Source organism: Oscillibacter sp., from assembly GCF_028693505.1.
Taxonomy (GTDB): domain Bacteria; phylum Bacillota; class Clostridia; order Oscillospirales; family Oscillospiraceae; genus Oscillibacter.
The window spans coordinates 1-56,871 of the sequence record NZ_JAQUVF010000013.1; the positions used below are offsets into that span (position 1 = coordinate 1).

Below are 56,871 nucleotides of genomic sequence, written 5' to 3' on the forward strand. Positions count from 1 at the left end.
CGCCCAGGGCTGTCGGCGTCGGATTTTGGTTGCACAAAGGTCGACCCTTGTGGTATAATATAAAACTGTATGAGTATGTGATTGGTAGGTGATTCCATGCGTATCGACGTGCTTGGCGTCGGTTTTGACAACGTGACTATGGAAGAAGCCGTCGCCCGGGGCGTGGAATTGCTCCACAGCGATGGCGCGCATTACGTGGTGACGCCCAACCCGGAAATTGTGGAGGTCTGCCGGGAGGACCCGGCCGCCGCGGAGGCGGTCAACGGCGCGGATCTGGTGCTGCCGGACGGCGTCGGCGTGGTCAAAGGCGCCCGGATGCTGGGGACCCCTCTGAAAGAAAAAGTGCCGGGCATTGAATTTGCCGCCCATTTCATGGAAAGAATGGCAGAGGAAGGAAAGTCCCTCTACCTGCTGGGGGCAAAACCGGATGTTGCGGCGCAGGCGGCGGAGAATTTGCGTCGGCAGTATGCCGGACTGCGGATCGCCGGCGTCCACGACGGGTATTTTCACGAGGATGCTCCCGTTGTGGAGGAGATTGCGCAAAGCGGCGCGGATGTGGTGTTTGTGTGTTTGGGCGCGCCCAAACAGGAAAAATGGATGCGAAAAAACGGCGCGGCCACCGGCGCCCGTGTGCTGTGCGGACTGGGCGGAAGTCTGGACGTGTTTGCCGGCGTTGTGGAGCGGGCGCCTAAATTTTGGTCCGACCACGGACTTGAATGGTTTTACCGACTGTGCAAGGAACCGCGGCGCATCGGCCGCATGATGAAGCTGCCGCTGTTTTTGGTGCATGTAAAACAGGAGAGACGTAAAAAATGAGGGGAAAGCTGATCGTATTCGAGGGGACCGACGGATCGGGAAAGGCCACGCAGGCCAATCTGCTGTGCCGTCATTTGCAGGCGGAGGGCATCCCGTATCAGGAGATCGACTTTCCGCGGTATGGGAACCCCTTCGCTGAGCCTGCAAAGCTGTATCTGGAGGGCGTTTTGGGCAAGAAACCGGGAGACGTCAACGCCTATGCGGCGTCCATGCTGTTTGCCGTGGACCGCTTTACTTCCTTCAAGCAGGATTGGGGAGCGTTTTACGAGGCGGGCGGACTGATCGTCGCCAACCGGTATACCACCTCCAATGCCGTGCATCAGGCGTCCAAGCTGCCCGAGAAGGAGCGGCAGGCGTATCTTGCGTGGCTTTTTGATTTGGAGTATAACCGCCTGGACCTGCCGCAGCCGGATTTGGTGATCTATCTGGACATGCCCACGGAAATCACAGAGCGGATGATGCGCACACGGGAGAAGGAAACCGGCACCCACGCCGATATTCACGAGCAGGACGAGACCTATTTGAAGCAGTGCCGGGCCAACGCGGCGGAGATCGTCCGCCAGTGCGGCTGGACTGTGATTGATTGCGCGGCGGACGGGCAGCCCCGCACACCGGAGGAAATCCACCGGCAGGTGTACGAAATCGCAGGGAAGGTGCTGTAAGCGCAAAGCAAAGGACGGGACGCTTCGCGTCCCGCCCCGTGCCTGCAATTAGCAGCAGGTGCCGCAGTTGTCGTTGCAGCCGCAGCTGTTTCCGCAACCGCAGTTGTTTCCGCAGCTGTTGCCGAAACCGCCCCAGGAACCACCGCAGCAGCAGCAAATCAGGATGACGATGATGATGAGCCACAGGCAGGAACCTTCGTTGTTTCCGTTGTTAAAGCACATGATTGTCACCTCACTTTGAGACATTCTATGCGTCAGGAAGCGGGAAGCGGGCCTGACCATCGAAAAAAAACAGTTGGACAAGGAAAAAAGATAATTGGGCCCGCTTCGTGCAGATGATCGAGGCGGAGAACAGGGAGGTTTCAATGGCTGATTTTAAAAAAGGGGATACCGCCAATTGGAATGCCGGAGAGGTGCGCCGCGCCCATGCGGAGCAACAGCGTCCCCGGCAGACGACCCGGCGGAAGCGGAAGCGCCGGGTGAATCCGGTGGCCTATATCCTGTTTGTGGTCATTGCTTCGGCGATTTTGGCCGGGGTTGGCTGGCTTTTGCTTTCGGATCTTTGCGCGTTTAACCGGGCCTCATCCGCCACGGCCACCGTGGAAGTGACGGCGGAGGATACCGTGAGCACCATTGCCGATAAGCTGCAGGATGCGGGCCTCATCAAGTACAAGTGGTTTTTCCGTCTGTTTGCGGGCGTGGCGGACGCCAAGGAGAAGATCGGCATCGGTACCTATGAGCTGAATGCCGATATGGACTATCGCGCGCTGATCACCGGCATGCGCAACGCCTCCGGCAACATGAATGCCGCCACGGTCCGCGTGACGATTCCGGAGGGCTACACCGTGGCCCAGACCATTGCGCTGCTGGCGAAAAACGGCGTCAACACAGAGGATGCTTTGCTGGAAGCCGCCAAGACCGGGACGTTTGACTATCCGTATATCGACAACGATTCCGAGGACCTCAGCCGCCTGGAGGGCTTTTTGTTCCCGGATACCTACGAGTTCTATAAAAATGAGAAGCCTGTCAGCGCACTGGAGCGGCTTATCAGCAACTTCGACCGGAAGATGGATGAGGACCGGCTGGCGCTGGTGGAAAGCTCTGGCTACAACATCAAGGAGATTCTCACCATCGCCTCCCTGATCGAAAAGGAGACTGACGGCACGGACCAGCGGCAGATCGCTTCGGTGATCTATAACCGTCTGAGCGACAACGGCAGCCACGGCACGTACAAGATGCTCAATATTGATGCGTCCTTGCTCTACGCGCTGCCTGACCACCAAGGAGCCCTCACCAACGAGGATAAGAAGGTGGACTCCCGGTATAACCTCTATAAATATGCGGGTCTGCCGCCCACGCCCATTGCAAACCCCGGCCTTGCCTCCATTGAGGCAGCGCTGGAGCCGGATACCACAGACTACTACTATTATGCGCTGGGCAAGGATGGGAAGCACCGCTTCTCCAAGACGCTGCAAGAGCATAACGCCTTTTTGAAGAGTGCGGACTATGCCGGATAAGAGGAAACCCATTCCGGAGCTTTTGGCGCCCGCCGGGGATATGGAGCGGCTGCGCATGGCGGTTTTATACGGGGCAGACGCGGTGTATCTTGCCGGCACTGCCTTTGGAATGCGAGCATTTGCCGGGAATTTTGCGCCGGAAGAGCTGCGCGAGGCGGTGTCGTTTGCCCACAGCCACGGCGCTCACGTCCACTGCACCATCAACACCATGCCCCGCAACGATGAGATATCTGGCCTTCCGGCGTATCTGGAGCTGCTGGAGGGCGCAGGCGTGGACGCGCTGATCGTGGCGGATCTGGGAGCCTTTACCCTGGCCGGGAAGTATGCCCCCCGCTGTCGGCGGCATATCTCCACCCAAGCCAGCATTTCCAACTATGAGACCGCCCGGGCGTGGTACGATCTGGGCGCTTCCCGGGTGATTTTGGCCCGGGAGGTGGGGTTGGAGGAAATTCGGACCATTCGGGAAAAGACGCCGTCAGAGCTGGAGATCGAGGCGTTTGTGCACGGGTCCATGTGCGTCAGCTACTCCGGGCGTTGCCTTTTGAGCAACTATATGACGGGCAGAGACGCCAACCGGGGCGCCTGCGCCCAGCCCTGCCGCTATCACTACGCGCTGATGGAGGAAAAACGCCCCGGGGAGTATTTTCCCATAGAGGAGGATGCCGGGGGCGCCTACATCCTCAATTCCCGGGATATGTGCATGATCGACCATCTGGACGATCTGGTGGATGTGGGGCTCTCCAGCCTGAAGATCGAGGGGCGGGCCAAGTCCGCCTACTATGCCGCTGTGGTCACCGGCGCCTACCGCCACGGGCTGGACGCGGTGGCCTCCGGCGAGGAGCTGGAAGTGCTGTGGCGGGACGAGGTGGAGCACGTGAGCCACCGTCCCTATTCCACCGGGTTCTATTACGGCGCGCCGGGGCAGTATTATGACAACTCCCGGTACATTCGAGAGTGGCAAGTGGTTGCACTTGTCAAAGACTGCGATGAAAAGGGAAATGCCACGCTGTCCTTGCGCAATAAGTTCCGCACCGGCGACACCGTGGAGCTGGTTGGACCAAACCTGAAGCCCTTTGCCATGCAGGTTCCCACCATGACGGACGATGCGGGGGACGTGGTGGAGGAGCCCCGGAACCCCCAGATGATGTTTCACATGAAGCTGCCGCAGGCCGTACCGGCGGATACGCTGGTGCGCCGCGCGGTGGAATTATCAGCGAAGTAAGGAGAAAAAAGATGAACGCGGACGTTGTTATTGTCGGCGCCGGCCCCGCCGGTATTTTCACCGCTCTGGAGATGATTCGCAAGGGCAGCGGTCAGAAGATCGTGATGGTGGAGAAGGGTCAGTCGGTGGAAAACCGCCACTGCCCCAAGGATAAGACCCACAAGTGTGTCAACTGCAAGCCCTACTGCCATATCACCACCGGGTTTTCCGGCGCGGGCGCCTTCTCGGACGGGAAGCTGTCCCTCAGCTACGAGGTGGGCGGCGACCTGCCCACGCTGATCGGAGAGGAACTGGCGCAGGAGACCATCCATTACGCCGATCAGATCTATCTGGAGTTTGGCGCGGACGAGCATATCGAGGGCCTTGGCCATGAGGAGGAGCGGAAGGAAATCCGCCGCCGGTCCATTCAGGCGGGGCTGAAGCTGGTGGATTGTCCCATCCGCCACATGGGCACCGAACGGGCGCAGGACATTTATCTTGCCATTGAGCGGTACTTACAAGAGCATGGCGTGGAGATGTATTTTGGCTACGAGTGTAGCAATTTGATCTTGGAAAATGACATCTGTAAAGGTGTTTCCATTTCCAACGGAAAGGTCGATTTGGAGATTGAGGCAAGCCATGTGGTGGTGGCCACCGGCCGCCGCGGCGCGGATTGGCTGGAGAAGCTGTGCGCTGAGCACAGCATTGCCCACGCACCGGGTACCGTGGACATCGGCGTCCGGGTGGAGGTGCGCAACGAGGTGATGGAGACCGTCAATCGGGTGCTGTATGAATCCAAGCTGGTGGGCTATCCCCGGCCCTTTAAGAATAAGGTCCGCACCTTCTGCCAGAACCCCGGCGGCTTTGTCTCCCAGGAGAACTACGACAACAATCTGGCGGTGGTGAACGGGCATTCCTACAAGGAGATGAAGAGCGACAATACGAACCTCTCCATTCTCTGCTCCCATAATTTCAGCGTTCCCTTCAACCAGCCCATCGCCTACGCCCAGAAGGTGGGCGAGCTGACCAATATGCTGGCAAACGGCCAGATTCTGGTCCAGCGCTTTGGCGACATTCTGGACGGCAAGCGCACCTGGCAAAAGGAGCTGGCCCAGTCCAACATCCGGCCCACCCTGCCGGATGCCGTGGCGGGAGACATCACCGCCGCCATGCCCTATCGGGCCATGATGAACATTATTAACTTCATTCAGGCCATGGACTATGTGGTGCCGGGCTTCGCCTCCTACGAGACGCTGCTCTATTCTCCCGAGCTGAAGTTTTACTCCAACCGGGTGAAGATGGACACAAGTTTCAACACCAGCCTGCGGGGGCTTCACTGCCTGGGGGACAGCTCCGGCTGGACCCGCGGACTGATGATGGCCTCCGTGATGGGTGTCCTCATGGGCCGCAAGATCGCCGAGGAAGGCTAATCAACAAAAAGCGGACTGCCGGAACCCCGGCAGTCCGCCTTATTTCAGTGGGGCAACCAGAGGTTGACAAACTTCCATCCGCTGCGTTCTTGCCATTTGGCGGGGAGCGGCGTAGGATGATGCCATCTTAAAAGGAAGCGAGCGCAGATATGGAGTTTTCAGAGAAGCTGATGGATTTGAGGCGGCGGGCGGGCCTGTCGCAGGAGCAACTGGCACAGCGGCTGGGCGTTACCCGGCAGTCTGTCAGCAAGTGGGAGAGCGGCTGCGCAATGCCGGAGCTTGTGAAGCTGATTGCCTTGTCAGATATGTTTAGCGTAAGCCTTGACGATCTGGTGAGAGGGCAGTCGCCGGAGAAGCAGGAGAGCGTGGACACCACTCGGCTGGAGGAGAAGATCGACACGCTGGCCCGGGAATGTCGGGGCAGCTATTTCCGTTATACCAGCCCCGTTCGGCTGTTGGGCCTTCCATTGCTGGACATCCGCTTTGGGAGAGACCGCAGTCCCACCCGCTATAATACCGCAGTGGGGATCGTTGCCGTGGGAAATTTCTCTGTGGGCGTTGTCAGCGTGGGACTGATTTCCGCAGGCGGCATTTCCCTGGGAATGTTGGCATTCGGCGGCGTCGCGCTGGGGATGGTGGCAGTGGGATATCTGGCGCTGGGCATGACCGCCGTCGGCGTCTACGCGGCGGGGGCGGCGGCATTAGGGGCAAAGGTGGCGGTGGGGACGGCGGCCAGCGGCGCTGTCGCCATCGGGCGGGACGCACAGGGCGCCGACACCCTGGCGCTTACCCGTGGGCTGACCGCCGCCAAGGCAGAATCATTTCTCCTGACCCACCAAAGCGGTCTTTGGCGGCCCATGGCTCGGCTTTTTGCCGCGCTTGCCGCTTGGATTGCGTAAAAGCGGGCATAAAAGGACCGTGGCGCAAATTGTGCCACGGTCCTTTTTGATGCCATTATTTTTTGTGCAGGACCTCGTGCCGGATATAGGAGAACGCCGCGTCCTCGCCCTCGTCCTTCAGCTTGCGCAGCATGGCTTCCAGCAGGTCTGCGGTGGCGGGGTGGAGCAGCAGCCGCTTTTGCTTGCCCCGCTGAAAGAAGAGGTAGGGGTCGGCGGGATCAAACGCTTCGCCGCGATAGACCTTGCTGGCGGCCAGACGGTCGCAGAACATCTCCGCCACATATTTTTTCGGCATTTCCACGCCCACGATGCCCTCTCCGGTGAGGCTGTAATCGGTCCAAAATTCAAAATGGTGGCGGTTGCGGCCCTTGTGATGCATCCAGGAGGCACTGTATCCCTGCTGACGGCGCTGGGCGTCGTTGGGGCTGTGATCTCCCTGAAAGTATTTGACGCCCGCCCAAAACTCCACAGGCGCGTATTTCGAGAGATCGTGCAGCAAGCCCTGCCGGTACAATCCCAGACGGAAGCAGTACCTGCGAACCAGCGCCCGGTGATGGTTGATGGTTTTTAAATGATCCCAAAAGTGCAAGCGTGTCACCTCGTCCTCAAACTCCGGTTCTCGGTATCGCATCGTTGATCGCGTAGATACTCATTATAGCATGGCACGGCGAAAAAAACGAGAAAAATTTGCATGGAATTTCTCAGCGGAGAGAGACTAGGCGGGAGGTGTTGGGATGGAGAATGCACTGTTTGCCTGCCCGGCTTGCTGGGAAGCCCTGCTGCCCGCAGGCGTTGTGCCGCTCCGGTTTGCATCGGAGATGGCAAAAAAACCGTGGGAGCTGCTGGCGCTGACGCCGGAGGGCTGCCGCCGTCTGGGAAATGGGACGATCCGCTGCCGGGCGCTGCTGGTGCCGGGGGAGTGCCGGGGGGAGCTTTTGGAGCATGTAGAGGCCCAGAGCGTGGTGACCTACGGACTGTCGCCCCGGGACAGTCTCACGTTTTCCAGTTTGACCGAGCCGGTGCTGTGCGTGCAGCGGGCGCTGCCCCGGCCGGACGGCGGCGTGGTGGAGCCGCAGGAATATCCGCTGCCGCCCCTTTTAAAGCCTGCGGAGCTTCTGCCGCTGCTGGGCCTTTGGCTGTTGCAGATGCCACTGACGGAGCATCCCTTTCCGTGGTAGCCTTTTCCAAAAGGGGGGTGGCGCGGAAATGTGGTACGGATGGCTGGCGCTGGCACTGGTTATCGGCGCGACGGCGTGGCTGTGCAGGGTCCTTTATGGCGACAGGGGCGGCGGAATGCACTGCATTGGCTGCGGTGCGTGCGCGGCGACGGGCGCTTGCGTCTTAAAACGACAACCCTACAAGAAAGCGGACAAAAAAAGCGCGGCGTCCCTTGACAAAACATATGAAAAGGATATAATAAATCCGTTCAAACAGCAAAATGCTGGGAAAAAGTCAGCTTTGCAAAGCGGGTCTAAGCGAGAGGGGAGACGGTGAAAGCCCCTTGTCCACGCCGCAAAGCAGCCGCTTTGGAGCAGTCCGCGAGGAGCGGAACGATTCATCTTCGTTACCGGATGGCTAAGACGTCCCTGCAAAGGGAATAATTAGGGTGGTACCGTGAAGCAAGTCTTCGCCCCTATCGCAAGGGGCGGAGACTTTTTTAATTTTCCAATTCAAAAAATGGACAATACAGGAGGAAGAACAATTATGGCGCATCCCAATTACGGGCTGAACGAGCTGCGGGAGATGTTTCTCAGCTACTTTGAGAGCAAGGGTCACCTGCGGCTGCCCAGCTTTTCTCTGATCCCCCACAACGATGCGAGCCTCTTACTCATCAACAGCGGCATGGCCCCCATGAAAACCTGGTTCACCCGGGAGGAGGAGCCGCCCCGCAACCGTGTCACCACCTGCCAGAAGTGCATCCGCACCGGCGACATTGAAAACATCGGCAAAACCGACCGCCATGGCACCTATTTTGAAATGCTGGGCAACTTTTCCTTCGGTGACTACTTCAAAAACGAGGCCATTCCCTTTTGCTGGGAGTTTTTGACGAAGGTGGTGGGCCTTGAGGCCGACCGGCTGTACCCCTCCATCTATCTGGATGACGACGAGGCCTTTGAGATCTGGAACAAGACCATCGGCATCCCCGCAGAAAACATCTTCCGCTTTGGCAAGGAGGATAACTTCTGGGAGCATGGCGCGGGCCCCTGCGGTCCCTGCTCCGAGGTGTATTACGACCGTGGAATCGAGCACGGCTGCGGCAAGCCGGGCTGCACCGTGGGCTGCGAGTGCGACCGCTACATCGAGGTTTGGAACAACGTGTTCTCCCAGTTTGTGAACGACGGCGAGGGCCACTACTCCGAGATGAAGAACAAGAATATCGATACCGGCATGGGCCTGGAACGACTGGCCTGCGTGTGCCAGAATGTGAACTCCCTGTTCGACGTGGACACCGTCATGAACATCACCAACAAGGTCAGCGAGATCACCGCCGCCCACTATGGCGAAAGCCACAAGACCGACGTTTCTCTCCGCGTCATCACGGACCATATCCGCTCCGGCGTCATGATGATCTGCGACGGCGTGCTGCCCTCCAACGAGGGCCGGGGCTACGTGCTGCGCCGTCTGCTGCGCCGCGCCGCCCGCCACGGAAAGCTCCTTGGCGTGGAGCGCCCCTTCCTCTACGAGGTGGTGGAGACCGTGGTGCGGGAGAACGAGAGCGCCTATCCCGATCTGCGGGAGAAGCAGGCCTATATCACCAAGGTCGTCCGCACGGAGGAGGAGAACTTCGCCAAGACCATCGACGGCGGCATGAAGATTTACAGCGATCTGCTGGCGGCCCACAAGGCAAAGGGCGAGCAGGTGTTCTCCGGGGCTGACGCCTTCAAGCTGTACGATACCTACGGCTTCCCCATCGACCTCACGGCAGAGATGGTGGAAGAAGAGGGCATGAGCGTGGACCGCGCCGGCTTTGACGAGATGATGGAAGCGCAGCGCGTCCGCGCCCGCAAGGCACGGGAGGCGCTGGGCGATCTGGGCTGGGCCGGGATTGAGTTTGGCAGCGAGATGCCCGCCACGGAGTTTGTGGGCTACGAGTGCATGGAAGCTGACGGCAAGGTGCTGGCCATCGTGGCCGACGAAGAGCTGCGGGAGGAAGTGGCCGCCGGGGCCGAGGCCATCTTGGTGCTGGACCGGACGCCGTTTTACGCCGAGATGGGCGGTCAGGTGGCCGACCACGGCGTGATCACCGCCGGGGATGCCCGGTTTGAGGTGACCAACGTCCAAAAGAACAAGGGCGGCAAGTTCATGCACTCCGGCAAGGTCCTCTCCGGAGAATTTCAGGTGGGGGCGGAGGTCCGCGCCGCCATCGATCTGGAGCGCCGCAAGGCCATTATGCGCGCCCACAGCGCCACCCATCTGCTGGACGCCGCGCTGAAAAAGGTGCTGGGCGACCACGTGCATCAGGCCGGTTCTCTGGTGGAGCCGGACCGCCTGCGCTTCGACTTCACCCATTTTGAGGCCATCACGCCGGAGCAGATGGGGGAGATCGACCGCATCGTCAACGACGCCGTGCTGGAGGATTACCCGGTGGTGACCGAGGTGCTGCCCATCGAGAAAGCCAGAGAGAAGGGCGCTGTGGCCATGTTCGGCGAGAAGTACGGCGACATTGTCCGCGTGGTGGAAATGGGCGACTTCTCCATGGAATTCTGCGGCGGCACCCATCTGCAAAATACCGCCAAGGTCGGCCCCTTCCGCATCCGGTCCGAGGCGTCCGTCGCTTCCGGCGTCCGCCGGATCGAAGCCACCGTGGGCAAGCTCTCGCTGGAGATCGTGAATCGGAATCAGGCGCTGTTGTTCCAAGTGGCCCAGACGCTGCGGACCAATCCCAGCGAGCTGGCCGCCAAGGTGGAGCAGCAGGTGTTGGAGCTGCGGGATATGCGCCACGCTGTGGAGAAATTCCAGAGCGAGGCGTCCCTGGGCGAGGCGCGTCAGTTCCTGATGTCCGCCAAGAACGTGGGCGGGTTGAAGGTCCTCACTGCCGTCCGCAATGGGATGGACGCCAATGCCCTGCGCCAGATGGGCGACTTCCTGCGGGATAAGGAGTCCAATGTGGTGGGCGTTCTGGCCTCCGTCAGCGGAGAGAAGATCACCTTCCTCACCGTGTGCGGCAAGGACGCCGTGGCCAAGGGCGTCAAGGCAGGCGATCTGGTGAAGAACGTCTGCGCCATCTGCGGCGGTAAGGGCGGCGGTAAGCCGGACAGCGCCATGGGCGGCGGCAGCGACCTTTTGAAGCTGGACGACGCGCTGGCCTCCGTGGACGATTTTGTGGCGTCCAAGCTGGGCTGATAAAAAGCCATTATTTTGAAAAAGGGAGGGCTTTCCGTGTCTGATTGTCTGTTTTGCAAAATTGCCGCAGGGGAGATCCCCAGCAACAAGGTCTATGAGGACGCACTCTGTTACGCCTTTTACGACATTGCCCCGCAGGCTCCCACGCATTTTCTGGTGATCCCCAAGGTGCATATCGGCTCCGTGTCCGAGATCGACGGGACCAACAGCGGCGTGGTGGCCCACATCTTTGAGGTGATTGCAAAGCTCGCCGGGGACTTGGGCCTTACGAGCTACCGCGTGGTGTCCAACATCGGGGAGCAGGCGGGACAAAGCGTCCTCCACCTGCACTTCCACGTCCTGTCCGGACGGGACATGACTTGGCCGCCGGGCTGATAGAAAACGCTCCCGTATGCAAGCGGGAGAAAACGGCGCGGTCCCGCCCCACAGGGGTTTTTCCCCCGCGGGGCGGGACCGCTTTACCAATCAATGAACCGTTTGGTTCGTTTTCTGCACAAAGAAGCAATCAAATGATAATCTCTATATGAGGTGACTTGATTGTATTTTCGCAAAATTTATGACTTGCGGAAGGACCGCAATAAAACCCAGCAGGACGTTGCCACTTTTTTAAATATGCACCGTGGTGTCTATTGCCGCTATGAGAGCGGGGAACGGGAAATGCCGGTATGGGTGGTGAATCAGCTGGCGGACTATTACCATGTCAGCACCGATTACCTGCTGGGCCGCACGGACGATCCCACGCCGCCCAAGAGATAACCCCTTAGGCAGTTTTTCGGGTGGCTTCGCGTAAGCCACCACTTTATCTTTCTATAAATTGGCCCCAAATGGGCACAATATCATCCAAAGAATGTCTCCGTTTGGTAACATTTTTTGGGGTGATATGAATGGAAATCAAACGCGTGAGAGATTTGCGGGAGGACCGGGATAAAACACAGCAGGCGGTTGCCGCATTTTTGAACATGCACCGCAGTGTCTATCGCCGCTACGAGAGCGGGGAACGGGAAACACCGGCATGGGTCGTTAATAAGCTGGCGGACTATTACCATGTCAGCACCGATTATCTACTGGGCCGCACGGACGATCCCACGCCGCCCAAGGGCAGATGAGGGTTCTGGCGGTTTTCTGCGGCGCGTTCGCGCTGGGGATTTTCCTCTCCCAATATCTGCTTTCCGGGGCGTGGTTGCTGCCCTGCGCCTTCGCGTGCTTGGCGCTTGCCGCACTGGCGCTGGCCCTGCCGCCGTGGTGGCGGCGCAGATGCGTGCTCATCGGCGCGGCGCTGGCTTTGGCGCTGGGATACGACTGGCTGTACCTGCGAACTGCTTGGCGGCCCATGGAGGCGCTCTCGGAGAGCGAAGCGGTGGTCTCCATGACGCTCCTCGACTATCCGCTCCCCACCGGCTATGGAGCGAAAGCAACTGTAAAGCTGGATGACTTGCCGGGGAAAGCGGTTTATTACGGCGATGAAACGCTGCTTTCCTGCGTGCCGGGACAGCGGCTTATCGGCCCCGTCCGCTTTCAAAGCGCGGGCCGCATCCGGGACGACGACGTCACCGCGTTTACCTCCAAGGGCGTTTTCCTGCTGGCCTACCAGCGAGGAGAACTCACCGTGGGACAGGGGGATGCGGGAGGGCTTCGATGGTGGCCCGCCCGGGTGGGCCATGCCATGAAGGCGGAGATTGCCGCGCTTTTTGAGGGCGACACCGCCGGATTTCTCACCGCCATTTTGACGGGGGACAAGTCGGGCCTTTCTGAGTCCGCCGCGGCGGACCTCTCCGAGGCGGGACTTTACCACATTCTGGCGGTATCGGGAATGCACTGCGGCTTTTTGCTGACTATGGTGTACCTGCTGACTGGAAAACAGCGCCGCCGTCTTACGGCCCTTTGCGTCATTCCGCTGCTCTGCTTTTATGCGCTGCTCACCGGCGGCGCTCCGTCGGTTTTGCGCTCGTGCGTCATGCTGTCGCTGCTGGTGGCGGCGCCCCTGTTCCGCCGGGACAGCGACGGCCCAACGGCGCTTTGCCTTGCGCTCTTTCTCATCCTGCTGGCGAATCCCTTCGCCGCCGCGTCCATCAGCTTGCAGCTGTCCTTTGCCGCCATGTCCGGCATCCTGTTTCTGACGCCGCGGCTGTACAAGCTGCTGAGGGGCACAAAAAAGCATGGCAAGGTATTCACCTTTATAGCGACTGGATTTTCAGCAACCATGGGCGCTCTGGTGTTCACGGTTCCTCTTTCCGCCCTGTATTTCGGAACGCTGGTGCTGATCTCGCCTTTGAGAAACCTCCTTTGCCTCTGGGCCGCCGGGATCGTGTTTCTTGGCGGATTGGCGGCGGTGGTTCTGGGCTTTTGCGCTCCGCCGCTGGGCGCGGCTGTGGGCGTGGTGCCGGGGCTTCTGGCCCGGTATATTTTGCTGGCTGCCCATGGGTTGGCCCGCGTCCCGTACCACGCGGTCTATTTGAAAAATTCGTATCTTGTCTACTGGCTGGTATTTGCCTACGCGCTGTTTGCGGCGGTGTACCTGCTGCGCGCCGGGGGACGGCGCTCTTACGCGCTGGCGGCGGTGCTGGCGTCGGCCACGCTGGCGCTGACCGTTTTTCTGGGCGCTGCCCGATATGGGAGCGCTCTGGACGCGGTGGTGCTGGACGTGGGGCAGGGGGAGAGCGTGGTTCTTGCGTCCCACGGCGCCTATGCGCTGGTGGACTGCGGCAGCGCCAACGGCTGGTATGCTCCGGGGGAGGACGCCGCCCATCAGCTGCGCACCATGGGGTGCGGCCGTCTGGACTATTTGATCCTCACCCATTACGATTTCGACCATATCTCCGGCGTCACCGCGCTGCTGGCACGGCTGGAGGTGGCGAAGCTGCTGGTACCAAGGGATGGGGAGAACGAGGCGCTTTGCGCCGCCGCCCGCGATTGCGGCGTGGAGGTGGCGTACATCACGGAGAAAGCGACCCTCCCGCTGGGGGACGCCCACTTGACGGTTTATCCGCCCCTTGGAAAGCGGGATGACAACGAGCGGGGCCTTTCCGTGCTGGCCTCCGCCGGGGAGCGGGACGTGCTCATCACCGGCGATATGGACGCCGCCACGGAGCAAGCGCTGCTTTCCACATACTCCCTGGCGGACATCGAGGCGCTGGTGGCGGGGCATCACGGCTCGAAAAATTCCACTTCTGCGGCGCTTCTGGACGCCCTGACGCCGGAGACGGTGGCAATCAGCGTAGGCGCTGCCAACCGCTACGGACATCCCGCGCAGGAGACACTGCGCCGGCTGGCGGAGCAAGGCTGCGCCGTCTATCGCACAGACCTGCAGGGTGACATCCATTTATCAATGAATTGAGGAGACGACCATGGCATACGCAAAGAAAGCGCCCAAGAGCAACGAGGCATTTCAAAAGCTGAAGGCGGACCTCTCCGCCGGGACGCCGGGATGCGCCTACCTTTTTTACGGAGAGGAGAGCTATCTGCGGGAATATTATCTGGGGGAGCTGCGCAAAGGACTGGTGCCCGCCGGATTTGAAGAGTTCAACTACCACCATATGGAGGGGAAGGACCTGACGGTCCAGAGCCTTTCCGAGATGGCGGAGGCGATGCCCATGATGGCGGAGCGGACGCTGATTGTGGTGACGGACTTTGACCTTTTCAAGCTGGGGGAGGAGCAGCGGGAAAAGCTGATTGCCCTACTGGACGATATTCCGCCCTACTGCTGTCTGGTATTCGTGTATGATACCGTGGAGTATAAGCCCAACAAGACCATGAAGCGGCTTTGGAAGGCGCTTTCCGACCATGTGGAGGCAGTGGAGTTCCGGGCGGCGGAGAGCAGCGACCTCGTCGCGTGGATTACCCGGCGGTTCCGGGCGCTGGACAAGGAGATCGACCGCCAGACGGCGGAGTATCTGATTTTCACCTGCGGCGGTCTGATGACGGGGCTGGTGCCGGAAATTTCCAAAATTGCCGCCTTTGCCAAGGGAAAGACCGTCACGCAAAAGGAGATCGACGCCGTGGCGGACCCGGTGCTTTCGGCAGAGGTGTTCAAGCTCTCCGACGCGGTGGCGCAGGGCAGCTACGATCTCGCCGCGTCCATTCTGGGAGACCTTTTGAAAATGCAGACGGAGCCGATCATGATTCTGGCCGCGCTGGGCAGTCAGCTCCGCCGCATTTACACCGCCCGCCTGGCCATCGACAGCGGACGGGATAAATACTGGCTGATGGAGCTGTGGGACATGAAGTCCGACTATCCGGCAAAGCTGCTGCTCACAGCGGCCAAGCGCACCACCGTGGGCTGGTGCGCGGACGCGGTGGTGATGTGTCAGGTGCTGGACCGCAGAATGAAGAGCGAAAAGGGCATCGACGCGGTGGGCGAGCTGAAGCTGCTTTTGGTGCGTCTGGGAGCGCGGAGAAAATGAGGAAGATCAAGGAAGTCATTGTGGTGGAAGGCCGCTACGATAAAAATACCATTGCCCAGGCGGTGGAGGCCTCTGTTGTGACGCTGGGTGGCTTTTCCGTATTCAATGACAGGGAAAAACTGGCCTTTCTCCGCCGTCTTGCGCAAAAGCAGGGCCTCATCGTCCTGACGGACAGCGACGGCGCCGGCTTTGTCATCCGCAATTACCTCAAGGGCGCACTGCCCAAGGAGTGCGTGAAGCAGGCCTATATCCCCGATATTTTCGGCAAGGAGCGCCGAAAGCGCGCCCCCGGCAAGGAAGGCAAGCTGGGCGTGGAGGGGATGCGTCCGGAGGTGCTGGTGGAGGCGCTGCGCCGCGCGGGCGCTACGTTTTTGGACGAGAGCGGGGAAGTGGCTGCCGAAAAAGAGCCCATTACGAAGGCGGATCTTTTCGAGCTGGGCCTCACCGGCAGGCCGGACAGCGCCGGGCGGCGGCAGGCACTGCTGGAGCATCTGGAGCTGCCCCGGCATTTGACAACCAACGGCCTTTTGGAGGCGCTGAACCTGCTGTATGGGCGGGCGGATTTTCTGAATTTTGCGGGAAATTGGTCGAATTTGTAGAAATAAATAAATATTTCAGGAAATAAAAAAATTATTTATGGAAAATTGCGCAAATTCGACAGGATTCGACAAATTATTTTTGTGTCCGGTGCTATTCTGCAATGGAAAGATGTTTGCAGTTGGGAGGCGGACACTCTGGAAAAACGGTTATTTTGTACCGCGGAGTGCGAAGGGTTGTCGATTCAGTATTACCTTTTGGTGCAGGAGTCTACCGGGGGAATGGAGACTTATGGCGTATCAGTGGAGTGTGGGGAGGAGCAGGATCTGCTTCCGGATCTCACAATCTCCAAGTGGCGTGTGAGCGCGCTTCTGGAGATGCTTGCCCGTGGAAGCGTGACACCGGTGACACTCCGGGACATCGTGGAGGACTGGCTTCTCGCATGAAGCGTAAAAGCCGGGAAAGCCGTGATTTTCCTTGCAATTTCCACTGGGATTCGGTATAATACAATCCTATGTTGAAAAACTTGCACAGGAAGGATTGACGGCTATGGCTGACGAAATCAAGATCACGCAGGAGGAGACCTCCGAGAGCCGGAATTTTATTCACTCCTTTATTGAAGAGGATATTGGCCCCGGCGGGCAGTACGAGGGAAAGCGCGTGCATACTCGTTTTCCTCCCGAACCCAACGGCTATCTGCACATCGGCCATTGCAAGGCGCTGACCATTGATTTTGGCACCGCCGAGAAATACGGCGGCGTCTGCAACCTGCGGATGGACGATACCAACCCCGCCAAAGAGGACGAGGAATTCGTAGAGGCCATCAAGGAGGACATCCACTGGCTGGGTTTTGACTGGGGCGACCGCTTTTTCTATGGGTCCGACTATTTTGAGGAGGACTACCGTCAGGCGGTGGGCCTGATCCAAAAGGGCCTTGCCTATGTGTGTGAGCTGAGTCCGGAGGAGTTCCGTTCCCACCGGGGTGAGATTGGCGTGCCCGCCACCTCGCCCTATCGGGACCGGCCTGTGGAGGAGAGCCTGGACCTCTTTGCCCGGATGCGGGCGGGGGAGTTCCCCAACGGCGCTATGACGCTGCGGGCCAAGATTGATCTTAGCAGCGGCAACTTCAATATGCGGGACCCGGTGATTTACCGCATCAATCATATGCACCACCACCGTCAGGGGGACAAGTGGTGCATCTATCCCATGTACGACTTTGCCCATCCCATTCAGGACGCGCTGGAGGGCATTACCCACAGCCTTTGCTCGCTGGAATTTGAGGCGCACCGCCCGCTGTACAACTGGGTGGTAGAGCATTGCGAATTGCCCGCCAAGCCCCGCCAGATCGAGTTTGCCCGCCTTGGCATCGACCACACGGTCATGAGCAAGCGCAAGCTCCGCGCGCTGGTGGAGGGCGGAAAGGTTTCCGGCTGGGATGATCCCCGGATGCCCACCCTCTGCGGTCTGCGCCGCCGGGGCTACACGCCGCGGTCCATCCGCAATTTCTGCGACCGCATCGGCGTTGCCAAGTCCGCCAACGTGGTGGAGTATGGCTTTTTGGAGCATTGCCTGCGGGAGGACCTGAATGAGACCGCGCCCCGGGTGATGGCCGTTCTGCGGCCCATCAAGCTCACCATTACCAACTATCCTCTGGAGAAGCACGAGACGGTCACGGTGGAAAATAATCCGCTGGACGACGCCTCCGGCACCCGGGAGGTGGCCTTTTCCAGAAGCCTCTATATCGAGGCTGATGATTTTCTGGAAACCCCCGTGCCCAAGTATAAGCGGCTGTTCCCCGGTGGCCCCGAGTGCCGCCTCAAGGGCGCGTATCTCATCACCTGCACCGGCTGCGTGAAGGATGCCGAGGGCAACGTCACCGAGGTGCTGGCGGAGTACGATCCGGATAGCCGCGGCGGCGAGAGCGCCGACGGGCGGAAGGTGAAGGGCGCAACCATCCACTGGGTGGACGCCGAGGCTGCCGTGGACGCTGAGGTGCGCCTGTACGACAATCTCTTTACCGACGCTGACCCCGACGGGGCGGACAAGGATTTTATGGACTGCCTGAATCCCGACTCGCTGGAGATCCTCAATGGCTGCAAGGTGGAAGCGAGCTTGCAGACCGCCGCCGTACCCGCCGGCTTCCAGTTTATGCGCCTTGGCTATTTCTGCCTGGACAGCAAGGATTCCGCGCCGGGCCATTTGGTGTTTAACCGCAGCGTCAGCTTGAAGGACAGCTTTAAAAAGTAAAGGAAAAGGGCGCTCCTGTGCGGAGCGTCCTTTTTTTGCCATGCGCCGCAGGGCGCTGAGAAAACCGACGGTTGACCTGCGGCGGATTTTAGCCTAAAATAGATGTCGAGATTATAGAAAACTGGTGAACATATGACCGATTTTGAAGCACGTTACATTGCCGCCCGCAAGGCGGTCATCGCCGGGGACCTCCGGCGGCTGAACCCCATGCAGCGCGAAGCCGCCATGGCGACGGAGGGACCGCTGCTGCTGCTGGCCGGAGCGGGCAGTGGCAAGACCACCGTCCTCATCCAGCGGGTGTATAACCTGTTGACCTACGGTCGCGGCAGCGACTCGGATGAGGTGCCCGAGGGCGCGACGGAGGAGGATTTGCAGTTTCTGGAGCGCTTTGTGGAACGGAACGCGCCGGAGGAGGTTGCCCGCGCCCGGCGTCTTTGCGCCGTGGACGTCCCCCGGCCGTGGGAGATCATCGCCATCACCTTTACCAACAAGGCGGCGGGGGAGCTGAAGGACCGTCTGGCGGCGCGGCTTGGCCCCATGGCCAACGACATCTGGGCCTCCACCTTCCACTCCGCCTGCGTGCGCATCCTGCGCCGGGACATCGACCGCATCGGCCTTGAAAAGGACTTTACCATTTACGATACCGACGACGCCAAGCGGGTCATCAAGGATCTGGTGAAGGAACTGAATCTGGATGAAAAGGCCTTCCAGCCCCGGATGGTCCTCTCCGTCATTTCCAGCGCCAAGGATAAGTACGAAGGACCCGAGGCGTTCGCCAAGAAGCACGATAGCGAAAACGACTGGAAGATGAGCCGCATCGCCAAAATCTACGCCCGGTATACCCAAAAGCTGCGCGCGGCCAACGCTCTGGATTTCGACGACATCATCTACCATACGGTCACGCTGCTGCAAAAGGAGCCGGAGGTTTTGCAGTACTATCAAAATAAATTCCGCTACGTGCTGGTGGACGAGTATCAGGACACGAACCACCTCCAGTACCTGCTGACCTCGCTGCTCTCCGGCGGGCGGAAGAACCTCTGCGTGGTGGGCGACGACGACCAGTCCATTTACCGCTTCCGGGGCGCCAACATTGAAAATATCCTGAACTTTGAAAAGCAGTACCCGGCGGCGCGTACCATCCGGCTGGAGCAGAACTACCGCTCCACCCAGAACATTCTGGACGCCGCCAACGCCGTCATCAAAAACAATACCGGCCGGAAGGGCAAGACCCTCTGGACGGACAACGGCGGCGGCGAGCTTTTGACGGTGAAAACCACCTTCAACGAAAGTGACGAGGCCAACTACGTGGTGGGGGACATTCTGATGGGCGTGAACCGGGGCAGAAACTTCCGGGACACCGCCGTGCTCTACCGCATGAACGCCCAGTCCAACGCGCTGGAATACGCCATGAAACGCAACGCCATTCCCTACAAGGTCGTGGGCGGCATGAAGTTCTTCGACCGGGCGGAGGTGAAGGACATGCTGGCTTACCTCTGCGTTTTGAATAACCCCATGGACGATTTGCGGCTGCGCCGCATCGTCAACAACCCGCCCCGGGGCATCGGCGCCACCACGCTGGACAAAGTCTCCGCGCTGGCGGAGGGGCAGGGTGCGTCCCTCTACGAGGTGCTGCGCAACGCGGATTTGTTTCCGGAGCTGAAGGCGGCCTCCGCCAAGCTTTTGAAATTTGCGGACCTGATCGATACGCTCCGCCGCGCCGGGGCGGAGCTGGCGCTGCCGGAGTTTTATGACGCAGTGTGCGAGCAAAGCGGCTATGTGAAGGCGCTGGAGGAAAAAAACGACATCGAAAGCCGGGGACGCGTGGAAAACGTGCAGGAGCTCAAATCCAACATTCTTGGCTTTTTGGAGCAGAATCCGGAGGACGCGACGCTCTCGGGCTTCCTCAATGAGATTGCCCTCTATACGGATTTGGACAGTGTGGAAGCGGACGACAACTGCGTCACCATGATGACCGTCCACTCCGCCAAGGGTCTGGAATTCCCCACGGTTTACGTGGTGGGCATGGAGGAGGGGATTTTCCCCGGCACCTCCGCCCAGTACGACATGGACGAGCTGGAGGAGGAGCGGCGGCTTTGCTATGTGGCCATGACCCGGGCCAAGGAAAAGCTGACCATGACCAACGCCCGCCAGCGAATGCTTTACGGCCGCACCTCGGCCAACCGGCCCTCCCGCTTTCTGGAGGAGGTGCCGGAGGAGAACATGCGCTGGGAGAGCAGACCCGACCGGGCATTTGCCAATCTGGAGCGGGAGGACGCCCCGGGCGGCGAGCGCAGCTTTGGCGGCGGGAGCTACGGCGATTTCGGCGGGGGCGTCGCCCCACGTACGGCCCGCCCTGTTACCGGCAGCTATACCAGCGGGGGACCCAGAGAAAACAGCAGCGTGCGCGCCTATCAGGCGGCGGTGCAGCCCCCGCGGCGGCCCATGGCCGCGCAAAACGCCCCGGCGGCTTCCGCCGCATCGCTCTTGCAGCTTCAACAGGGCGACATGGTGGAGCATACCGCCTTCGGAAAGGGCATGGTGCTCTCCGTGCGGGCCATGGGCGGCGACTGCCTGGCGGAGGTGGCGTTCGACAAGGTGGGCGCCAAGAAGCTGATGCTCAAGTCTGCGGGCAGCCATATGAAAAAGCTTTGAGTCAGCTGGCTTTCCATAAAAAAACGCGACGCCGGAGAATTTCTCCGGCGTCGCGATGCTTTTTGAAAGAGCTTACAGCTTTTCGTGAATGTCCTTCACCAGCTTCTGATAGCCCTGCAGGACCATCAGGATGTCCAGACCCACGGTGATGGAGTCGAAGCCCAGCGCCGCCATCCGGGCGGCGTCCTCCGCGCCGTTGGCGTAGACCAGAGCCAGCTTGCCGTTTTTGCGGCAGGCGTCCAGCACCCGCTTCTTGGCGGCGGTCACCTCTGCGCACTCCATTTCCATGGGGCGGCCCAGCGCGATGGAAAGGTCCATGGGGCCGACGAAAATACCGTCCACGCCGTCCATGGCCATGATCTCCTCGATGTGCTCCAGACAGCCCCGGGTCTCGCACTGGGGCATCAGCAGCGTCTCGCGGTTGCAGTTTTCCATATAGGCGGTCCCGCCCTGCATGGAAATCTCGTCGGTGCCCCATTTCCCGTCCCGGGTGGGGGCGAAGCCGCGGTTGCCCAGCGGGGCAAATTTGGCGTATTGAATCAGGGTGCGGACCTCGTCCACAGTCTCCACGGCGGGGACGATCAGCCCCTTAGCGCCTGCGTCCAGCGGATGCAGCACGGCACGGCGGGAGATTTCGTTGATGCGGACCAAGGGCGTAATCCCGGCGGCGTCCGCTGCGGTGATTGCGGAACTGATGAACTCCGTGCCCATGGAGCTGTGCTCGGAGTCGATCAGGATGTAGTCCAAACCGGAACGGGCCATGCTCTCCACGGCGACAGTGGTTTTCAGCTGTGTAAAGCTGCCGATGGATACTTCGTTGCGCTTTTTCTTTTCCAAGAGAATGTTCATACGTTGCTCACTCCTTATTTTTTCCGAGCTTTCTGCTCGGGTAACCACAATAACTCTTCAAAGCTGCGGATATAAACGTCGCAAAAGCCGCGCATTTCCCGCTCATCCCCGGCAAAAAAGCTGTCGTACACGCCCACCACCCGCATTTTTGCACTCCGGGCACCCTGACAGGCGGAGAGACTGTCGTCAAACACGGTGCACCGCTCCGGTGAAACGCCGTTTTCCTTTGCCGCTGCCAGCCACACGTCCGCCCGCTTTTTTTCCAGCCCCAGCTGGTGGGCAAAGGTAATATGGTCGAAGTATTTTTCAAGGTCCAGCGTTTTGAGCGCGGTGTGGCAATGCTCCGGTACGCAGCTGGTCACCACCGCCATCCGCCGACCCTCCGCGCGGCACTGCTTCAGGTAAGCCCGGACGCCGTTTTTGACGCCGACGTGGGCGTAGGCGTCCTTGGCAAGGTCCATCCATTCGGCGATAATTTCCTCACAGCTCTCGTCCAAATGGCAAAATTCCCTGGTAAACGCAGCGGCAAGGGGCAAGATCGTGTGGGCCACGCCCTCGTAATAGGCGTGGGTGTACGGCAGGCCCCGACGGGATAAAAACGTCCGGTCCACTTCCTTCCAAACGCCGTTGGAATCGATCAGCGTGCCGTCCAGATCAAAGAAAAACATCGTGCTGCGATCACTCCTTTACCAGTTGAAAGCGCCATGGAAAGTCCTTGGCCTCCTCGGCGTAGTCCACACCGATCCGAGGACCCGCGCAGATGCGCTCCGCCGCCGGAGGGGGGCAGGGAAGGCCGATGTCGGCAAGGGATTCGCAAACGAACAGCTCTTCTCCCGTGAGGTCCAGCCCATTGTCCGCCGTGGTGAGGGCAAAGCCCTTGCAGACTTTGCCGGGGCCGTTGAGGAAATTTTTCTCGCGGTACGGCGTCATGGGCTTTTCCCCAAACCGCAGGCGGCGGATGGTCTCCTCGCCCGCCGCGCTCTCCACCGCGCGAATCAGCACCGCCGCCGGTTCGCCCTCCGGCTCCGTCACGAAGTTCAGGCAGTGGTACATCCCGTAAATCAGGTAGAGGTAGGCGTGGCCGGGGGCCATGAACAAGGTGGAGGTGCGGGCCGTTTTGCGGTAGCCGTAGGCGTGGCAGGCCTTGTCGCACCGGCCGATATAGGCCTCCGTCTCCGTGATGCGGCCCACCAGAAATTCGCCGTTTAGCCGCCGCACCAAATACGTGCCCAAAAGCTTTTGGGCCACGGTTAGCGTGTCGCGCGCATAGAATTCCCGGGAAAGCCTTGCCATTTTCCCACCTCAATGTTAAAATATCACTCAATTCTGCTTTTTTCTCAAGTACGCGTCGATTAGTATACCATGAAATGAATACTGGAGCAAGTAAAATGAAAACAAATCGCATTCGTCAAAATGTATTTCCGATGCTGGCGGCCCTGATCTGGGGCACGGCGTTTGTGGCGCAGAGCGTGGGGGCCAATTATGTGGAGCCCTTCACGTTTAACGCCGCCCGGTCGGGGATTGCCTTCTTATTTTTACTGGCGCTGTGCGCCGTGTTCCGCTTTTTGCGCAAGCGGGACTTTTACGGCGAGGCTGAGGTCCGCCCCGCTTCCCGGCGGGATCTGGCGATCGGCGGCATCTGCTGCGGCGTGGCGCTGACCGTTGCAACCAATTTGCAGCAAAAAGGACTGGAGACCACCACCTCCGGCAAGGCGGGCTTCATCACCGCCCTCTACATTGTCATTGTGCCCGTTGCGGACCTCTTTTTTCACAAAAAAGCGCCCCGGATCATCTGGGTCAGCGTGGCGCTGGCGGTGGCGGGCCTTTACTGCCTGTGCATCACGGAAAATTTCTCTGTGACCGGCGGCGACCTTTACATTTTGGCGTGCGCGTTCTGCTTTTCCGCCCACATTCTCCTCATCGACCACTTTACGCAAAAGGTGGATGGGGTGGCGCTTTCCTGCGTGCAGTTTTTGGTGGTGACGGTGCTCTCCGGCGTGGGAATGCTCGCCACGGAGTCGCCGTCGCTTTCGGCAATCCGTCAGTGCATCGGGCCAATTTTGTATGTGGGCATCTTGTCCAGCGGCGTGGCGTATACGCTGCAAATCCTTGCCCAGAAGGACTCCAACCCCACGGTGGTGTCCCTGCTTTTGAGCTTGGAATCCGTGTTCGCCACGCTGGCGGGCGCCGTGGTGCTCCACGACCGGATGAATGGGCGGGAGTATTTCGGCTGCCTTTTGATGCTGGCCGCGGTGGTGCTGGCGCAGCTGCCACAGCGAAAGCGCTCCGCCGGGAAAGTCCAAGAGACGCTGTGATAAAAAAACTCCCCGGTCCCTTGTGGAACGGGGAGTTTTTTGTTATAATAATACATTAGGTTATTATAATATCTGCGAAAAATTGCGCTGCGGCTGATTCATGGGGAAGCGCAGACGAAATGGAACTTAACAAAAAGACTTGAGGAGAAAAGCGCCATGCAGGAAAACGAACAGAAAAACGAACGGGAGCAGGGCGGCCGGGACCTGTACGAATGGGTGCAGGCGCTGGTTTGCTCCGTGCTGGCGGTGGTGGTGGTGTTTACCTTCGCCATCCGGCTGATCGGAGTGGACGGACACTCCATGGTGCCCACGCTGCAGGATGGGGACCGGCTGCTGGTGCTCAACTCTCTTCTGTACGGCGATTATCGCTATGGCGACATCGTGGTTTTGCGCAAAGAGGCCTTTTTAGAGGAGCCGATCGTAAAGCGGGTCATCGCCACGGCGGGCCAGACGGTGGATATCGACTTTACCACCGGCGGCGTCTACGTGGACGGCGCGCTGCTCAAGGAGAACTATATCAACGAGCTGACCTTTGTGGAGGAGGGAACGGAGTTTCCGCTGACGGTGCCGGAGGGCTCCATTTTCGTCATGGGCGATAACCGCAACCACTCCAGCGACAGCCGGGACTCCCGGCTTGGCACCGTGGACGCTCGCTACGTCATCGGAAAGGCCGTCTTTTTGGCCTTCCCGGGCAAGGACGAGGACACCGAAAAGCGCAGCTTTGGCCGTATTGGGGTGATTGCGTGAATATACAATGGTATCCGGGTCATATGACCAAGACCCGGCGGATGATCGTCGAACAGATCAAAAATGTAGACGCCGTGTGTGAGATTCTGGACGCCAGAATCCCCATTTCCAGCCGGAATCCGGATGTGGACGAGCTGACGGCGGGAAAACCCCGGCTGGTGGTTTTGAATCGGGTGGATCAGGCCGACCGGGCCGCCACGGAGCAGTGGAGCGCGTGGTTTCGCGCCCAGGGCTATGCCGTGCTGGAGTCCGACGCCAAAAGCGGCAGCGGGACCAAACGGTTTGCCGGCGCCGTCCGGGAGCTGCTGGCGGATAAGATCCGCGCCTACGCGGAAAAGGGACAAAACCGGGTGCTGCGGGTGATGATCCTCGGCATCCCGAACGTGGGGAAATCCACCTTCATCAATCAGGTGGCGGGCCGCAAGACCGCAAGAACGGAGGACCGCCCCGGCGTCACCCGGTCCAAGCAGTGGGTGCCCATCGACAAGGGGCTGGAGCTTTTGGACACCCCGGGCATCCTGTGGCCGAAGTTTGAGGACCAGAGCGTGGGACTGAACCTTGCCTTTACCGGCGCGGTGAAGGACGACATTCTGGATGTGGAGACGCTGGGCTGCCACCTGATGGCATATCTCGCCACCCACTATCCCCAGGCGCTGATGAGCGCCTATAAGCTGACAGCTTTGCCGGAGGCGGAGGAAAATGAGATCGCCTGGGGGTTTCGACTGCTGGAAGCAGCGGGAAAAAAGCGGGGCTTTTTGGTTTCCGGCGGCGGTGTGGACACGGAGCGGATGGCAAAAATTCTGCTGGATGAGTTTCGCGGTGGAAAGCTTGGAAACTTTACACTGGAACTGCCGGAATGAGGTGGGACGAAATGGACCTTTGGATTTATGAACGGGCGCAGTGGGAGCGGGGCGTTTCCACCCTCTGCGGCGTGGACGAGGCGGGCGCGGGGCCGTTGGCGGGTCCGGTGTATGCCGCTGCCGTCATTTTGCCTCGGGAGGCGGACATCCCCGGTCTCAACGACTCCAAAAAGCTGACGGAGAAGAAGCGGGAAGCGCTGTTCGACATCATTTGCCGGGAAGCGTCGGCGTGGAGCGTTGCCCGGGTGGAGGCGGCGGAGATCGACGAGATGGACATTCTCAATGCCCGGATGCTGGCAATGCAGCGGGCCATCGACGGCCTTTCCATCCCTCCGGACCTCTGCCTCATCGACGGAAACCGGGACCACGGCAGCCGGTATGAAATTTCCGCGCCCCACGAGACCATCGTGGGCGGAGACGGGAAAAGCGCATCCATCGCGGCGGCGTCCATTCTCGCCAAGGTCAGCCGGGACCGCTACGCGGCGGGAGAGCTGGACGCGCAGTATCCCCAGTATCAGTTCGCAAAGCACAAGGGCTACGGGACCAAGCTGCACTATGCACTGCTGGACCAGTACGGCCCCTGCCCGGCGCACCGCGTGACCTTCCTGAAAAAATGGGAGGCAAGGCGACCGTGAGCACCACAAAAGCCGCCGGGGACCGGGGCGAGGCGGAGACGGCCCGGTATCTGCGCGCAAGGGGGTACACGCTGCTGGCAAGCCAGTGGCGCTGTCGGTTCGGAGAGCTGGATCTGGTGGCCAGAAGCCGCCGGGGAACGATCTGCTTTGTGGAGGTCAAGCTCCGCAGCGCCGGCACCATCGCGCTGCCCCGGGAATTCGTGGATGCGCGCAAGCAATCCCGTCTGCGATCGGCGGCATCGGCCTATCTCGCCGCCCATGAGCTGGATGCGCCCGCCCGTTTCGACGTGGCGGAGGTCTACGAGGAAAAGGACGGCAGTCTCCGGGTGAACTATCTGGAAAACGCCTTTGAATAGAGAATGACCACTGGAAAGTGAGGAAAAGAAGATGAAATATTACAGCACACGGGACAAGTCCCTGCGCATCAGCGCGGCGGAGGCCATTCAAATGGGGCTTTCCCGGGACGGCGGGCTGCTGACGCCCGAGACCATCCCGCAGATCGACGCGCCGTTTCTGAGCCGTTTGGTAAGCGTCTCCTATCAGGAGCGGGCGGCTGCGGTGATGTCTCTGTATCTCACGGACTATACGACTGAGGAGCTGCGCACCTTCGCGGAGAATGCCTACGGCCCCGAAAAATTCGATACCCCCGCCGTGGCGCCGCTGCGGAGGGTGGATGAGACGACCCAGTGTCTGGAGCTGTGGCACGGGCCTACCTCCGCATTCAAGGACATGGCCCTCCAAATGCTGCCCCAGCTGCTCTCCGCCGCATTGCGCAAGACCGGGGAGAAAAAGACGGCCTGCATTCTGGTGGCCACCTCCGGCGATACCGGCAAGGCCGCTATGGAGGGCTTTGCCGACGTGCCCCAGACCAAGATCATGGTGTTCTATCCCAAAAACGGCGTCTCCGCCGTGCAGGAGGCCCAGATGGTGACGCAGGAGGGCGGCAACGTCGGCGTATGCGCCGTGGTTGGCAATTTCGACGATGCCCAGTCCGGCGTGAAGCGGATCTTTTCCGATGAGACCCTGCGGCAAACCCTGGCGGAGCGGGGCTATTTCCTCTCCTCCGCCAACTCCATTAACTGGGGCCGCATTCTGCCCCAGGTGGTGTATTACATCTCCGCGTACTGCGATTTGCTGCGGGGCGGGGAGATCGCCATGGGCGACAAGGTGAATTTCTGCGTCCCCACCGGCAACTTCGGCGACATTCTGGCGGCGTACTACGCAAAGCGCATGGGGCTGCCTGTGGGCAGGCTGATCTGCGCCTCCAACCGCAACGACGTGCTGACGGATTTCCTGCGCACCGGCGTGTACGACCGGAACCGGACCTTCCACACCACCATGAGTCCCTCTATGGATATCCTCGTTTCCTCCAATCTGGAGCGGCTGCTCTTCGACCTTTCCGGGGAGAATGACGAAGAGGTCCGGGGCTATATGGCGGCGCTGGCGAAGGACGGACGGTACGAGGTGAGCGGGAAAATCAAGGCGGCGCTGGATGCGCAGTACTGGGGCGGCTTCTGCGACGAGGCCCAAACTGCCCAAACCATTGCGGCGTATGACAAAAAATACGGCTACCTTATCGATACCCACACCGCCGTGGCCGCCAACGTGCTGGAGCAGTACCGCGCCGCCACGGGGGATGAGACGATCACCGTCTTTGCCTCCACCGCCTCGCCCTACAAGTTCTGCAACCACGTGCTCAAGGCCCTTGGAAAGACGCCCGATGCCGACGGCGTGGCGCTTTTGGACGCGTTGCACGAGGTTTCCGGCGTGGCGGTGCCCCGGCGTCTGGCGGCGCTGCGGGGCAAGGAGCGCCGCTTCGATCTCACGGCGGAAAAGCAGGAGATGGACCGCGTGGTGCTGGACTTTCTGTCCTGACGCGGAGACTGGAACGCCCCTTTTGGGGAAACACGAAAATAAACAGGAGAAGGAGGGGTCCCATGGCCCTGTACGCAATCGGGGATCTGCACCTCTCCCTGACAGCCGATAAGTCGATGGAGGTGTTCGGCCCTGCGTGGGAAAACTACGTCGCACGCATCGAGGAGGGGCTGAGCATCCTGCGCCCGGAGGACACGCTGGTGCTGGCGGGAGATACGTCCTGGGGCATCGACCTTGCGGAGGCGGAGGCGGATTTCCGCTTTTTGGACCGGTTTCCCGGGCGGAAGCTGCTCATTAAGGGCAACCACGATTACTGGTGGACCACGGCGGCCAAGCTCCATCGTTTTTTTGACGAGAAGGGGATTCACTCGCTGGACATCCTCCACAATACCTGCGCCTTCTATGAGGAGTTTGCCATCTGCGGGACCCGGGGCTGGTTTTTGGAGGAGGACGCCCACAACGTCAAGGTGCTGAGCCGGGAAGTGGGGCGGCTGGAGACCTCGCTGCAGGCGGCGGGGGAGCATCCGATCCTGTGCTTTCTCCACTATCCGCCTATCTATCAGGGGTATCAGTGCCCGGAAATTCTGGAGATGCTGGAAAAATACGAGGTGCGCAATTGCTGTTATGGGCATCTCCACGGACCCACCATCAAGCGGAGAATGGAGGGGCAGCGGGGGAAAACCGCGTTTTCCCTCATCTCGGCGGACTATTTGGGCTTTCTTCCAAAAAAAATTTGCGATTAAGTGAAAAAAAGCTAGCTTTTTCTAGATTTTTCTGTTAAAATATCAATTCGCATGGGCGTTTAGCCAGCGATGAACGGAGGAGTTAACATAATGAGTGTGAAGAACTGCGAAAAGCTTGAAAAGAGTCAGGTCGCGCTGACGATTGAGATCGGTGCGGCTGAGTTTGAGGCGGCAATCGAAAAGGCATATCAGAAGATGCGCAAGAAGGTCAATGTGCCGGGCTTCCGCCCTGGCAAGGCCCCCCGCAAGGTGATTGAGGGGATGTACGGCGCAGAGGTGTTTTTCGAGGAGGCCATTAATGTTGCGTTCCCCGATGCCTATGAGGCTGCTGTGAAGGAACAGGATCTCCAGGTCGTGGGGTATCCCTCCGTGGAGCTGGTGGGCGAGTGCACGAAGGACGGATTCACCTTCAAGGCCACCGCACCCGTGTATCCCGAGGTGACTTTGGGCGAGTATAAGGGCCTTTCCGCCCCCAAGGACGAGGTGAAGGTTTCCGCCGCCGATGTGGACGAGCGTCTCAAGCAGCTGACGGACCGCAATACCCGTCTTGTGAGCGTGGAGCGCGAGGCCAAGGAAGGCGACACTGCGGTGATCGACTTTGAAGGGTTCCTGGGCGGCAAGCCCTTTGATGGCGGCAAGGGTGAAAACCACAGCCTGGAGCTGGGTTCCAACAGCTTTGTTCCCGGCTTTGAGGAGCAGATCGTCGGCATGAAGGCCGGCGAGGAGAAGGAAATTGACATCACCTTCCCGGAGGACTATCACGCGGACCTGGCCGGCAAGGCCGTGGTGTTCAAGGTGAAGGTCCACGAGGTGAAGGAGAAGGAAGTTCCCGAGCTGGACGACGAGTTTGCCAAGGACGTCAGCGAGTTTGATACGCTCAAGGACCTGAAGGCAGACCTGAAGAAGAAGATCGCCGAAGAGCGCCAGAAGGCCGCTGACCGCGCCTTCGAGGACGCTTTGATGGAGCAGGTCGCCGCCGGACTCACCGCCGAGGTGCCCGACGCCATGGTGGAGGCCCAGTGCCATCAGTTCCTTGACAACTTCAAAATGCAGATCTCCCAGCAGGGCATCCCCTACGAGCAGTACCTCCAGATGACCGGCATGGACGAAGCCAAGCTGATCGAGGACGCCAAGGAGCCTGCCGCCCGTCAGGTGCGGACGGATCTGGCCGTCGCCGCCATCATCAAGGCGGAGAACCTCGAGGCCACCGACGAGGAAGTGGAGGCCGAATTCCAGAAGATGGCCGAGCAGTACGGCATGGAGATTGAGACGGTGAAGAAGTATCTGCAAATCCCGCAGGTGAAGGACCAGCTGGTAAGCCGGAAGGCCGTGGAGACGGTGGTGAACAGCGCGGTTGCCGTGAAGGCCGAGAAGAAGGCTGCCGCCAAGAAGTCTTCTAAGAAGGACGACGAGGCGGGGGAAACCGAAGGCGTGAAAAAGACGGCGAAGAAGCCTGCCAAGAAGGCGGAGAAGGAAGCCGAATAACCCACCAATCTTTTCCCACGGCACATTTTACAGATTCGACACATTCTCTCATGGTGCCTGTGGTATCATGAGAGAATGGTTTATTGGGCGGTCCTGTCCTTTTGCGGGGCGGGAGCACAAATGATTGGAGGTTTTTAAAGTGAGCTTAGTCCCTTATGTTGTGGAGCAGACCAATCGCGGAGAACGTTCTTACGATATTTTTTCCCGTCTGCTGAACGACCGCATCATTTTCCTTGGTGAAGAGGTCAATGCGACCACCGCCAGTCTGGTTGTGGCGCAGCTTTTGTATCTGGAGGCGCAGGACCCGGATAAGGATATTCAATTGTATATCAACAGCCCCGGCGGTTCTGTCACCGACGGCATGGCGATTTACGACACCATGCAGTACGTCAAGTGCGACGTCTCCACCATCTGCGTGGGCATGGCTGCCAGCATGGGCGCGTTTTTGCTCTCTGCCGGCGCCAAGGGAAAGCGCATTGCGCTGCCCAACGCGGAGATCATGATTCACCAGCCCTCCGCCGGGGCCCAGGGCCAGATCACGGATATGGCCATTCACCTCAAGCGGTTGGAAATTATCAAAAAACGTATGAACCGGATTCTCTCGGAAAATACCGGCAAGTCCTTGGAAGAGGTCACTGCCGCCTGCGAGCGGGACAACTTCATGAGTGCCGAGGAAGCGCAGGAATTCGGACTGATCGATAAGATCATCACCGGAAAAAAATAAGGAATTTATCTGGAAATTCCCGGAAACAGAGGTATAAGCATGAGTGACGACGGCAAAAAGACACTGCGGTGTTCCTTCTGCGGAAAACATGAAAATCAGGTTCACCGCATGATCCAAGGGCCCGGTGTGCGCATCTGCGACGAGTGTGTCCGGCTGTGCATGAGCATTTTGAGCGACGGCTTCGATGAGGAGGATACGCTTGCACTGGAGGACGCGCCGGATCAATTGCCGACCCCGCGGGAAATGAAGTCGGTGCTGGACCAGTATGTGATTGGGCAGGATGAGGCCAAGGTGGCGTTGTCCGTGGCCGTTTACAATCATTACAAGCGTATTTTCTTCGGCGGCGGCGAGGATGTGGAGCTGCAAAAGAGCAACATTCTGATGCTGGGCCCCACCGGCTCCGGCAAGACGCTGTTCGCCCAGACGCTGGCCCGCATTTTGAAGGTGCCGTTTGCCATTGCCGATGCAACAACCCTGACAGAGGCGGGATATGTGGGCGACGATGTGGAAAATATTCTGCTGCGTCTGCTGCAAGCCGCCGACTTTGACGTGGAGCGGGCGGAGCACGGCATCATCTATGTGGATGAGGTCGATAAGATTGCCCGGAAAAGCGAGAATACCTCCATCACCCGCGACGTCTCCGGCGAAGGCGTGCAGCAGGCCCTTTTGAAAATTGTGGAGGGTACGGTTGCCAACGTGCCGCCCCAGGGCGGCCGCAAGCACCCTCATCAGGAGTTCATTCAGCTGAACACGAAAAATATCCTCTTCATCTGCGGCGGCGCCTTCGAGGGTCTGGACAAGATCATCGAGCATCGTCTCGATCAAAAGAGCATCGGCTTCGGCGCGGATGTGCAGGGAAAGAAGGATAAGGACCTTTCCAAGATTTTGCGGGAGGTCCAGCCCCATGACATTTTGAAGTTCGGCATCATTCCCGAGCTGGTTGGGCGTCTGCCGGTGATTGCGCCGCTGGACGCGCTGCGCCGGGAGGATTTGGTGCGGATTTTGCAGGAACCCAAGAACGCATTGGTGCGCCAGTATAAAAAACTGCTGGAATACGACGATGTGGAACTGGAGTTTGAGCCGGAAGCGCTGGAGGCGATTGCCGATAAGGCCATTGCCCGCAACATCGGCGCCCGGGGCCTGCGGGCCGTCATGGAAGGTCTCCTGACGGAGATCATGTATGAGATTCCGTCCGATCCCACCGTGACCAAGGTGACGATCAGCCGGGATTGCGTGGACGGAAAAGAAAAGCCCGTTGTGAAACGGGACCCCGAGAAGATTAACTATTCTGTGAAATTGAACACCGGTAAGGGAGAAAAGCAGGATAACGGCGATTCCACTCCCAAGTCGGCGTCTTAAGATCAGAGGAAGGGACGCCGACGGCGCCCCTTCCTCTGATCTTACACCCAAGAAAGGAACAAATTTCCATGGAGCCGATTACTTTGAATATTCCCGTTTTGGCCCTGCGCGGCCTGACGGTTTTTCCCCATATGAATCTGACCTTCGACGTGGAGCGCGCCATTTCCATCACGGCTCTGGAGCGCGCCATGGAGGCCGATCAGCAGATTTTTCTCGTGACCCAGCGGGAGATCGGCGTGAACGAGCCGGAGGAAAAAGACCTGTACCAAATCGGTACGGTATCACATATCAGTCAGGTGCTGCGCCTTTCCAAGACCTCCGTCCGCGTGATGGTGGAGGGGCGTCAGCGCGCCCGTATGCGCCGCCTTTGGCAGACGGCGCCGTTTTTGCAGGCCAATGTGGAGCTGCTGGAGGAGGAGACCCCTTCCGAGGCGTTTCGTGCCAGCCCGCGGACAGAGGCACTGCTCCGCCAGACGTGGAATCTCTTTGGCGACTATGCCGAGCTTGCCACCGGAGTTGCGGAGGAAGTTGTCTCCACAGTGATGGACTGCCGCGACGTGGGGTATCTGGCGGATTTTATCACCCAGAATATTGCCCTGCGGCACACGGATAAACAGGAGATTTTGGAGGAAATGGCGCCGTTTCTCCGACTGCGCAAGCTCAACGGCTTCCTTGCCCGGGAATCGAATGTGCTGGGCTTTGAGCACGAACTGGAAGGGAAGGTCCGCGATCAGCTGGCCAGAACCCAGCGGGATCAGATTTTAAGAACGCAGATCCGCGTCCTTCAAAATGAGCTGGGCGAGGGCGAGGATGTCGATGACGAAATTGACGATTACCGCCAGAAGATCGCGGCGCTGGGGCTGGATGAGGAGACGGAAAAGCATCTTCTCAAGGAGGTCAACAAGCTGACCAAGCAGCCCTTCGGCAGCGCCGAGGGCGCCGTGATCCGCAATTATCTGGATGTTTGTCTGGAAATGCCGTGGAACACCGCCACGAAGGAGCGGGTCAGCGTGGAAGTGGCCCGCAAGGTGCTTGAGCGCGACCATTTCGGCTTGGAAAAGGTCAAGGAGCGCATTTTGGAGACCATTGCCGTCCGGCAGATGAACCCGGAGGGACGGGGGCAGATTCTTTGTCTGGTTGGCCCTCCCGGCGTGGGCAAGACCTCCATCGCCATCTCCGTGGCCAAGGCGCTGAACCGGAAGATTGCCCGCCTTTCGCTGGGCGGCGTCCGGGACGAGGCGGATATTCGCGGACATCGCAAGACCTACATAGGCGCGATGCCCGGGCGCATTATTGAGGCGATCAGCCACAGCGGTTCCATGAACCCGCTTCTGCTGCTGGACGAGATCGATAAGCTGGGCAGCGACTATCGGGGCGATCCGGCCTCCGCCTTGCTGGAGGTGCTGGACGGCGAGCAGAACAACAGCTTCCGAGACCATTTTTTGGAAATTCCCGTGGACCTGTCCAAAATTATGTTCATCACCACCGCCAATACGACGGACACCATTCCACGGCCCCTGCTAGACCGGATGGAGGTGCTTCAGCTTTCCAGCTACACCGATGAGGAAAAACTCCAGATCGCCCGGCAGCATTTGCTGGGAAAGCAGATGACCGAGCACGGGCTCAAGCGGGGCGCGCTGCGCATGGGAGATGATGTGCTCCGCGCCATCATCCGGGACTACACCCGGGAATCCGGCGTCCGCCAGCTGGAACGCCGGCTGGGAGCCGTCTGCCGCAAGACTGATATGCGCCTTTTGAAAGGCGATGTAAAGAGGATTACCATTACAGAAGCGGATCTCCCTAAGCTGCTGGATTGCCAGCCGTTTCCCCCTGCCCTCCATACGGAGAAGGAGGAGATCGGCGTGGTGAACGGTCTTGCGTGGACCGAGGCCGGCGGTGAAATCCTTGAGGTGGAAGTCAATGTGATGGAAGGCTCCGGGAAGCTGGAGCTCACCGGTAATCTGGGAGACGTGATGAAGGAATCCGCCCAGGCGGCGCTTTCCTGCCTGCGGAGCCGGGCAGCGGTGCTGGGTATCGAGGCGGACTTCTACAAGACGAAGGACATCCACGTCCACTTCCCGGAGGGGGCCGTGCCCAAGGACGGTCCGTCCGCCGGGATTGCCATGGCCACCGCGATGCTGTCCGCCTTGACAGAACGAAAAATCAAGGCTGGATACGCCATGACAGGTGAAATTACTTTACGGGGCAGAGTGCTGCCCATCGGCGGTCTGAAGGAAAAAACCATGGCGGCAAAGCGGAACGGCCTCCACTCCGTGCTGATTCCGAAGGACAACGTGCGGGATCTGGAGGAGATCGACCAGACCGTTCGGGCCGCGCTGCGGTTTGTTCCGGTAGAGACGGTGGACGAAGTGTTTGCCGAGATGTTTGCACCCGCAGCGCCGGTAGCCCGGGAGGAACTTCCCACCGTGGCCGCGTTTGCGCCGGTGGTGCGGGAGACAATGGGCGACGCCGCATTGCGGCAGTGAGGAGAGAGAATGAATTTAGATTTCGGTAAGGCGGAGTTTATCCGCTCAGCCGCCGCCCCCGAGCAGTTTCTGCGGGACGGTTTTCCGCAGTTTGCGTTTGCGGGCCGTTCCAACGTTGGAAAATCCTCTGTGATTAACCGTCTGCTGGGGCGGAAGAATATGGCCTATGTGGGTGCGGCACCGGGGAAAACCACCCAGATCAATTACTTTCTGGTCTCCCGCAAGGCTTATCTGGTGGACCTGCCCGGTTACGGCTACGCCAAGGTCAGCCGCACGGAGAAGGAGCGGTGGGGTCAGCTGATGGAAAGCTATTTCCAGGAGGAGAGAAATCTCATCACCGTGGGCGTTTTGATCGTGGATATCCGCCATAAGCCCACGGCGGACGACGTCATCATGCACAATTGGTTCCGGGAGACCGGCTGCCCGGAGATCGTGGTAGCCAACAAGCTGGATAAGCTGAAAAAGAGCGAGGTGGAACCGGCGCTGTCGCTGATTCGGCAGACGCTGGAGCTGGATACGGAGGAGACGCTGCTGCCTTTTTCCGCGGAAAAGGGCGTTGGCCGAGAGGAACTGATCCGGCTGCTGGACGAAGCGTGCGCAAGGTAAGGGAAAGCACCGTGAACCATAAGCGGAAAATCTTTTTTGAGGACGCCTTTACAATCAGAACAAAAAAAGTCGGTCTGCGCCATATCGCGCAGACCGACTTTTTTTAATAGGCTGAAAAGGGCAGGGGGCTGTTGATCGGGCCTTTGAGAATGGGAAACGATCAGACCAAACCCTGTGCCATCATGGCTTCGACGACCTTCTTGAAGCCGGCGATGTTGGCGCCCACCACCAGATCTCCGGTGACGCCGCACTCCACAGAGGCATTGTAGATATTGTGGAAGATGTTCACCATGATCTGCTGCAGCTTGGCGTCCACTTCCTGGAACGTCCAGCCGTAGCGCATGCTGTTCTGGCTCATCTCCAGAGCGCTGGTGGCCACACCGCCGGCGTTGGCAGCCTTTGCAGGCGCAAACAGCATCCCGGCCTTCTGGAAGATCTGAATGGCCTCGGGGAGGGTGGGCATGTTGGCGCCCTCGGCCACAGCCATCGCGCCGCCCTTGACGATGTTTTCGGCGGCTTCTTGGTCAATTTCATTCTGGGTGGCGCAGGGCAGGGCGATGTCGCAGGGAATCGTCCAGATGCCGCGGAAGCCATCGGTATAGGTGCTGCCGGGGACGCGCTCGGCATATTCCTTGATCCGGCCGCGATGGCCCAGCTTGATGTCCTTCACCACGTCCAGCTGGATACCCTTGGGATCGTGGATATAACCGTTGGAATCGCTCATGGCGACGACCTTGCCGCCCAGCTCCGTGGCTTTCTGGCAGGCGAAAATGGCCACATTGCCGGAGCCGGAGACCACTACCGTCTTGCCGGAGAAGCTGTCGTTTTTCATGCACTTGAGCATCTCCTGCGTCAGATAGCAAAGACCGTAGCCGGTGGCCTCCGTGCGGGCAAGAGACCCGCCGTAGGCGAGACCCTTGCCGGTGAGCACACCGGCCTCGCTGGTATTGCGCAGGCGGCGATACTGACCGTAGAGATACCCGATCTCGCGCCCGCCCACGCCGATATCACCGGCGGGAACGTCGGTGAACTGACCGATGTGACGATAGAGCTCGGTCATGAAGCTCTGGCAAAAGCGCATGACCTCCCGGTCACTCTTTCCCTTGGGATCAAAGTCGCTGCCGCCCTTGGCGCCGCCGATGGGAAGGCCGGTGAGACTGTTTTTCAGAACCTGCTCGAAGCCGAGGAACTTCAAAATGGACAGATTCACCGAGGGATGGAACCGCAGGCCGCCCTTGTAAGGCCCGATTGCGGAGTTAAACTGAATCCGGTAACCGCGATTAACATGCACCTGACCCTGATCATCCGTCCAGGGCACCCGGAAGGTGATGATCCGCTCCGGCTCCACAAAGGACTCGATCACTCCGTTGGCCTCGTACTCGGAGTGCGCTTCCACGATGGCGTCCAGACTTTCCAGAACCTCCAGAACCGCCTGGAGAAACTCCTTTTGGTCAGGGTCCCGTTTGATGACCTGGGTATAAACGCGCTGAAGATATTCACTTTTTAACATAATTGTGCCCCTTTTCTTCCTTTGAGTGTTTAATGCGATAAATTTTCCCACCTATAAGAATATCCAACTTGACTGGATTTGTACAGAATCTAATTTTCCTAAAAACAACAGGAGAAATTCCGGGTGTTTTACTGCAAATTCAACAAAAAATCGATTAAACCATCAAAACACGGACGGTTTAACCGATTTTGTGCGCGAAAATCAGACGCCCTCCATGGCGGAACGAAGCCGCTGAGAAACGGCGCCTTCAAAGATGCGGGTTGCGTGGGCGTGCAGCGTCTCCAGCGCGCCTGCGGAAAGCGTGCAGGGGGTATTGCCGCCCATGGACAGGTCCATGTCGAAAATAAACTTCATTTCCGGGTCCTGGGGGGCGTTTGGAGCGGACGATTGCAAACGGCCGGGGCCGGCATGGATCTTGGACTGGCAGCTGGAATCCAGCTTGAACAGCAGATCGCAGCCGCAGCTGAGAAAATTCTCCTCCGTGACGTCAGGCTCCTGCAAAGGGCCGGTGTACGCCGGAGCAATCAGCTCTGCCCAGGGCGTTTTGCCAAGGCCCAGAGCCGACCGGGAGATGATGTTTACATAACGCAGGCCAACGCGCTGGAAATAGGCGGGTTGGTAAATCTTGATAAAGGAAGCCAGCGGCTTGTCAAGATGATGGGCAAACTCCTCCCACCCGGGATAAGTCAGCGTGGAAAGGGCAATAAAGTCCCGGGTCAGGTTCAGCTTCCAGCGCCCGTCCGCGGAGAGAAAGTGATAGTTGGTAACAGGCGGCTGCTGCTCGACATGGGGGTCCGAACCGCCAAGACCGGAGATTTTGGGAGCGGCGACGTCCTGCCGCCGGGCGTACTGCGGAAACGCCTCCCGAACAGCCTCCTGAAAATCAGCGGGCTCGACATTGTTGATGGCGAGAATCGTTGGAAAGCGCAGCTGGCAAATGACCTCGTGGATCGGCGCGTGGGCATAGTGTGCTCTGGGCTGATTAGAAAACAGCATGTGTGACGCTCCTTTGCTGACAGGATGTTTCTATTGTAGACCTCGTCCTTGAAAATGTCAATTAAAGGTAGAAACGGTGGCAGCCGATGGTGGTGAAGTACGTTCGGCTCTCGTTGATCCAGACGCCGCCGGAGAGGGCGGGGGCGTAAAAGTAAAGGGCGTCGCCCACGGTGCTTTCCCCGTCCAGCGCCCGCATTGCCGCCTCCACGGACTGGTCCGTGGGGAGATCGTACACGGTGCCGTTTGCCACCGGCTCAAACTGTACCGCATCCGTTTTGTCAAAGACGACGGAGGGGATGCTTGCGGGAAAGTCGGTGCTGTCCACCCGGTTGAGCACCACGTTGCCCACGGCGATCTGGCCTTCCAGCGGTTCACCCCGGCTTTCCGCGCTGATGATGCGGGAGAGCCAGTAGAGTTCCACGGCGTCATAGCTTGCGTCGGCGGAGGTCACCGCCGCGCCGCCCAGAAGGTTGGATACCAGCCGCAGCGGGACAAAGGTCCGGCCGCTTTCTACATACACGGTGGCGGGGTACGTCATGCCGTCCAGCGTGACGGTATTTGTGCCGGGGTCTGCCCTCAGGCGGCGGCTGCCGCCCTCGGCTACCGCTGTCCCGGTCCCGCTGTCCCAGCGTACTTTCCAGCCGCCGAGGGTATCCAGCAGCGTGCGCAGGGGGCATATGTAACGCCCTGGTCCAAGCGGGCGGTGCCGGGCAGCAGCTTGCCATCCACCTGAACGGGGACCGTCCGGGCCGCCTGTGCCGACACAGACAGGGAAGCGGCGGCCAGCAGACCGCACAGAAGTTTTCGTTTCATGGTGTTTCTTCCTTTCTGTGGTCGTTTCCGTACTAGCATACAAAAAACCAAGGAGAGGAAGCAACCCTCAAAATTTGCCGCCTCAGCAAAATCTTGCCAGACCGGCAAAGAGGCCTTGACAATATCGTAAGACGATATTATAGTAAAACCAGTAATATCGCCTTACGATATTGGGAGGATGACATGGCGCGAGAAGCCTTGAAGGTGCTGACGGAGAGCATGTTTTATGTGCTGGTGTCCCTGCTGGGGCAGGAGCGGTGCGGCACGGAGATCGTGCAGGATGTGGACGATACCACGGCGGGCCGGGTGCGGCTTGGCCCGGGGACGCTGTATACGATTCTGGCAAAATTTGAGGAGGAAGGTCTCGCCCGGGAGACGGCGGTGGAGGGACGGAAGCGGACCTACGCCATCACGGATCGGGGCCGCGCCCTGTTCCGGCAGGAATTAAGCCGGTTAAAGCTCTGCGTGGCGGACGGCGAGCGGGCGGGCGGAGCGCAGGCAGGCGCTGGAAGAGAAGGAAACTGACTGAGAAGGAGGAGCGCGGATGTCGGAGACGCTGAGGGAAGAAAAAGCGGAGCTGCGGGCGCTGTGCCCCGCAGGCGCTTATGACGTGGTGGCCACGGAAACGTGGCTGGAGGATATGGCCCGGGAGGGATGGCGTCTTGTTGGCTTTCGGGGCGGACGGGCCGTTTTCACACAGGAGGCGCCCTGCGCGTGCCGGTACCGCCTGCAGCCCCTCTCCCGCGGGAAAGAGACGCCGGACGCGCAGCGAGTGGAGCTGTACGCGGCGCTGGGCTGGACCCATGTTGGAGTCCTGAACGGTATGTTTCATGTCTGGCGGTGCGACGATCCCGATGGAACGGAACTGGACACGGACCCGGTGGTGCAGGGGGAGGGCTACCGCTATCTCAAGGGGCGCATGGTGCGGGGCGCGGCGGTGAACCTTACGATGCTTGCGGTGCTGGCGGCGCTACTGGCGTGGGGTGGGTACCACAGTAAAACGCCGCTGCTGGACGCGCTGGAGGATGTGCCGGGGCGGCTCGCGCTGTGCCTGCTGTGCATTGTTCTAGGCATGGTGGTGTGGCTGCGGGACATACAACAAATGCGAAGGCTGCTGCGCTCGCTGTCGGCGGGGGTCCCGCTGGAGCGGCCAAAGCATTATCGACGGCAACTGTGGCTTGCGCGGACTGCCACGACGCTGATTTTTTTGCTGCTGGTGGTGATGCCGTTTGCCTCCACTGGGCACAGCATCGACGGGTCCAGCCTTTCCGGCGGCTGGAACGCACGGGACAGGAAAACCGGGGAGCCAAAGGCGGGAAGCGTGTATCTGGACCTGCGGGAGGTGGATGGCGGCGTGGGTGCGCCGAAGTATTTCACCGTCAGAACGAAGGTCCACGAGCTCGCCCCACGGATTGACCACGTGAGGCAGACCTTGTCGCTGTCCGGCGATTTTTCCGCATGGGTGGACAGCACCTACTTTGAACTGCGCACAAAGCCGCTGGCCCGGCGTCTGGCGGCGGAATGGTCCGCAGTGCGGCCGGGCGCCTTGGGCGTTTCTCCCCATGGCGCGTTGGAGCGGACGCCCTCCGCGGCGCTGGATGAATTCTGGTGGTGCAGGGAGAAGTCTGGCGGACAGTGCGCCGTGGCCGTTTTGGGACGGCGGGTATTGACTGTGCAGTACGAGGGCCCCACGAACCTGCGGGAAGCGGACGGGATTATGGCAAATGTGCTGGAAAGCAAACACTGACAAGCTATATTACTTCACATGTTTTCAAGGGCAGAACGCCGTCTGAAAGTAAAAAATGGTCTGACAAAAAAGGAAAGCGCGCAAAAAGGGCGCCGCGCACACTGTGCGCGGCGCCCTTTTGCGCTTTAGTACGTTCCGCGAAAGCGGAACGAGCGGCTGCCCGATGATACGGTTTAAAGGTCTCCTGTGTCCTGATCGTCCGCAAGCTTATACTGTTTCCGATAATCACCGGGGGTAATTCCAACAATCTTCTTAAAAACGCGATTGAAATTTTGAACAGTGTTAAACCCTGCCTTATACCCGATTTCTTTAATCATAATACGGGTCTTGATCAGAAGGTCCTTTGCAATCCGAATACGATACGTGTTTAGATAGGTAATCAGATTTTCTTTTGTGTACTCCGTAAAAATACTGCTTAAATATGTTTCGCTGATACCGATTGCATCGGCGATCTGGCGAATGGACAGGTTGCTGTCACTGTAATTTTGCTGCATATATTCTTTGGCCTGTATAATCAAACGGAGTTGCCTGCTTTTTAATCCTTTCTTAATCGAATCGAGTAAGCAGGAGGTCTCTTCCAACATAAAGAGATAAATTTTCTTTGGATCGGACAGACTGTCCAACTGCCGGAACATAGAGGCGCTGCCTGTTTGATTTCGCCCAGTTGAATCCGCAGGGGTGTCCAATGTCCGTTCCACGAGAAGATCAAGAATTCGGGCGCAGACCTTTCGTATCAAGGCGAGTTCATTGGAAGAAACACATACATCCTTCAAAATTTGAGTCAACAGTGTTTCCGCCATGACCAAGTCGTGTTTGCATAAACAGGAGGAAAACAATTCCGTCTGTGAGATAAAGTAGGCTTCCTGACTGTCGTTGGAATCCTCCCCCGAAGCAGAGGGAGTGCTTTCACCTACGTTTTCCGCCGCATAATAAAGCGTTTTGCGGAGAGTTTCTTTCGCCTCGCTATAAGAGTGGCAAAGGTTTTCCAGCGTCACACAGACGTCTCCCCAGGAGAGTAAAATTCCTTCACTGACAGAATGCAGCTGGCGCTGCGCATCTGATAAAAACTGCTTTTTGATCTGGTTTATTTTTGTGCTGGAAAGACCGTCGGCATATTGCAGCACAAATGTATCCGTGTCGTTTTCCGGACGTAAAAAATACAGCATTCCCCAATCGAGGCGAATAATTTTTTGAAGAATAGATTGTACCTGCTTAAAGAAAATGTAGTTCACGAGATTTCCGCTTTCGACCGTATGTGTGGATTTCATAATGAAACACTGATATGTTCCGCCGGAAATCAGTGAACTTTGCATGGCTTTCAACTGCTGTTCCAGATCGTCCTCCTGGGAAGCCTTTCCTGCGATTAAATCCAGCAACAGATTTGATTCCAACTCCGGACGGGCCTGTATGATGAAGTCTTGGGCGGCCTTCTGGTCGCTTTGCATTTGCCGGTAAGTCATGGTCAGCATTTCAACCTCACTGCCCGCCGCGCCCTTGCACAATGCGGCGTCGCCCTTGGACGGCGGCCGGTTTCTGGAAACCGACAGAAATAGCTGGTTGATGGGGCGATAAAACTGCTGCGCAATCAGGAAGGAACAAATTAGCCCGACTGCCAACAAAATCAGGAGAAATGGCAGAATGCTTTTGAAATAAGTGCCGACGGAAATGTTCATCGGCTGAGGATAGGACAAAATGTAGTTCCATTCGGAATAATCGGACCGCAATGTCACCTTTCCGCGGCCAAAGTCGAGGGGTGAACGGCTGGTGAACAGCGGGTCGCTCTGCGCGGTTTGAATTTCTACGGTATATGGAGTATCTGCGACAGTCTGTCCCAGTTGTGAAAATAGTCGTTCCCGATTCACCTGGGCAACCAGAACGCCTAAAAAAGCACCGTTGCCGGAAATAAAGCCGTGTGTCAGAAATATTTTATCCTGATAGACAACCAAACCGGAGGAGTAGCGATTTTTTTCGTAATTGAGCAGAGTCCAATTGCTTTCGTCCAGACAATACGTCAAAACATCTGTATAGTAAGAGTCTGTTGACGGCTGGAGCGCGTAGCGCGATGTAAGCAATAACTGGTTGGTTGCCTCGTAGAGACAGACGTAATCAATGTATGCGGAATTTTCCACAGTGGCGCGCAGGAAAGATACGATCTGAGCGTTCCGCTCAATGTCAGTGTCCTTTGGAACAATGATGGCATTTACAACGCGGTCGTTTCTGGACAAGGTAATCACGGAATCGTTCAAAAAGTAAAGGGAGTTGTCCAGCTTTTCTGAGATCTGAGACAGGTAGGAGTTCAAAGTCAATTCCTGCGTTTTTGAAAAGTTTTGAAAGTATATATGATAAATATAGGCAGAAAAGATTCCGATAAATAACATGGAAAACAAAATCAAAAGTAAATAAAAGAGGAAAAAGACACTTTTGAATTTAAACTGTTTGATCGTGTTAATTGTGTCGAGATATCGACGGTTCATGCGGCATCCTCCGTTGTGCTGTTTTCTGTTCAATTTAAAATACCTGTTTTGCAAGTGTAACACAAAATAAAGGGTTTTACAAATTTACCAACGGCACAGCCCGCGTGACCGGGAAAATACGTTTATTTGCCCAAAGCGATGGGGATGCGCGGCAAAGTCATCAAGGGAACCGTAATATTGTGGAAAACTGAACGGATTCTTCACAATGAAATGAAAAATATTTTCTGAATCTGAAGGTTCTTCCCCAAAAACGCAAAAAATGCGTAGAATCACAGAATAAGACTCTATGCAAAATTTACAGATTCGATTATGCTAAAGCGACAACGAAACAAAAAATAAATTCGATTCAATTGTGTAACTTGACAAACGGGCGTGACTGGTTCAGAAATTGAGACTCTCGCAAACTCCCGATGGGCGCGTCTGGCCTAGTGCAAAAAAACGGGGTAAAACTTAACATACAACATAAAGGAGTGCCTACATCATGACGGATGATATGGTTCGCTGGGGAATGATCGGCTGCGGCGACGTTACGGAAGAAAAGAACGGCCCGGGGCTTTACCGCGCATCGCATTCCACTCTGGCAGGCGTTGCAAACCGAACCGAAGCGCGGGCGGAGGATTGGGTGAAGCGGCATGGGGCAGGCAAAGTCTATGACAGTGCCGAAGCGCTTCTTGCCGATCCCCAGATTGACATTGTATATGTTGCAACGACGCCGAATTGCCACAAAAAGTATGCCATCGCCTGCGCAGAGGCGGGAAAGCACTGCTATCTTGAAAAGCCAATTGCGCTTTCCTATGAGGAAGCAGAGGAGATCCGGGAAGCGTTTCAAGCCAGCGGCACAAAAATTTATGTCGCACATTATCGCCGCGGAATGGGCCGGTATAAGGAGCTGCGCAGATTGCTGAACGAGGGCGTCATCGGCAAGGTGCGGGGCGTGCAGATTCTTCGCACGCAGATGCTGACGAGGGAGGAACGCCTGCCAGAGGAAGAAAAGCCGTGGCGAGTCCGCAGCACGATTTCCGGCGGCAGTTATTTCTTTGAGGCGGATATTCACATGCTGGATCTGATCGATTATTTGGTAGGTGCGGCGGCGGATTTTAAGCTGGAGATTTCCAACGAGACCGGGTGCTATCAGGGAGAGGATGTGGTATCGCTCTCAATGCTGACGGAAACGGGCGTCATGGTGAGCGGCCTTTGGTGTTATGCGGCCTGGCGGGAACTGGATCAGATTCTCATTTTTGGGGACAGGGGCACGGTGACGTTCCAGTACGGAAAGAACACGGAACCCATCACCATTGAAACGCCGGATGGCATCCGCCAAATCTGTCCCCCGGTCAACCCGAACATCGGCACGGAGCAGATTCAGGATATTGTAGACGAGCTGAGAGGCTGCGGAGTTTGCCACAGCACCTTGGAATCAGCAATGCGTTCCCTGAAAATTACCGACGCCGCGGTAAAGCAATGGACTGCGTGTAAGAATGGGCTTAAAACGCTTTGACAAAAAGTCGGACCGGATACACGGTGGAGAAGAAGGAGTGAGCCAAGTATGAATGATCGTCTGCGGCGTCTGCGGCAAAAGAATTTGGCGCAGACCCCGGAAATTTGCAGTGAGCGCGCGCGAATCGTGACGGAGGCGTACGAGCAGTTTCAGGATCTTCCCGCAGCGCTTCTGCGGGCCAGGACCCTTGAAAAGATTTTGAGAGAAATGTCGATCTGGATTGCGGACGACGAGCTGATCGTGGGCAATCAGGCCAGCATGGCAAAAGGAACGCCTGTTTTTCCGGAGTTCTCAGTGGACTGGATCATGCGGGAACTGGACCAATTTGAAATGCGGCGTTCCAGCAAGTACAAGCTATCGGCAGAAAACAAGGCTGTGCTCAAAGAAGTGCTTCCCAAGTGGAAGGGCAGGACCGTGAAGGAGCGGGCGCTCAGCGTGATCCCGGACGAGGCGAAGGAGGCCATGGCCTGTCAGGCGTTTTTGCTCTCGCCGCTTTCCTGCGGCCTTGGTCACATCAGCGTGCAATATGAAAAGCTGATTGATCGGGGGCTGGAGTATCTCATTGATGAGCTGACGGAAAAAAAGGCGCACTGCCGCCCGGAAAACGCGGCGGACCTGGAGCGGGGAATCTTCTACGACTCCTGCCTGATCGTATGCAACGCCCTGATCGCGTTTGCCGAGCGGTTTGCGGCTTTGGCGGAGCAGAAGGCGGCTGCATCAGAGGAACCCCGCAGGGCAGAACTGCTGGAAATTGCGCGGGTATGCCGTAAGGTTCCCCGCCAAAGGGCAGAGACGTTTCAGGAGGCCCTGCAAAGCTTCTGGTTCCTGCATCTTTGCCTGCAAATCGAGTCCAACGGGCACAGCATGTCGCCCGGGCGGTTTGATCAATATACCATTCGGAGCTACAACGCCGATATGGAGCGCGGCATTTCCCCCCAGCGGGAGGAGGAGCTCCTTGGCTGCCTGTGGGTCAAATTTGCGGAGATCAGCAAGCTGCGGGACTATACAGGCTCCTTGGCGTTTGGCGGGTATCCCATGTTTCAAAATCTGATTGTGGGCGGCATGGACGCCGACGGCCGCGACGTGACCAACGCGGTGTCCCTGCTTTGCTGCAAGGTCACGGCGGAATTGAAGCTGTCTCAACCGTCCCTTTCCATGAGATGGCACAAAGGTACGCCAGAGTCTATGAAACGCTCCGCTGCCGAGGTCGCCCGGGCGGGGATCGGTATGCCGGCATATTTCAACGATGAGGCCATCATTCCCATTCTGCGCAACATCGGCTGTTCACTGGAGGAGGCCCGCAACTACTGCGAGGTGGGCTGTGTGGAACCGCATGTGGCCGGAAAAATGGAGGGCATGTACTCCACAGGCTTTACAAATCTGTGCAAGGTTTTGGAATTGGCCATTTTCAACGGCGAGGACCCCGTCAGCGGTAAGAAGATCGGAATTCCCGTGGGCGAAGCGTTTGAGGACTTCCATGATTTTTATAACGCCTACCGGAAGGAACAGCGCTACATCATGGATCTTCACGCGTTTTGCGTCAATGCCGTTGAGTATGCCCACAGCGCGATGTGTCCCACCCCGCTGGTGTCCTGCTTTGTAGAGGACTGCATTGAACGTGGAAAAGACATCCGTTGCGGGGGCGCCCACTATAACTACACCTCTCCCAACGCGGTGGGGCTGGCCAATCTGGGCGATTCCATGCTGGTCATCAAGAAAAAAGTATTTGAAAATCACAAGTATTCCATGGAGGAGATGCGAAAGATGCTTCGCTGTAATTTTCATGGGTACGAGACGGTGCGTCAGGAATTTTTGCACAATGTGCCTAAATACGGCAATGACGACGACGAGGCCGATCTCATGACAAGAATTTGCGGCGAGGACTATTGCAGGGACTTCAAGCGGTATACCGGGTATCGCAGCGCATCCTTCCAGCCGGGACTGCAAAGCATTTCCGCCCACGCGCTGTTTGTGGGCAGTCTGGGAGCCACGCCGGACGGACGCACAAAAGAGATGCTGGTTTCCGACGGCGGCGTATCTCCGGCGCAGGGGCGCGACGTCTGCGGTCCCACGGCAGAGATGCTGTCCGTGGCGAAGCTGAACCATTTTGAAGCCACCAACGGAGCGCTTTTAAATGTGAAATTCCATCCTTCCACAGTGCAGGGAGAAAAGGGACTCCAGAATCTGTGTGCGCTGACGGACGCCTTTTTTAACCTTGGCGCCCAGCACGTGCAGTACAACGTGGTGGACAGCGAAGTGCTGCGGGACGCGCAGAAGCATCCGGAAAAATACAGCGATCTGGTGGTTCGCGTCGCCGGCTTCAGCGTGCTTTTCACAACGCTGGATGTGGTGCTCCAAAATGATATTATTGAGCGGACCCAGCACGCTTGCTGCTAAGGGCAGGTACATACGATGAACGGCATTATATTTGATATTCAGCGCTTTTCCGTACATGACGGGGAGGGCATCCGGACCAATGTGTTTTTTAAGGGGTGTCCGCTGCACTGCGATTGGTGCAGCAACCCGGAATCGCAGAGTACGCACCCCCAGCCCATGTACGACGCGCAAAAGTGCATCCACTGTGGGCGCTGCGCGCTCGATTGTCCGTCCGGGGCGATTCAGACCAGTCCCGCATATCAAATCGATCTTTCAAAGTGTTTGACCTGCCGGGACCTTACCTGCGCGGCGGCGTGTTGTTCCACGGCGCTGACGATGGTGGGAAAGCGCTATACAGCAGATGAGATTGTCCGAATTGTCAAAAGAGACGCTGTGTTTTATGGGCACTCACAAGGGGGCATTACCATTTCCGGCGGTGAAGCGGTGGTGCAGATCGACTTCCTGATGGAACTTTTGCAAAAGTGCAGGGAGGAGGGCCTGAACACCGCCATGGAAACCTGCAGCGCCTGCGGCTGGGAGCAGATCCGGCGCACCATGCCGTATATCGACACCTATTTGTGCGATGTGAAACACACCAATGCGCAAAAGCTGAAGGCGGAGACGGGGGGCGATGCAAAAATTTTGCTTGGGAACATTAGAAAGCTGGCGGAAAACGGCGGGAACATCATTGCCCGCATCCCCATGATTCCCGGCTTTAACACAGATCTGGACGAGGTCCTTGCAATCGGTCAATTGATTGCCGGCTGTGGGATTCGCAAGGTAGAGCTTTTGAACTTTCACAGGCTGGGCGTTCCCAAATACGGGAAATGCTTCCTGAACCGAGCGCCAAAGGATCGGACGCCGCTGACGGCGCAGGAGCTGGAGGGGCGCATGGAGATTTTACGGCAGCTTTCACTGGATGTGACGGTTGGTTAGAGAAATGAATTAGGCAATCACAAGCCTGATCAATAAATTTGGGAGGATTCGACATGAAAAAACTGATTTCTTTGATTCTGGCATTGGGAATGGCGCTCAGCCTTGCGGCCTGCGGTGGGTCCGGCAGTTCCGCCGGCAGCACGGCTCCGGCGGATTCCGGCGGAAGTGACGCCGGTGCGCAGAGCGGCAAGCAGATTGTTTTGAAGTTCGCCTGTGATGACACAACGACTTCCTCTTACTACATTGCGCTGGAAGAATTCAAGAAGGAAGTAGAAGAAAAGTCCAACGGTTCGATTGCCGTGGAGCTGTATGGAGACGCGGCACTGGGCAATGCAACGGATACCATTGAAGGAATGCAGCTGGGCACCATCGAGTGTGTGTTTGCGTCCACTGCGGCCGTCTCCGCGTTTGTCCCAGAGTTTTACTATGTGGATGCGCCGTTTATCTTCCGCGATGCGGATCACGCCCACGCCGTGGTGGATGGCGAGGTCGGCAATACCATTGCCGAGGCCTGCCTGAATCAGCAGGGAATCAGAATCCTGGGCTGGTATGACACCGGGTTCCGTAATATTTACACCACCAAGGCCATTCGCTCCATCAGTGATCTGAAGGGCCTGAAGATTCGGACCATGCAGTCCGACCTGCACACAGCGACCTTCGAGGCGCTGGGCTGTCTGCCTACCCCGATGTCCTCCTCTGAGGTCTACACGTCGCTCTCTCAGGGCACCATTGATGCCGCAGAAAACTGCTATTCCTATGTTGTGAACCAGTCCATGTATGAGGTCTGCCCTTACATCATCAACACGGGCCACTTCTTCGGCTTCTGCGTGATCATGATCTCCGACAGCGTCTATCAGGCTATGACGCCTGAGCAGCAGGAAATTGTCACGGCTGCGGCCACGAACAGCGTCACATTCCAGAGAGATCTGATGGAACAGCAGAACACGGACGCGGTTTCCACGCTGAAAGATAAGGGAATCGAGTTCATCGATCTGAACCGTGATGAGCTAAAAGAAGCGGTGCAAAGCGTGTACAGCAGTTACAGCGACAAGCTGGACCCCGCTGTCATGAAGACAATTGAGGATACGAAGGGATAAAAGCATACGCGCCATGGTGTGTCTGCCGCGTGGGGGCACACCATGGCGTGATAGGGATGGGAGCCTTACACATGAAAAAAATAATGAAATTCTTGTCCGACTTTGAATCAATCATTTGTGTGATCTGCTTCATTGTGATGGCCTGCGGATGCTTTTTTCAGGTAGTGAATCGTAATATTTTCAAAATTCCCCTGAGCTGGACGGAAGAGCTGTCTCGTTTTGCGATGGTCTGGATGGCGCTGCTTGGCTCCGAAATCGGATTGCGGCAGGGAAAGCAGATGAGCGTTGATGCAGTTGTGAATCACCTTCCGTTCATGCCTAAGAAAATCGTTGAATGCTTCGGCTGCCTTATCAGCGCTGCGTTTGCAGGTGTTTCCGGGTTTTATGCCATTCAGTTCGTCATAACGACCTATCGAAACGGACAGCTTTCCAGCGCAATGGACTGGCCCATGTGGGCGGTTTATCTGATTCTTCCGTTGAGCCTGCTGCTCATGGCGGCCTATGAGGTGTGGGAGCTTGTCCACACGCTGCTTCGAAAGAGAGAAAGCGGAGACGCAAAAGACGAAGGAGGCAGCTTGTGATGTCAACAGGAACGCTTGCCCTGCTCTTATTCGGACTTTTTGTGGTGCTGATGATTTTAAAGGTGCCGGTTTCTTATTGCCTTGGTATTGCCAGCACGGTCTGTTTAATTGTATTGGGTTATCCGCTGACGGTGGTCAGCCAGAAGATTTTTAACGCGCTGAATTCGTTTTCGATTATGGCGATCCCGCTGTTTATCCTCGGCGGCAACATCATGTCGGAGGGTGGCATTTCAAAACGGCTGATCGAATTTTGCGAGTCGTTGGTTGGTAATATCCGCGGCGGCTTGGCGCTTGTGGTGATTTTGGCCTGCGCGTTCTTTGCCGCGCTCTCCGGCTCCGGCCCCGCAACCGTGGTTGCAATCGGAAGCATGATGTATCCTGAAATGGTAAAGCGCGGATACCCCAAGTATCAGGTGGCCGGACTGGTGTCCGTGGCCGGAGGCCTGGGGCCCATTATTCCGCCCAGCATCATCATGGTCGTGTACTGCACCATCACACAGACCAACATTGCCAGCCTGTTTTCTGCCGGTTTTGTGGTTGGCGCGCTTTTGGTTATCGCCATGTGCCTCATTTCCTGGGTAATGTCCAGAAAATATGCGTGGCCCATTGCCGAAGAAAAATTTACAATTAAAAAGGTCCTGCGCTCCTTCAAGCACTCGATTCTGGCACTTTTAATGCCGGTCCTTGTCCTGGGCGGCATTTATTCCGGACTGTTTACCGCCACGGAGGCCGGTGCGGTTTCTGTGTTTTACTCACTGGGAGTTGCTGTGTTCATTTACAAAACCCTGAAATGGAGAGATCTGCTGAAAATTTTTAAGACCTCCGCAGTGTCCTGCTCCGTTATTCTGTTTATTATGGGAACCTCCACCGTGTTCTCCTGGCTGTTTACAGTCAGCGGTATTTCCGGCTGGATCGTCTCCACTGTGCAGGAGGCGGGCCTTGGGTATTACCCGGTGCTGCTGATCATTACGGTGGTACTGCTGATCTTCGGCTTTTTCCTGGAGGGCATTGCCACGGTAACCATGCTGATTCCGCTTTTTCTGCCCATCGCGCTTGCCGTCGGCATCCATCCGCTGCATCTTGGTATGATTGTGACCATGACCAATGTGATGGGCTGCATGACCCCGCCCGTCGCCAACAACATCTTTGCGTGCAGCACATTCACCGGACTGCCCATGGGAGAGATCAGCAAGGGCGAGCTTCCGTATCTTGGCTGCTTCTTCGTGGTTTTGATGATCGTTGTTTTCTGCCCGACGCTGGTAACGATGTTTGCCTGAGCACGTTACAGGGTTGAGTTGAGTCTGTAAATCAAACGGCTGTGTTTAGCGCAGAATGTGCCAAACGAAAAGGTAAAAGGAAGGATTGATCGTATGATGAAGCTTGCAATCGCTTCGGATTTCGCGGGTTTTTCTCTCAAGGAGGAGGTCAAGGCGCACCTCGTTCAACTGGGCCATGAGGTGATCGACGTGGGCCAGCAAACGGCGGAGGACACGGTCGTCTACGTGGACGCCGCGGCAAACGTGGCCAGGGCGGTGCAAAACGGTTCCTGCCAGCGCGGAGTCGTGATGTGCGGCACCGGCGGAGGCGTCAGCGTTTTGGCCAATAAATTCAAAGGTATTTATTGCGTGGCCTGTGAGAGCCTTTTTACGGCTCCCAAGTCTGCCGTGCTCAATCACGCCAACGTGCTGGCCATGGGCGGGCGCGTCATTGCCCCGGCAAATGCCTGCGAAATGGTGGACGCATGGCTGGAGGCAGGCTTTTGCGGCGGTTTCGAGCCGGAGCGGGCAAACTTTGTGGGAGGTCTTTTCGCCCGCTTACAGCAAATAGAAGCGGAAAATTTCAAATAAGTCCGTGGAGAAACCACAAAATAAAGTCAGGACCACCCGTATAACGGGTGGTCCTGATTTTATTTCAGCGCCGCTTTTAAGCGGGCGGCTACCGCGTCCAAAAATTCCTCGCTGTTGACGGCGGTGGCGTGGAAGCCGGGTTCCGCCAACTCCGCCAGGTCCTTTGTCATCACGCCCGCGTTCAGCGTTTCAAAGCAGGCGCGCTCCAGCGTTTCGCCAAAGGCGGTGAGGTCTTTCAATCCGTCCAGCGCGCCCCGCTTTTTCAGCGCGCCGGACCAGGCGAAAATGGTGGCCATGGGATTGGTGGAGGTCACCTCGCCGTTCAGGTAGCGGTAGTAGTGGCGGGTGACGGTGCCGTGGGCGGCTTCAAACTCCGTGGTGCCGTCCGGCGATACCAGCACGCTGGTCATCATGGCGAGGGAGCCGAAGGCGGTGGAGACCATGTCGCTCATCACGTCGCCGTCATAGTTCTTGCACGCCCAGATATACCCGCCCTCGCTGCGGATGACTCGGGCCACGGCGTCGTCGATGAGGGTGTAGAAATAGGAGATGCCCAATTCCTTGAAGCGCGCTTGGTAAGAGGCCTCAAATTCCTCTTCAAAAATCCGCTTGAAAACGCCGTCATAGACCTTGGCGATGGTGTCCTTGGTGGAAAACCACAGGTCCTGCCGGGTGTCGATGGCGTACTGGAAGCAGGAACGGGCGAAGGAGCGGATGGAAGCTTCCTTGTTGTGGGCGGCCTGCCACACGGCGGGTCCGTCCACATGCTGCACGGTGAGGGTCTTGCTTTCGCCGCTTTCGCCGGTGAAGGTCAAGGTGGCGGTGCCCGGCTCCCCGGTCTCCAGATCCACCGCCTTGTAAACGTCGCCGTAGGCATGGCGGGCAATGGTGATGGGGCGCTTCCAGTTCTTCACCACCGGCTTCACCGCGTCGATGCAGATGGGGGCGCGGAACACCGTGCCGTCCAAAATGGAGCGGATGGTGCCGTTGGGGGATTTCCACATTTCCGTCAGCACGGGATACTCTTTCATGCGCTGCTGGTTCGGTGTAATGGTTGCACACTTCACAGCAACTCCCAGCCGTTTGGCGGCGTTGGCGGCGTCCACCGTCACCTGATCGCGCGTCTCGTTCCGGTGCAGCAGGCCCAGATCGTAATATTCCGTTTTCAAGTCCACGAAGGGGAGCAGCAGCTTTTCCTTGATCATGGCCCACAAAACGCGGGTCATCTCGTCGCCGTCCATCTCCACCAGCGGGGTGGTCATTTGAATTTTTTCCATGTCAATTCGTCCTCTTTGCGTAGTAATTCATGAGGCAGCCGTCCAGAATGATCTGCTTTTCGTCGTCGGTCAGGCCCTTTACGTGGAGCAGCAGCGGCACTGTCGTGCCGTCTTTTTGAAGGACCGTGGCGGGAATATCCTCCGCGCCGGAGGCAATGGCCTGCCGAATTCCGGGAACGAACACGCAGTCGCCAGGGCCGTATGGGAAGGGGGAACTCTGGTCGATGGTGAAGGGCAGGATGCCCCAGTTGATGCAGTTGGAGCGATAGCGCTTTGTGGCAAATTCGTAGCAGATGTTGGCAAAGCCACCCAGCACCTTCTGGCAGGAGGCCGCCTGCTCCCGGGCGGAGCCGTCGCCGGGCTTGTTGGCGAATACGCAGGAGCCGAACTGGGTACTGCGAAGCAGAGCCGCGCCGTCGCCCACCCGGTCCAAAAGGCCCTTCAGCGCTTCCGGTGCGCCGCCGGACAGGCGCTGTGCTTCCAGTGCGGCCGCCGCCTTGGCCCGGCCCACATAGGCCGCGTCCCGGCGGGAGAGGGTGAATTCCGCCAGACGCAGGGGATTGGAGCGGTAAGAGGAGGTCTCACCGGAGGGGATCAGCTCGTCCGTTGTGGTAACAGGGTCACGCAGCACCGCCGCCAGCTCCACCAGCAGGTTTTCGCTGAGGGGCGCTACCTTGGGCCAGTCGGTGATGTTTGGCCCCAAAATCAGCTCCGCGTCCCGTTCCGGCTTCCCAAAACCGTTGTAGACCCGCCGGTCGTAAACGCCCTGATCGAAGTGGTAGGGGCGGTGGACCGGGGCATACGCCACGTCGGTGGCGGCGGTGATTTTACCGCCATTGCGCGCCGTTGCCGCGATGGACCGGGCGTCCATCAAACAGACCCCGGCAAACTGCCCCTCGGCGGGCTTGGAGCCTTCCCGGTTGGGGAAGTTGCGGGTGGTGTGCCGGAGACTGAGGCCATTGTTGGCGGGCACGTCTCCCGCGCCAAAGCAGGGACCGCAGAAGCTGGGCTTCATCAGCGCGCCGCACGAGAGCAGGTCCGCCGTGGCGCCGGTTTTCGTCAGCTCCAGACTCACGGGCACGCTGGTGGGATAGACGTCCAGCGAGAAGTATCCGTTGCCGCAGCTGCCGCCCCGGAGGATATCCGCGGATTCCGTGATGTTGTCGAACAGGCCGCCGGCGCAGCCGGCGATCACGCCCTGATCGGCCCAAACGCCGCCGTCGTGGATTTTGTCCGCCAGCTTCACGTGGGCCTTGGGGAAGCGGGCGCGGGCGTCGGCTTCCACCTGGGCCAGGATCTCCGGCGCGTTTTCCAGGAATTCGTGGATGGTCCAGGCGTTGGAGGGGTGGAAGGGGAGGGCGATCATGGACTCCACCCGGGAGAGGTCCAGCTCGATGTACCGGTCGTAGTACGCGCCGTCTCCGGGCCGCAGCGGCGCGAATTCCCCGGCACGGTGATGGGTCTTGTAGAAATCCTCCGTCACGGCGTCCGTTTCCCAGATGGAGGAAAGACAGGTGGTCTCGGTGGTCATGACGTCGATGCCGTTGCGGAAATCGATGGGCAGGTCCGCGATGCCGGGACCGGCAAATTCCAGCACGCAGTTGTTGGCAAACCCGCTTTCAAAGGTGGCCTTCACCAGCGCGATTGCCACGTCGTGGGGGCCGACGCCCCGCTTCGGCGCGCCGGTGAGATAGACCAGCACCACTTTGGGGTACTTGACGTCCCACGTGTTTTTCAGCAGCTGTTTGCAAAGCTCCGGTCCGCCCTCGCCCACAGCCATGGTGCCCAAAGCGCCGTAGCGCGTGTGGGAGTCGGAGCCGAGAATCATCTTTCCGCAGCCGGCGAGCTGCTCTCTTGCATAGGAGTGGATCACGCTCTGGTTTGCGGGGACGTAGATGCCGCCGTATTTTTTGGCGGCGGAAAGGCCGAACACGTGGTCGTCCTCGTTGATGGTGCCGCCCACGGCGCAAAGGCTGTTGTGGCAGTTCGTCAGTGCGTAGGGCAGCGGGAACTCCTTCAGGCCGGAGGAGCGGGCCTGCTGGATGATACCGACATAGGTGATGTCATGAGACACCATGGCGTCAAAGCGGATGTGCAGCTGTTCGGGGTCGTGGGAGACGTTGTGGGACTGGAGAATGTTCCACGCCATCGTCCGCCGCCGCCCTTCCTCCGGAGAAATGGGGGCAGCGGCGCAGAGCGCGCCGTCCACCAAAAACACACCGTCGTCGTGGAGAGTGATCATAGGGGAAACCTCCTGCAATCCCGGCCCGGGGCCGGACTTTTCTTGCCCAACAATATAACACAGATTCTTCCTCTTGGAAAGTCATTTTGCAGGAAAAGAGAGTTCAACTTGCAAATTTGGAATACTTACCAAGAAAGAAGGGGGAAAATCCCGTTGGTTTTGCCGCTTCGCCGCAACGCGCTTCGCGCCGGAGAGGGACTCTGCGGAACGTAGGTTGCGCAAAGTCCGGCAAAAGGGTATTCTAAACATAACGAAACCACAGAGAAATTGAGGAGAGCGAAACATGAATCATTATGTAACAGGCACCGCCATCCGGGAGCTGCGGGAAAAGAAGAAGCTGACCCAGAGACAGCTTGCCGAAACACTCTGCGTCAGCGATAAAACGGTATCAAAATGGGAGACGGGCCGGGGGCTTCCCGACATTTCGCTGCTGGAACCGATCTCCGGCGCACTGGGCGTTTCCGTGGCCGAGCTGCTTTCGGGAGAGTGCGTGAAAAACGCAAACCGCTCCGCCAACGTGCTGCGCAGCAAATTCTATGTGTGTCCGGTCTGCGGCAACGTGATCTGGTGTACGGGGGAGGGCGCTTTCTCCTGCTGCGGCGTCAGCCTTCCGCCACTGGAGGCGGAGGAGCCGGACGAGGCCCATGCCATCCACGCGGAAGTGGTGGAAAACGAGTGGTACGTGACGGTGGACCATCCCATGGAAAAGAGCCACTCCGTGACATTTTTGGCCTTTGTCACCAGCGACCGCGCCCAAATCGTGCGGCTTTACCCCGAGCAGGACGCCCAGACACGGTTTTTCATCCGGGGACAGGGGTATCTGTATGCCTACTGCAACCGCCACGGCCTTTTCCGCGTGCGGATGTGAAGAAGAAAAAAGGAGAGGACAGCCAAGCGGCTGTCCTCTCCTTTATAGTTTAAAGAAGGCCCTGAATCAAAATGACCAAAATCAAAACGGGGAGTACGAACTGGAAATAGGGTTTCAGGCACTTGGGCATTTTCAGCCCCTTGCCGGTATTGGCTTCTTTCAGGTAGTTCTCAAAGCCCCAGCCCCACTTGGTAACGCAAAAGAGCAGGTACACCAGAGAGCCGATGGGCAGCAGGAGGTTACTCACAAGGAAGTCCTCGCTGTCCAGCATGTCCTTGCCGGGGAGGGGATGGATGCCGCTCCACACGTTGTAGCCCAGCAGGCAGGGAAGGCTGGCGATGAGGACGAACACGCAGTTGACGACAACGGCCTTCTTGCGGGTCCAACCGAAGTTGTCGATGCAGCTGGCCAGCAGGTTTTCAAACACGGCAATGACCGTGGAGAAGCTGGCAAACGTCATGAACAGGAAGAACAGCGCGCCCCACACACGCCCGCCTGCCATGTTCACAAACACCTGCGGCAGGGTGATGAAGATCAGGGAGGGGCCGGCGTCCGGCTGTACGCCGAAGGAGAAGCAGGCCGGGAAGATGATGAGGCCCGCCATTAGCGCCACGAAGGTGTCCAGGCAGCAGATGCGCACGGCCTCCCCAGTGAGACTGTGCTCTCGGGACATGTAGCTGCCGAAAATCTCCATCGCCGCGATGCCGAGGCTCAGGGTGAAGAAGGACTGATTCATGGCGGCGGTGATGACCTTGCCGAGGCCGACCTCCGCCGCGCGCTGGAAGTCCGGCAGCAGGTAAAATTTGGCGCCTTCCAAAGCGCCGGGCAGCACCAGACTGTGGACGGCCAGAATCACGATGAGACCCAACAGGCCCAGCATCATCCATTTGGTGATGCGCTCCAAGCCCCTTTGCAGACCGAAGCTGCAAACGGCAAAGCCCGCCACCACCGTCAAAACCATCCAGCCTGCCATCTCGCCGGGAGAGGAGAGCATGGCGCCAAACACACCGCCCACGGCGTCGCCGGAAAGGCCCGAAAAGGTGCCCGAGAGAAATTTAAAGAAATAACCCAGCATCCAGCCGGAGACCGTGGTATAATACATCATTAAAAGGTAGCAGCCGATCACGCAGAACCAGCCGTGGATATGCCACTTGGAACCGGGCTTTTCCAGCGCCTGATAGCCCTGCACGGCACTTTTGCGGCTGGCGCGGCCCACGGCC

Annotated in this window: 52 protein-coding genes (1 of these 52 only partly in view); 39 read left to right on the forward strand and 13 right to left on the reverse strand. The window is 58.3% G+C overall.

Features of this window, described 5'->3' with window-relative positions; translation table 11 throughout:
- Positions 1-96 precede the first annotated feature (96 nt).
- On the forward strand, positions 97-816 hold the full coding sequence (locus PHI30_RS05495; protein ID WP_300024994.1) for a WecB/TagA/CpsF family glycosyltransferase: 720 nt from the start codon (positions 97-99) through the stop codon (positions 814-816).
- A complete protein-coding gene (locus PHI30_RS05500; RefSeq protein WP_300024997.1) occupies positions 813-1,478 on the forward strand; it encodes a deoxynucleoside kinase in 666 nt (221 codons plus the stop codon). Before PHI30_RS05495 ends, PHI30_RS05500 begins: the two co-directional genes overlap by 4 nt.
- Positions 1,479-1,526: 48 nt before the next feature.
- Here the strand turns inward: PHI30_RS05500 and PHI30_RS05505 are convergent, their stop codons facing one another.
- Positions 1,527-1,724 carry a hypothetical protein gene (locus PHI30_RS05505; RefSeq protein ID WP_300025164.1) on the reverse strand — a complete coding sequence of 66 codons (198 nt, stop codon included), beginning with the start codon at positions 1,722-1,724 and terminating at the stop codon, positions 1,527-1,529.
- A 119-nt stretch (positions 1,725-1,843) separates the two neighbouring features.
- Here PHI30_RS05505 and mltG point away from each other — a divergent pair, with 119 nt between their 5' ends.
- The 4 genes from mltG (at position 1,844) to PHI30_RS05525 (ending at position 6,525) form a co-directional block, all read left to right on the forward strand.
- Entirely contained in the window at positions 1,844-2,995 is a 1,152-nt protein-coding gene (gene mltG, locus PHI30_RS05510) for an endolytic transglycosylase MltG (RefSeq protein WP_300025000.1), read from the forward strand.
- Positions 2,985-4,217 carry a U32 family peptidase gene (locus tag PHI30_RS05515; RefSeq protein WP_300025003.1) on the forward strand — a complete coding sequence of 411 codons (1,233 nt, stop codon included), beginning with the start codon at positions 2,985-2,987 and terminating at the stop codon, positions 4,215-4,217. The genes mltG and PHI30_RS05515 overlap by 11 nt, the downstream gene beginning before the upstream one ends.
- An 11-nt stretch (positions 4,218-4,228) precedes the next feature.
- Positions 4,229-5,626: an FAD-binding protein gene (locus tag PHI30_RS05520; protein ID WP_300025006.1), complete on the forward strand. Its 1,398-nt coding sequence runs from the start codon at positions 4,229-4,231 to the stop codon at positions 5,624-5,626.
- A gap of 149 nt (positions 5,627-5,775) precedes the next feature.
- The gene (locus PHI30_RS05525) at positions 5,776-6,525 is read left to right on the forward strand and encodes a helix-turn-helix transcriptional regulator (protein ID WP_300025009.1); all 750 of its coding nucleotides are present in this window, start codon (positions 5,776-5,778) and stop codon (positions 6,523-6,525) included.
- Between the two features lie 55 nt (positions 6,526-6,580).
- Here the strand turns inward: PHI30_RS05525 and PHI30_RS05530 are convergent, their stop codons facing one another.
- On the reverse strand, positions 6,581-7,156 hold the full coding sequence (locus tag PHI30_RS05530; protein WP_300025014.1) for a DUF5662 family protein: 576 nt from the start codon (positions 7,154-7,156) through the stop codon (positions 6,581-6,583).
- A gap of 103 nt (positions 7,157-7,259) precedes the next feature.
- On the opposite strand from PHI30_RS05530, the gene PHI30_RS05535 reads away from it, so the two are divergent.
- From PHI30_RS05535 to PHI30_RS05585, 11 genes are all read left to right on the forward strand, one after another.
- Complete coding sequence (locus tag PHI30_RS05535; RefSeq protein WP_300025017.1) at positions 7,260-7,703, forward strand: hypothetical protein; 444 nt, start codon at positions 7,260-7,262, stop codon at positions 7,701-7,703.
- A gap of 526 nt (positions 7,704-8,229) precedes the next feature.
- Positions 8,230-10,869 (forward strand): alanine--tRNA ligase, encoded by a 2,640-nt coding sequence (alaS, locus tag PHI30_RS05540; protein WP_300025020.1) that lies wholly within the window; start codon positions 8,230-8,232, stop codon positions 10,867-10,869.
- Between the two features lie 36 nt (positions 10,870-10,905).
- Positions 10,906-11,244, forward strand: a complete 339-nt coding sequence (locus PHI30_RS05545; protein ID WP_300025023.1) for a histidine triad nucleotide-binding protein — start codon at positions 10,906-10,908, stop codon at positions 11,242-11,244.
- 186 nt (positions 11,245-11,430) lie between these two features.
- Positions 11,431-11,625, forward strand: coding sequence for a helix-turn-helix domain-containing protein (locus tag PHI30_RS05550; RefSeq protein WP_367186340.1), 195 nt, complete (start codon positions 11,431-11,433; stop codon positions 11,623-11,625).
- A 128-nt stretch (positions 11,626-11,753) separates the two neighbouring features.
- A complete protein-coding gene (locus PHI30_RS05555; RefSeq protein WP_300025029.1) occupies positions 11,754-11,975 on the forward strand; it encodes a helix-turn-helix transcriptional regulator in 222 nt (73 codons plus the stop codon).
- Positions 11,972-14,203 (forward strand): DNA internalization-related competence protein ComEC/Rec2, encoded by a 2,232-nt coding sequence (locus tag PHI30_RS05560; protein ID WP_300025032.1) that lies wholly within the window; start codon positions 11,972-11,974, stop codon positions 14,201-14,203. The genes PHI30_RS05555 and PHI30_RS05560 overlap by 4 nt, the downstream gene beginning before the upstream one ends.
- Positions 14,204-14,213: 10 nt before the next feature.
- Positions 14,214-15,269 (forward strand): DNA polymerase III subunit delta, encoded by a 1,056-nt coding sequence (holA, locus tag PHI30_RS05565; RefSeq protein WP_300025035.1) that lies wholly within the window; start codon positions 14,214-14,216, stop codon positions 15,267-15,269.
- Positions 15,266-15,868, forward strand: coding sequence for a toprim domain-containing protein (locus tag PHI30_RS05570; protein WP_300025038.1), 603 nt, complete (start codon positions 15,266-15,268; stop codon positions 15,866-15,868). The genes holA and PHI30_RS05570 overlap by 4 nt, the downstream gene beginning before the upstream one ends.
- An 81-nt stretch (positions 15,869-15,949) precedes the next feature.
- Complete coding sequence (locus PHI30_RS05575) at positions 15,950-16,252, forward strand: DUF6514 family protein (protein ID WP_300025041.1); 303 nt, start codon at positions 15,950-15,952, stop codon at positions 16,250-16,252.
- A 103-nt stretch (positions 16,253-16,355) separates the two neighbouring features.
- Positions 16,356-18,053 (forward strand): glutamine--tRNA ligase/YqeY domain fusion protein, encoded by a 1,698-nt coding sequence (locus PHI30_RS05580; protein ID WP_300025044.1) that lies wholly within the window; start codon positions 16,356-16,358, stop codon positions 18,051-18,053.
- 132 nt (positions 18,054-18,185) lie between these two features.
- Positions 18,186-20,705, forward strand: a complete 2,520-nt coding sequence (locus PHI30_RS05585) for an ATP-dependent helicase (RefSeq protein ID WP_300025047.1) — start codon at positions 18,186-18,188, stop codon at positions 20,703-20,705.
- 72 nt (positions 20,706-20,777) lie between these two features.
- On the opposite strand, the gene PHI30_RS05590 is transcribed toward PHI30_RS05585, so the two are convergent.
- Genes PHI30_RS05590 through PHI30_RS05600 form a run of 3 tightly spaced genes read right to left on the reverse strand, consistent with a single transcriptional unit; the run spans position 20,778 to position 22,847 of the window.
- Positions 20,778-21,554 carry an aldolase/citrate lyase family protein gene (locus PHI30_RS05590; RefSeq protein WP_300025052.1) on the reverse strand — a complete coding sequence of 259 codons (777 nt, stop codon included), beginning with the start codon at positions 21,552-21,554 and terminating at the stop codon, positions 20,778-20,780.
- A gap of 14 nt (positions 21,555-21,568) precedes the next feature.
- Entirely contained in the window at positions 21,569-22,222 is a 654-nt protein-coding gene (locus PHI30_RS05595; RefSeq protein WP_300025055.1) for an HAD family phosphatase, read from the reverse strand.
- 10 nt (positions 22,223-22,232) lie between these two features.
- Positions 22,233-22,847 (reverse strand): DNA-3-methyladenine glycosylase, encoded by a 615-nt coding sequence (locus tag PHI30_RS05600; RefSeq protein WP_300025057.1) that lies wholly within the window; start codon positions 22,845-22,847, stop codon positions 22,233-22,235.
- A 95-nt stretch (positions 22,848-22,942) separates the two neighbouring features.
- Between PHI30_RS05600 and PHI30_RS05605 the strand changes: the two genes are divergently transcribed.
- The 12 genes from PHI30_RS05605 to yihA all read left to right on the forward strand — a co-directional run bounded on the left by PHI30_RS05605 (position 22,943) and on the right by yihA (position 35,389).
- Complete coding sequence (locus PHI30_RS05605; RefSeq protein ID WP_300025060.1) at positions 22,943-23,869, forward strand: DMT family transporter; 927 nt, start codon at positions 22,943-22,945, stop codon at positions 23,867-23,869.
- Between the two features lie 156 nt (positions 23,870-24,025).
- The gene (lepB, locus tag PHI30_RS05610) at positions 24,026-24,616 is read left to right on the forward strand and encodes a signal peptidase I (protein WP_300025063.1); all 591 of its coding nucleotides are present in this window, start codon (positions 24,026-24,028) and stop codon (positions 24,614-24,616) included.
- Entirely contained in the window at positions 24,613-25,476 is an 864-nt protein-coding gene (gene ylqF, locus PHI30_RS05615) for a ribosome biogenesis GTPase YlqF (protein WP_300025065.1), read from the forward strand. The genes lepB and ylqF overlap by 4 nt, the downstream gene beginning before the upstream one ends.
- A gap of 11 nt (positions 25,477-25,487) precedes the next feature.
- Positions 25,488-26,111: a ribonuclease HII gene (locus PHI30_RS05620; RefSeq protein WP_300025068.1), complete on the forward strand. Its 624-nt coding sequence runs from the start codon at positions 25,488-25,490 to the stop codon at positions 26,109-26,111.
- Positions 26,108-26,467 (forward strand): YraN family protein, encoded by a 360-nt coding sequence (locus PHI30_RS05625; protein ID WP_300025072.1) that lies wholly within the window; start codon positions 26,108-26,110, stop codon positions 26,465-26,467. Before PHI30_RS05620 ends, PHI30_RS05625 begins: the two co-directional genes overlap by 4 nt.
- A 31-nt stretch (positions 26,468-26,498) precedes the next feature.
- Positions 26,499-27,986 carry a threonine synthase gene (thrC, locus tag PHI30_RS05630; protein WP_300025075.1) on the forward strand — a complete coding sequence of 496 codons (1,488 nt, stop codon included), beginning with the start codon at positions 26,499-26,501 and terminating at the stop codon, positions 27,984-27,986.
- A 62-nt stretch (positions 27,987-28,048) separates the two neighbouring features.
- Positions 28,049-28,729 carry a metallophosphoesterase gene (locus PHI30_RS05635; protein ID WP_300025078.1) on the forward strand — a complete coding sequence of 227 codons (681 nt, stop codon included), beginning with the start codon at positions 28,049-28,051 and terminating at the stop codon, positions 28,727-28,729.
- A 90-nt stretch (positions 28,730-28,819) separates the two neighbouring features.
- Positions 28,820-30,214, forward strand: coding sequence for a trigger factor (gene tig / locus PHI30_RS05640; RefSeq protein ID WP_300025081.1), 1,395 nt, complete (start codon positions 28,820-28,822; stop codon positions 30,212-30,214).
- Between the two features lie 139 nt (positions 30,215-30,353).
- A complete protein-coding gene (gene clpP, locus PHI30_RS05645; protein WP_300025083.1) occupies positions 30,354-30,938 on the forward strand; it encodes an ATP-dependent Clp endopeptidase proteolytic subunit ClpP in 585 nt (194 codons plus the stop codon).
- Between the two features lie 39 nt (positions 30,939-30,977).
- Positions 30,978-32,297 carry an ATP-dependent Clp protease ATP-binding subunit ClpX gene (clpX, locus tag PHI30_RS05650; RefSeq protein ID WP_300025085.1) on the forward strand — a complete coding sequence of 440 codons (1,320 nt, stop codon included), beginning with the start codon at positions 30,978-30,980 and terminating at the stop codon, positions 32,295-32,297.
- A 68-nt stretch (positions 32,298-32,365) separates the two neighbouring features.
- A complete protein-coding gene (gene lon, locus PHI30_RS05655) occupies positions 32,366-34,783 on the forward strand; it encodes an endopeptidase La (RefSeq protein WP_300025088.1) in 2,418 nt (805 codons plus the stop codon).
- A gap of 9 nt (positions 34,784-34,792) precedes the next feature.
- On the forward strand, positions 34,793-35,389 hold the full coding sequence (gene yihA, locus PHI30_RS05660) for a ribosome biogenesis GTP-binding protein YihA/YsxC (protein ID WP_300025090.1): 597 nt from the start codon (positions 34,793-34,795) through the stop codon (positions 35,387-35,389).
- A 160-nt stretch (positions 35,390-35,549) separates the two neighbouring features.
- On the opposite strand, the gene gdhA is transcribed toward yihA, so the two are convergent.
- From gdhA to PHI30_RS05680, 4 genes are all read right to left on the reverse strand, one after another.
- On the reverse strand, positions 35,550-36,899 hold the full coding sequence (gdhA, locus tag PHI30_RS05665) for an NADP-specific glutamate dehydrogenase (RefSeq protein ID WP_300025093.1): 1,350 nt from the start codon (positions 36,897-36,899) through the stop codon (positions 35,550-35,552).
- A 201-nt stretch (positions 36,900-37,100) separates the two neighbouring features.
- On the reverse strand, positions 37,101-37,895 hold the full coding sequence (locus PHI30_RS05670) for a TIGR04255 family protein (RefSeq protein WP_300025096.1): 795 nt from the start codon (positions 37,893-37,895) through the stop codon (positions 37,101-37,103).
- Between the two features lie 61 nt (positions 37,896-37,956).
- Entirely contained in the window at positions 37,957-38,574 is a 618-nt protein-coding gene (locus PHI30_RS05675; protein WP_300025162.1) for a cell wall hydrolase, read from the reverse strand.
- Positions 38,496-38,708, reverse strand: coding sequence for a hypothetical protein (locus PHI30_RS05680; RefSeq protein ID WP_300025166.1), 213 nt, complete (start codon positions 38,706-38,708; stop codon positions 38,496-38,498). Before PHI30_RS05680 ends, PHI30_RS05675 begins: the two co-directional genes overlap by 79 nt.
- 183 nt (positions 38,709-38,891) lie before the next feature.
- Between PHI30_RS05680 and PHI30_RS05685 the strand changes: the two genes are divergently transcribed.
- Both PHI30_RS05685 and PHI30_RS05690 read left to right on the forward strand, forming a co-directional pair.
- On the forward strand, positions 38,892-39,233 hold the full coding sequence (locus PHI30_RS05685) for a PadR family transcriptional regulator (protein WP_300025098.1): 342 nt from the start codon (positions 38,892-38,894) through the stop codon (positions 39,231-39,233).
- A gap of 19 nt (positions 39,234-39,252) precedes the next feature.
- Positions 39,253-40,455, forward strand: a complete 1,203-nt coding sequence (locus PHI30_RS05690; protein WP_300025101.1) for a DUF2812 domain-containing protein — start codon at positions 39,253-39,255, stop codon at positions 40,453-40,455.
- 173 nt (positions 40,456-40,628) lie between these two features.
- On the opposite strand, the gene PHI30_RS05695 is transcribed toward PHI30_RS05690, so the two are convergent.
- Complete coding sequence (locus PHI30_RS05695) at positions 40,629-42,929, reverse strand: helix-turn-helix domain-containing protein (RefSeq protein ID WP_300025104.1); 2,301 nt, start codon at positions 42,927-42,929, stop codon at positions 40,629-40,631.
- A gap of 481 nt (positions 42,930-43,410) precedes the next feature.
- Between PHI30_RS05695 and PHI30_RS05700 the strand changes: the two genes are divergently transcribed.
- The 7 genes from PHI30_RS05700 to PHI30_RS05730 all read left to right on the forward strand — a co-directional run bounded on the left by PHI30_RS05700 (position 43,411) and on the right by PHI30_RS05730 (position 51,264).
- Positions 43,411-44,427 carry a Gfo/Idh/MocA family oxidoreductase gene (locus PHI30_RS05700; protein WP_300025106.1) on the forward strand — a complete coding sequence of 339 codons (1,017 nt, stop codon included), beginning with the start codon at positions 43,411-43,413 and terminating at the stop codon, positions 44,425-44,427.
- A 48-nt stretch (positions 44,428-44,475) separates the two neighbouring features.
- Complete coding sequence (locus PHI30_RS05705) at positions 44,476-46,824, forward strand: formate C-acetyltransferase/glycerol dehydratase family glycyl radical enzyme (RefSeq protein ID WP_300025109.1); 2,349 nt, start codon at positions 44,476-44,478, stop codon at positions 46,822-46,824.
- A gap of 15 nt (positions 46,825-46,839) precedes the next feature.
- Positions 46,840-47,739, forward strand: a complete 900-nt coding sequence (locus tag PHI30_RS05710) for a glycyl-radical enzyme activating protein (RefSeq protein ID WP_300025112.1) — start codon at positions 46,840-46,842, stop codon at positions 47,737-47,739.
- 53 nt (positions 47,740-47,792) lie between these two features.
- Positions 47,793-48,836: a TRAP transporter substrate-binding protein gene (locus PHI30_RS05715; RefSeq protein WP_300025114.1), complete on the forward strand. Its 1,044-nt coding sequence runs from the start codon at positions 47,793-47,795 to the stop codon at positions 48,834-48,836.
- Between the two features lie 71 nt (positions 48,837-48,907).
- Positions 48,908-49,417 carry a TRAP transporter small permease gene (locus PHI30_RS05720; RefSeq protein ID WP_300025116.1) on the forward strand — a complete coding sequence of 170 codons (510 nt, stop codon included), beginning with the start codon at positions 48,908-48,910 and terminating at the stop codon, positions 49,415-49,417.
- A complete protein-coding gene (locus PHI30_RS05725) occupies positions 49,417-50,694 on the forward strand; it encodes a TRAP transporter large permease (protein WP_300025119.1) in 1,278 nt (425 codons plus the stop codon). The genes PHI30_RS05720 and PHI30_RS05725 overlap by 1 nt, the downstream gene beginning before the upstream one ends.
- Before the next feature lie 93 nt (positions 50,695-50,787).
- Positions 50,788-51,264: an RpiB/LacA/LacB family sugar-phosphate isomerase gene (locus PHI30_RS05730; RefSeq protein WP_300025122.1), complete on the forward strand. Its 477-nt coding sequence runs from the start codon at positions 50,788-50,790 to the stop codon at positions 51,262-51,264.
- Between the two features lie 59 nt (positions 51,265-51,323).
- Here PHI30_RS05730 and PHI30_RS05735 read toward each other — a convergent pair whose 3' ends face one another.
- Together PHI30_RS05735 and PHI30_RS05740 are read right to left on the reverse strand one after the other, a co-directional pair.
- A complete protein-coding gene (locus tag PHI30_RS05735; protein WP_300025124.1) occupies positions 51,324-52,541 on the reverse strand; it encodes an NADP-dependent isocitrate dehydrogenase in 1,218 nt (405 codons plus the stop codon).
- Position 52,542: 1 nt separating this feature from the next.
- Positions 52,543-54,783: a hydratase gene (locus PHI30_RS05740; protein WP_300025126.1), complete on the reverse strand. Its 2,241-nt coding sequence runs from the start codon at positions 54,781-54,783 to the stop codon at positions 52,543-52,545.
- A 283-nt stretch (positions 54,784-55,066) separates the two neighbouring features.
- On the opposite strand from PHI30_RS05740, the gene PHI30_RS05745 reads away from it, so the two are divergent.
- On the forward strand, positions 55,067-55,651 hold the full coding sequence (locus PHI30_RS05745) for a helix-turn-helix domain-containing protein (RefSeq protein WP_300025129.1): 585 nt from the start codon (positions 55,067-55,069) through the stop codon (positions 55,649-55,651).
- 49 nt (positions 55,652-55,700) lie between these two features.
- Here PHI30_RS05745 and PHI30_RS05750 read toward each other — a convergent pair whose 3' ends face one another.
- Positions 55,701-56,871, reverse strand: the 3' portion of a protein-coding gene (locus PHI30_RS05750; protein ID WP_300025131.1) for a sodium-dependent transporter. The gene runs 182 nt beyond the window's last position; only the last 1,171 of its 1,353 coding nucleotides appear in the window; the start codon falls outside the window, past its right edge; the stop codon is at positions 55,701-55,703.

What these genes read in the sequence shown, in the direction of transcription:
- PHI30_RS05505 (WP_300025164.1), bottom strand. Translation starts at nt 1,724, where the DNA reads ATGTCTCAAAGTGAGGTGACAATCATGTGCTTTAACAACGGAAACAAC.
- PHI30_RS05520 (WP_300025006.1), top strand. Translation starts at nt 4,229, where the DNA reads ATGAACGCGGACGTTGTTATTGTCGGCGCCGGCCCCGCCGGTATTTTC.
- holA (WP_300025035.1), top strand. Translation starts at nt 14,214, where the DNA reads ATGGCATACGCAAAGAAAGCGCCCAAGAGCAACGAGGCATTTCAAAAG.
- PHI30_RS05670 (WP_300025096.1), bottom strand. Translation starts at nt 37,895, where the DNA reads ATGCTGTTTTCTAATCAGCCCAGAGCACACTATGCCCACGCGCCGATC.
- PHI30_RS05585 (WP_300025047.1), top strand. Translation starts at nt 18,186, where the DNA reads ATGACCGATTTTGAAGCACGTTACATTGCCGCCCGCAAGGCGGTCATC.
- PHI30_RS05695 (WP_300025104.1), bottom strand. Translation starts at nt 42,929, where the DNA reads ATGAACCGTCGATATCTCGACACAATTAACACGATCAAACAGTTTAAA.
- PHI30_RS05590 (WP_300025052.1), bottom strand. Translation starts at nt 21,554, where the DNA reads ATGAACATTCTCTTGGAAAAGAAAAAGCGCAACGAAGTATCCATCGGC.
- PHI30_RS05535 (WP_300025017.1), top strand. Translation starts at nt 7,260, where the DNA reads ATGGAGAATGCACTGTTTGCCTGCCCGGCTTGCTGGGAAGCCCTGCTG.
- lepB (WP_300025063.1), top strand. Translation starts at nt 24,026, where the DNA reads ATGCAGGAAAACGAACAGAAAAACGAACGGGAGCAGGGCGGCCGGGAC.
- PHI30_RS05745 (WP_300025129.1), top strand. Translation starts at nt 55,067, where the DNA reads ATGAATCATTATGTAACAGGCACCGCCATCCGGGAGCTGCGGGAAAAG.
- PHI30_RS05530 (WP_300025014.1), bottom strand. Translation starts at nt 7,156, where the DNA reads ATGCGATACCGAGAACCGGAGTTTGAGGACGAGGTGACACGCTTGCAC.
- PHI30_RS05725 (WP_300025119.1), top strand. Translation starts at nt 49,417, where the DNA reads ATGTCAACAGGAACGCTTGCCCTGCTCTTATTCGGACTTTTTGTGGTG.
- PHI30_RS05690 (WP_300025101.1), top strand. Translation starts at nt 39,253, where the DNA reads ATGTCGGAGACGCTGAGGGAAGAAAAAGCGGAGCTGCGGGCGCTGTGC.
- PHI30_RS05500 (WP_300024997.1), top strand. Translation starts at nt 813, where the DNA reads ATGAGGGGAAAGCTGATCGTATTCGAGGGGACCGACGGATCGGGAAAG.
- PHI30_RS05720 (WP_300025116.1), top strand. Translation starts at nt 48,908, where the DNA reads ATGAAAAAAATAATGAAATTCTTGTCCGACTTTGAATCAATCATTTGT.
- alaS (WP_300025020.1), top strand. Translation starts at nt 8,230, where the DNA reads ATGGCGCATCCCAATTACGGGCTGAACGAGCTGCGGGAGATGTTTCTC.
- PHI30_RS05525 (WP_300025009.1), top strand. Translation starts at nt 5,776, where the DNA reads ATGGAGTTTTCAGAGAAGCTGATGGATTTGAGGCGGCGGGCGGGCCTG.
- lon (WP_300025088.1), top strand. Translation starts at nt 32,366, where the DNA reads ATGGAGCCGATTACTTTGAATATTCCCGTTTTGGCCCTGCGCGGCCTG.
- PHI30_RS05710 (WP_300025112.1), top strand. Translation starts at nt 46,840, where the DNA reads ATGAACGGCATTATATTTGATATTCAGCGCTTTTCCGTACATGACGGG.
- PHI30_RS05715 (WP_300025114.1), top strand. Translation starts at nt 47,793, where the DNA reads ATGAAAAAACTGATTTCTTTGATTCTGGCATTGGGAATGGCGCTCAGC.
- PHI30_RS05705 (WP_300025109.1), top strand. Translation starts at nt 44,476, where the DNA reads ATGAATGATCGTCTGCGGCGTCTGCGGCAAAAGAATTTGGCGCAGACC.
- PHI30_RS05730 (WP_300025122.1), top strand. Translation starts at nt 50,788, where the DNA reads ATGATGAAGCTTGCAATCGCTTCGGATTTCGCGGGTTTTTCTCTCAAG.
- PHI30_RS05515 (WP_300025003.1), top strand. Translation starts at nt 2,985, where the DNA reads ATGCCGGATAAGAGGAAACCCATTCCGGAGCTTTTGGCGCCCGCCGGG.
- PHI30_RS05620 (WP_300025068.1), top strand. Translation starts at nt 25,488, where the DNA reads ATGGACCTTTGGATTTATGAACGGGCGCAGTGGGAGCGGGGCGTTTCC.
- PHI30_RS05560 (WP_300025032.1), top strand. Translation starts at nt 11,972, where the DNA reads ATGAGGGTTCTGGCGGTTTTCTGCGGCGCGTTCGCGCTGGGGATTTTC.
- thrC (WP_300025075.1), top strand. Translation starts at nt 26,499, where the DNA reads ATGAAATATTACAGCACACGGGACAAGTCCCTGCGCATCAGCGCGGCG.
- PHI30_RS05555 (WP_300025029.1), top strand. Translation starts at nt 11,754, where the DNA reads ATGGAAATCAAACGCGTGAGAGATTTGCGGGAGGACCGGGATAAAACA.
- clpX (WP_300025085.1), top strand. Translation starts at nt 30,978, where the DNA reads ATGAGTGACGACGGCAAAAAGACACTGCGGTGTTCCTTCTGCGGAAAA.
- PHI30_RS05600 (WP_300025057.1), bottom strand. Translation starts at nt 22,847, where the DNA reads ATGGCAAGGCTTTCCCGGGAATTCTATGCGCGCGACACGCTAACCGTG.
- PHI30_RS05495 (WP_300024994.1), top strand. Translation starts at nt 97, where the DNA reads ATGCGTATCGACGTGCTTGGCGTCGGTTTTGACAACGTGACTATGGAA.
- PHI30_RS05735 (WP_300025124.1), bottom strand. Translation starts at nt 52,541, where the DNA reads ATGGAAAAAATTCAAATGACCACCCCGCTGGTGGAGATGGACGGCGAC.
- PHI30_RS05700 (WP_300025106.1), top strand. Translation starts at nt 43,411, where the DNA reads ATGACGGATGATATGGTTCGCTGGGGAATGATCGGCTGCGGCGACGTT.
- yihA (WP_300025090.1), top strand. Translation starts at nt 34,793, where the DNA reads ATGAATTTAGATTTCGGTAAGGCGGAGTTTATCCGCTCAGCCGCCGCC.
- PHI30_RS05740 (WP_300025126.1), bottom strand. Translation starts at nt 54,783, where the DNA reads ATGATCACTCTCCACGACGACGGTGTGTTTTTGGTGGACGGCGCGCTC.
- gdhA (WP_300025093.1), bottom strand. Translation starts at nt 36,899, where the DNA reads ATGTTAAAAAGTGAATATCTTCAGCGCGTTTATACCCAGGTCATCAAA.
- PHI30_RS05685 (WP_300025098.1), top strand. Translation starts at nt 38,892, where the DNA reads ATGGCGCGAGAAGCCTTGAAGGTGCTGACGGAGAGCATGTTTTATGTG.
- PHI30_RS05680 (WP_300025166.1), bottom strand. Translation starts at nt 38,708, where the DNA reads ATGAAACGAAAACTTCTGTGCGGTCTGCTGGCCGCCGCTTCCCTGTCT.
- tig (WP_300025081.1), top strand. Translation starts at nt 28,820, where the DNA reads ATGAGTGTGAAGAACTGCGAAAAGCTTGAAAAGAGTCAGGTCGCGCTG.
- PHI30_RS05570 (WP_300025038.1), top strand. Translation starts at nt 15,266, where the DNA reads ATGAGGAAGATCAAGGAAGTCATTGTGGTGGAAGGCCGCTACGATAAA.
- PHI30_RS05595 (WP_300025055.1), bottom strand. Translation starts at nt 22,222, where the DNA reads ATGTTTTTCTTTGATCTGGACGGCACGCTGATCGATTCCAACGGCGTT.
- PHI30_RS05580 (WP_300025044.1), top strand. Translation starts at nt 16,356, where the DNA reads ATGGCTGACGAAATCAAGATCACGCAGGAGGAGACCTCCGAGAGCCGG.
- PHI30_RS05635 (WP_300025078.1), top strand. Translation starts at nt 28,049, where the DNA reads ATGGCCCTGTACGCAATCGGGGATCTGCACCTCTCCCTGACAGCCGAT.
- mltG (WP_300025000.1), top strand. Translation starts at nt 1,844, where the DNA reads ATGGCTGATTTTAAAAAAGGGGATACCGCCAATTGGAATGCCGGAGAG.
- PHI30_RS05605 (WP_300025060.1), top strand. Translation starts at nt 22,943, where the DNA reads ATGAAAACAAATCGCATTCGTCAAAATGTATTTCCGATGCTGGCGGCC.